52 protein-coding genes, 4 tRNA genes and 1 pseudogene (2 of these 57 only partly in view) are annotated in these 57375 nt (G+C 57.6%); 21 read left to right on the top strand and 36 right to left on the bottom strand.

All coding sequences use genetic code 11. The features are described 5' to 3' along the window. The 8 genes from FGO67_RS08665 to FGO67_RS08630 form a co-directional block, all read right to left on the bottom strand. A protein-coding gene (locus FGO67_RS08665; RefSeq protein WP_203300333.1) for a flagellar assembly protein FliH crosses the window boundary here: on the bottom strand, positions 1–451 show its start. Its footprint begins 455 nt before the window's first position; 451 of the gene's 906 nt are visible here — the first part of the coding sequence; its start codon is at positions 449–451; its stop codon lies off the left edge, out of view. Then, the gene (gene fliG / locus FGO67_RS08660; protein WP_203300332.1) at positions 451–1494 is read right to left on the bottom strand and encodes a flagellar motor switch protein FliG; all 1044 of its coding nucleotides are present in this window, start codon (positions 1492–1494) and stop codon (positions 451–453) included. Before fliG ends, FGO67_RS08665 begins: the two co-directional genes overlap by 1 nt. After that, a complete protein-coding gene (fliF, locus tag FGO67_RS08655) occupies positions 1487–3193 on the bottom strand; it encodes a flagellar basal-body MS-ring/collar protein FliF (protein WP_203300331.1) in 1707 nt (568 codons plus the stop codon). The genes fliG and fliF overlap by 8 nt, the downstream gene beginning before the upstream one ends. A 15-nt stretch (positions 3194–3208) precedes the next feature. After that, entirely contained in the window at positions 3209–3577 is a 369-nt protein-coding gene (gene fliE, locus FGO67_RS08650; RefSeq protein ID WP_203300330.1) for a flagellar hook-basal body complex protein FliE, read from the bottom strand. 248 nt (positions 3578–3825) lie between these two features. After that, positions 3826–5292: a sigma-54-dependent transcriptional regulator gene (locus tag FGO67_RS08645; RefSeq protein ID WP_203300329.1), complete on the bottom strand. Its 1467-nt coding sequence runs from the start codon at positions 5290–5292 to the stop codon at positions 3826–3828. Positions 5293–5304: 12 nt separating this feature from the next. Then, positions 5305–6543 carry a sensor histidine kinase gene (locus FGO67_RS08640; RefSeq protein ID WP_203300328.1) on the bottom strand — a complete coding sequence of 413 codons (1239 nt, stop codon included), beginning with the start codon at positions 6541–6543 and terminating at the stop codon, positions 5305–5307. Positions 6544–6795: 252 nt separating this feature from the next. Continuing rightward, positions 6796–8247, bottom strand: a complete 1452-nt coding sequence (locus FGO67_RS08635) for a sigma-54 dependent transcriptional regulator (protein ID WP_203300327.1) — start codon at positions 8245–8247, stop codon at positions 6796–6798. A 70-nt stretch (positions 8248–8317) separates the two neighbouring features. Beyond that, positions 8318–8647 (bottom strand): SOS cell division inhibitor, encoded by a 330-nt coding sequence (locus FGO67_RS08630; RefSeq protein WP_203300326.1) that lies wholly within the window; start codon positions 8645–8647, stop codon positions 8318–8320. Positions 8648–8999: 352 nt separating this feature from the next. Here FGO67_RS08630 and FGO67_RS08625 point away from each other — a divergent pair, with 352 nt between their 5' ends. Further along, positions 9000–9500, top strand: a complete 501-nt coding sequence (locus tag FGO67_RS08625; RefSeq protein WP_203300325.1) for a DUF6586 family protein — start codon at positions 9000–9002, stop codon at positions 9498–9500. A gap of 45 nt (positions 9501–9545) precedes the next feature. Next, on the top strand, positions 9546–9806 hold the full coding sequence (locus FGO67_RS08620) for a hypothetical protein (RefSeq protein WP_203300324.1): 261 nt from the start codon (positions 9546–9548) through the stop codon (positions 9804–9806). 101 nt (positions 9807–9907) lie between these two features. On the opposite strand, the gene FGO67_RS08615 is transcribed toward FGO67_RS08620, so the two are convergent. Together FGO67_RS08615 and lexA are read right to left on the bottom strand one after the other, a co-directional pair. Beyond that, a complete protein-coding gene (locus FGO67_RS08615; protein ID WP_203300323.1) occupies positions 9908–10399 on the bottom strand; it encodes a cell division inhibitor SulA in 492 nt (163 codons plus the stop codon). Positions 10400–10438: 39 nt separating this feature from the next. Then, complete coding sequence (lexA, locus tag FGO67_RS08610) at positions 10439–11050, bottom strand: transcriptional repressor LexA (RefSeq protein ID WP_203300322.1); 612 nt, start codon at positions 11048–11050, stop codon at positions 10439–10441. Between the two features lie 207 nt (positions 11051–11257). Between lexA and FGO67_RS08605 the strand changes: the two genes are divergently transcribed. The 3 genes from FGO67_RS08605 to FGO67_RS08595 are packed head-to-tail and all read left to right on the top strand — an operon-like array spanning position 11258 to position 13697. Then, complete coding sequence (locus tag FGO67_RS08605; RefSeq protein ID WP_203300321.1) at positions 11258–12259, top strand: amidoligase family protein; 1002 nt, start codon at positions 11258–11260, stop codon at positions 12257–12259. Continuing rightward, positions 12252–13010, top strand: coding sequence for a gamma-glutamyl-gamma-aminobutyrate hydrolase family protein (locus tag FGO67_RS08600; RefSeq protein ID WP_203300320.1), 759 nt, complete (start codon positions 12252–12254; stop codon positions 13008–13010). Before FGO67_RS08605 ends, FGO67_RS08600 begins: the two co-directional genes overlap by 8 nt. Before the next feature lie 3 nt (positions 13011–13013). Further along, complete coding sequence (locus tag FGO67_RS08595) at positions 13014–13697, top strand: SIMPL domain-containing protein (protein ID WP_203300319.1); 684 nt, start codon at positions 13014–13016, stop codon at positions 13695–13697. Positions 13698–13699: 2 nt separating this feature from the next. Here FGO67_RS08595 and FGO67_RS08590 read toward each other — a convergent pair whose 3' ends face one another. Continuing rightward, positions 13700–17473: a translocation/assembly module TamB domain-containing protein gene (locus FGO67_RS08590; RefSeq protein ID WP_338039546.1), complete on the bottom strand. Its 3774-nt coding sequence runs from the start codon at positions 17471–17473 to the stop codon at positions 13700–13702. Continuing rightward, positions 17470–19224 (bottom strand): autotransporter assembly complex protein TamA, encoded by a 1755-nt coding sequence (locus FGO67_RS08585; protein WP_203300318.1) that lies wholly within the window; start codon positions 19222–19224, stop codon positions 17470–17472. The genes FGO67_RS08590 and FGO67_RS08585 overlap by 4 nt, the downstream gene beginning before the upstream one ends. 159 nt (positions 19225–19383) lie before the next feature. On the opposite strand from FGO67_RS08585, the gene FGO67_RS08580 reads away from it, so the two are divergent. From FGO67_RS08580 to FGO67_RS17360, 5 genes and pseudogenes are all read left to right on the top strand, one after another. After that, complete coding sequence (locus FGO67_RS08580) at positions 19384–20391, top strand: hypothetical protein (RefSeq protein ID WP_203300317.1); 1008 nt, start codon at positions 19384–19386, stop codon at positions 20389–20391. A 45-nt stretch (positions 20392–20436) separates the two neighbouring features. Next, complete coding sequence (locus FGO67_RS08575) at positions 20437–21915, top strand: amidase (RefSeq protein ID WP_203300316.1); 1479 nt, start codon at positions 20437–20439, stop codon at positions 21913–21915. A 110-nt stretch (positions 21916–22025) separates the two neighbouring features. Further along, entirely contained in the window at positions 22026–22481 is a 456-nt protein-coding gene (locus tag FGO67_RS08570; RefSeq protein WP_203300315.1) for a type 2 periplasmic-binding domain-containing protein, read from the top strand. Beyond that, entirely contained in the window at positions 22478–23725 is a 1248-nt protein-coding gene (locus tag FGO67_RS08565) for a hypothetical protein (protein ID WP_203300314.1), read from the top strand. The genes FGO67_RS08570 and FGO67_RS08565 overlap by 4 nt, the downstream gene beginning before the upstream one ends. Before the next feature lie 18 nt (positions 23726–23743). Further along, positions 23744–24370: pseudogene (locus FGO67_RS17360) on the top strand (cache domain-containing protein); the annotation flags it as partial. A 171-nt stretch (positions 24371–24541) separates the two neighbouring features. On the opposite strand, the gene FGO67_RS08555 reads toward FGO67_RS17360, so the two are convergent. Next, a complete protein-coding gene (locus tag FGO67_RS08555; RefSeq protein ID WP_203300313.1) occupies positions 24542–24796 on the bottom strand; it encodes a hypothetical protein in 255 nt (84 codons plus the stop codon). Here FGO67_RS08555 and FGO67_RS17355 point away from each other — a divergent pair. Then, entirely contained in the window at positions 24701–26602 is a 1902-nt protein-coding gene (locus FGO67_RS17355; RefSeq protein WP_420844513.1) for a putative bifunctional diguanylate cyclase/phosphodiesterase, read from the top strand. The genes FGO67_RS08555 and FGO67_RS17355 overlap by 96 nt on opposite strands. Here FGO67_RS17355 and FGO67_RS08540 read toward each other — a convergent pair. Beyond that, positions 26559–26635, bottom strand: a tRNA-Met gene (locus FGO67_RS08540). The two genes, FGO67_RS17355 and FGO67_RS08540, sit on opposite strands and share 44 nt — an antisense overlap. Before the next feature lie 99 nt (positions 26636–26734). Beyond that, complete coding sequence (locus tag FGO67_RS08535) at positions 26735–28075, bottom strand: acetyl-CoA C-acetyltransferase (RefSeq protein ID WP_203300311.1); 1341 nt, start codon at positions 28073–28075, stop codon at positions 26735–26737. A gap of 190 nt (positions 28076–28265) precedes the next feature. Here FGO67_RS08535 and FGO67_RS08530 point away from each other — a divergent pair, with 190 nt between their 5' ends. After that, complete coding sequence (locus FGO67_RS08530; protein ID WP_203300310.1) at positions 28266–29672, top strand: 3-oxoacyl-ACP reductase; 1407 nt, start codon at positions 28266–28268, stop codon at positions 29670–29672. A gap of 42 nt (positions 29673–29714) precedes the next feature. Here FGO67_RS08530 and FGO67_RS08525 read toward each other — a convergent pair. The 6 genes from FGO67_RS08525 to FGO67_RS08500 form a co-directional block, all read right to left on the bottom strand. Continuing rightward, positions 29715–29790 (bottom strand) — tRNA-Val (locus FGO67_RS08525). Between the two features lie 14 nt (positions 29791–29804). After that, positions 29805–29881, bottom strand: a tRNA-Asp gene (locus tag FGO67_RS08520). Between the two features lie 68 nt (positions 29882–29949). Continuing rightward, positions 29950–30025, bottom strand: a tRNA-Val gene (locus tag FGO67_RS08515). A gap of 195 nt (positions 30026–30220) precedes the next feature. Beyond that, positions 30221–30469 carry a hypothetical protein gene (locus FGO67_RS08510; protein WP_203300309.1) on the bottom strand — a complete coding sequence of 83 codons (249 nt, stop codon included), beginning with the start codon at positions 30467–30469 and terminating at the stop codon, positions 30221–30223. Between the two features lie 88 nt (positions 30470–30557). Continuing rightward, positions 30558–31439: a DUF2846 domain-containing protein gene (locus FGO67_RS08505; RefSeq protein WP_203300308.1), complete on the bottom strand. Its 882-nt coding sequence runs from the start codon at positions 31437–31439 to the stop codon at positions 30558–30560. Between the two features lie 149 nt (positions 31440–31588). Continuing rightward, positions 31589–32533, bottom strand: a complete 945-nt coding sequence (locus FGO67_RS08500) for a hypothetical protein (RefSeq protein ID WP_203300307.1) — start codon at positions 32531–32533, stop codon at positions 31589–31591. 172 nt (positions 32534–32705) lie between these two features. On the opposite strand from FGO67_RS08500, the gene purE reads away from it, so the two are divergent. From purE to FGO67_RS08470, 6 genes are all read left to right on the top strand, one after another. Then, complete coding sequence (gene purE, locus FGO67_RS08495; protein WP_203300306.1) at positions 32706–33197, top strand: 5-(carboxyamino)imidazole ribonucleotide mutase; 492 nt, start codon at positions 32706–32708, stop codon at positions 33195–33197. A 96-nt stretch (positions 33198–33293) separates the two neighbouring features. Further along, a complete protein-coding gene (locus FGO67_RS08490; RefSeq protein ID WP_203300305.1) occupies positions 33294–34412 on the top strand; it encodes a 5-(carboxyamino)imidazole ribonucleotide synthase in 1119 nt (372 codons plus the stop codon). 70 nt (positions 34413–34482) lie between these two features. Beyond that, entirely contained in the window at positions 34483–35061 is a 579-nt protein-coding gene (locus FGO67_RS08485; RefSeq protein ID WP_203300304.1) for a superoxide dismutase, read from the top strand. A gap of 269 nt (positions 35062–35330) precedes the next feature. Beyond that, positions 35331–37391 carry a putative bifunctional diguanylate cyclase/phosphodiesterase gene (locus FGO67_RS08480; protein ID WP_203300303.1) on the top strand — a complete coding sequence of 687 codons (2061 nt, stop codon included), beginning with the start codon at positions 35331–35333 and terminating at the stop codon, positions 37389–37391. Between the two features lie 26 nt (positions 37392–37417). After that, positions 37418–38005, top strand: coding sequence for a LemA family protein (locus FGO67_RS08475; RefSeq protein ID WP_203300302.1), 588 nt, complete (start codon positions 37418–37420; stop codon positions 38003–38005). An 11-nt stretch (positions 38006–38016) separates the two neighbouring features. After that, positions 38017–40014: a M48 family metallopeptidase gene (locus FGO67_RS08470; RefSeq protein WP_203300301.1), complete on the top strand. Its 1998-nt coding sequence runs from the start codon at positions 38017–38019 to the stop codon at positions 40012–40014. Here FGO67_RS08470 and gspD read toward each other — a convergent pair. The 6 genes from gspD to FGO67_RS08440 all read right to left on the bottom strand — a co-directional run bounded on the left by gspD (position 40011) and on the right by FGO67_RS08440 (position 46584). Next, positions 40011–41981, bottom strand: a complete 1971-nt coding sequence (gspD, locus tag FGO67_RS08465; RefSeq protein WP_203300300.1) for a type II secretion system secretin GspD — start codon at positions 41979–41981, stop codon at positions 40011–40013. The two genes, FGO67_RS08470 and gspD, sit on opposite strands and share 4 nt — an antisense overlap. A 32-nt stretch (positions 41982–42013) precedes the next feature. Further along, positions 42014–42865: a type II secretion system protein N gene (locus tag FGO67_RS08460; RefSeq protein ID WP_203300299.1), complete on the bottom strand. Its 852-nt coding sequence runs from the start codon at positions 42863–42865 to the stop codon at positions 42014–42016. A gap of 1 nt (position 42866) precedes the next feature. Then, positions 42867–43658: a type II secretion system protein N gene (gspN, locus tag FGO67_RS08455; RefSeq protein ID WP_203300298.1), complete on the bottom strand. Its 792-nt coding sequence runs from the start codon at positions 43656–43658 to the stop codon at positions 42867–42869. 165 nt (positions 43659–43823) lie between these two features. Then, entirely contained in the window at positions 43824–45476 is a 1653-nt protein-coding gene (gene groL, locus FGO67_RS08450; protein ID WP_203300297.1) for a chaperonin GroEL, read from the bottom strand. A gap of 78 nt (positions 45477–45554) precedes the next feature. Continuing rightward, on the bottom strand, positions 45555–45842 hold the full coding sequence (groES, locus tag FGO67_RS08445; protein WP_041341247.1) for a co-chaperone GroES: 288 nt from the start codon (positions 45840–45842) through the stop codon (positions 45555–45557). Between the two features lie 196 nt (positions 45843–46038). Continuing rightward, positions 46039–46584 (bottom strand): FxsA family protein, encoded by a 546-nt coding sequence (locus FGO67_RS08440; protein ID WP_203300296.1) that lies wholly within the window; start codon positions 46582–46584, stop codon positions 46039–46041. Positions 46585–46681: 97 nt separating this feature from the next. Here FGO67_RS08440 and FGO67_RS08435 point away from each other — a divergent pair, with 97 nt between their 5' ends. Beyond that, positions 46682–47443 (top strand): SDR family oxidoreductase, encoded by a 762-nt coding sequence (locus tag FGO67_RS08435; protein ID WP_203300295.1) that lies wholly within the window; start codon positions 46682–46684, stop codon positions 47441–47443. 178 nt (positions 47444–47621) lie between these two features. Here FGO67_RS08435 and FGO67_RS08430 read toward each other — a convergent pair whose 3' ends face one another. From FGO67_RS08430 to FGO67_RS08420, 3 genes are read right to left on the bottom strand one after another with little or no spacing between them, the layout of a single operon-like run. Beyond that, positions 47622–47930 (bottom strand): MGMT family protein, encoded by a 309-nt coding sequence (locus FGO67_RS08430; protein ID WP_203300294.1) that lies wholly within the window; start codon positions 47928–47930, stop codon positions 47622–47624. 3 nt (positions 47931–47933) lie between these two features. Next, entirely contained in the window at positions 47934–49307 is a 1374-nt protein-coding gene (locus FGO67_RS08425; protein WP_420844512.1) for an AmpG family muropeptide MFS transporter, read from the bottom strand. Positions 49308–49361: 54 nt separating this feature from the next. After that, positions 49362–49844, bottom strand: coding sequence for a YajQ family cyclic di-GMP-binding protein (locus FGO67_RS08420; protein WP_203300293.1), 483 nt, complete (start codon positions 49842–49844; stop codon positions 49362–49364). 151 nt (positions 49845–49995) lie between these two features. Between FGO67_RS08420 and FGO67_RS08415 the strand changes: the two genes are divergently transcribed. Further along, positions 49996–50967, top strand: coding sequence for a response regulator (locus FGO67_RS08415; RefSeq protein WP_203300292.1), 972 nt, complete (start codon positions 49996–49998; stop codon positions 50965–50967). A 372-nt stretch (positions 50968–51339) separates the two neighbouring features. Then, entirely contained in the window at positions 51340–52359 is a 1020-nt protein-coding gene (locus tag FGO67_RS08410) for an AraC family transcriptional regulator (RefSeq protein ID WP_203300291.1), read from the top strand. Between the two features lie 13 nt (positions 52360–52372). Here FGO67_RS08410 and FGO67_RS08405 read toward each other — a convergent pair whose 3' ends face one another. From FGO67_RS08405 to FGO67_RS08380, 6 genes are all read right to left on the bottom strand, one after another. Continuing rightward, positions 52373–53584: an argininosuccinate synthase gene (locus FGO67_RS08405; RefSeq protein WP_203300290.1), complete on the bottom strand. Its 1212-nt coding sequence runs from the start codon at positions 53582–53584 to the stop codon at positions 52373–52375. Positions 53585–53754: 170 nt separating this feature from the next. After that, complete coding sequence (gene fliS / locus FGO67_RS08400; protein ID WP_203300289.1) at positions 53755–54153, bottom strand: flagellar export chaperone FliS; 399 nt, start codon at positions 54151–54153, stop codon at positions 53755–53757. A gap of 27 nt (positions 54154–54180) precedes the next feature. Continuing rightward, entirely contained in the window at positions 54181–55593 is a 1413-nt protein-coding gene (fliD, locus tag FGO67_RS08395; protein WP_203300288.1) for a flagellar filament capping protein FliD, read from the bottom strand. Between the two features lie 188 nt (positions 55594–55781). After that, positions 55782–56219, bottom strand: a complete 438-nt coding sequence (locus FGO67_RS08390; RefSeq protein ID WP_203300287.1) for a flagellar protein FlaG — start codon at positions 56217–56219, stop codon at positions 55782–55784. 75 nt (positions 56220–56294) lie between these two features. Then, a complete protein-coding gene (locus tag FGO67_RS08385; RefSeq protein WP_203300286.1) occupies positions 56295–57116 on the bottom strand; it encodes a flagellin domain-containing protein in 822 nt (273 codons plus the stop codon). A gap of 144 nt (positions 57117–57260) precedes the next feature. Further along, positions 57261–57375, bottom strand: the 3' portion of a protein-coding gene (locus tag FGO67_RS08380) for a motility associated factor glycosyltransferase family protein (RefSeq protein WP_203300285.1). 2000 nt of this gene lie beyond the right edge of the window; only the last 115 of its 2115 coding nucleotides appear in the window; its start codon lies beyond the right edge, outside the window; the stop codon is at positions 57261–57263.

Raw genomic sequence — 57375 nt, 5'->3', positions numbered from 1 at the left:
ACACCACCGCCCGTGCCAGGGCTGTGGTGAGATTCACCAGCGCTGTTTCCACCTCGTCTTCGTGACGGCGGATTGGCAGCAGCAATTCGCCCATCAGGTGCTCAAGGCGGTCGAGCTTGGTGTCGATGTCCTTGCGAGTCTCTTCGTAGCCCTGCTTTTCGCCCTGCTCCCGCCCTTCGGCAACGCCAGTCTGTAGGCCTTCCTCGTGGCCCTCAGCCCTACCTTCGGCCAGTCCGGCCTGGTAGCCCGCTTCCCGGCCCTCGTTGTAGCCATCCTCGCGCGCCGCCTTGCGGATCTCCCCCAGGTCGGCGGCGGTCAAAGGTTTGACGTCCCGTTCCTCTTCCCGGGCAATTTCATTACCACGGGCATCCAGCAGGGGCAGCTCCCAGCGCTCATACGCTGTCAGCTGCTCCTTGGGAATGCGGTTGAGATCCTTGGAGGAATCTTTCATCACATCATTTCTTCGCCGGCACCGCCGAGTGAGATTTCACCCGCTTCGGCCATACGGCGGGCCACGGTGATAATGTCTTTCTGTGCGCCCTCAACCTCGCTGACCTTAACCGGGCCCTTGGCCTCCAGGTCATCCTGCAGCAGCTCGGCAGCACGCTTGGACATGTTCTTGAAGATCTTTTCCTGGACCGCATCGTCGGCGCCTTTAAGAGCCACCACCAGCACTTCCGAAGAGACTTCCCGCAGCAGCGCCTGGATGCCGCGATCGTCGATATCCTTGAGGTTGTCGAAGACAAACATCAAGTCTTCGATGGTCGAGGCCAGATCCGGGTCCATATCCTTGATGGAATCCATCAGGTTGCCTTCGATACTGCGATCCATGAAGTTCATGATGTCGGCCGCACGCTTGATACCACCAATCCGGCTGGTCTGCGCGGCCGAGCCACCGGAGAACTGTTTCTCCAGAATGTCATTCAACTCCTGCAAGGCTTGGGGCTGGATACTCTCCAGAGAGGCTACGCGCATCATCACATCGAGCCGGACCTTTTCGTCCAGGGTGGCAAGTATTTCAGCCGCCTGATCCGGGTCCAGATAGGAGATAACGATGGCCTGAATCTGGGGGTGTTCGTAACGGATAATGTCACCCACGGCACGGGGTTCCATCCACTTGAGGGTGTCCAGACCGGTGGTGTTGCCTCCGATCAGGATGCGGTCGATCAGGCTGGCCGCTTTGTCGTCGCCCAGGGCCTGGGTCAGCATGGCGCGGATATAGTCGTCGTTGCCCACGCCGAGACCGGTCTGACCGCCGACGGCGTCGACGAACTGGTTCAGCACAAAGGTGACGTCGTCTTTACTGACGTCCTTCATCTGGGCCATGGCCACACCAACACGCTGAACCTCTTTCGGGCCCATGTGCTTCAACACCTGCGCGGCATCAGCCTCACCCAGCGACATCAGCAGGATGGCGGCCTGTTCAACCCGAGATATTTTCCGCTGCGGCTTCTGGGGTGCGCCGGCACCTGGCTGGTTATCTTGATCAGTCATCAACGTTCACCCACTGGCGCATGACCTGGGCAACCCGGGCTGGGTCTTCTGCTATCAGGCCTTTCAGAGAATTCAGCTGCCTATCATAGCTGTCAGTGGCGCCGGGCAAAAGCAGATCGTCCTGGCCCGACATAGCCTGGCGCAATTCCTGGCCGCCTTCGATGCTGTCCAGGTCGCCGTAGCCACGATCGCCATCGGAGCCACTGCGCTCACGCTGACCGCTGCCAGACAGGCTCTTCAGGGTCGGACGCAGCAAACCCAACACCAGGACCAGGATCACCAGACCGGCCAGCACCTGCTTCATCAAGTCCCAGAACCAGGGCTGCTCCCAGAATCCCGGGGCCTCAAATTCAATGGATTCTTCCTGCGCAAAGGCTGTGTTCATCACCGTAACACTGTCACCACGAGCCGCAGAATAGCCAACCGCATCCCGCACCAGCATGCTCAAGCGTTGCAGCTCCTGCTCAGGCCAGGGCTGGAAACTGACTTCACCGGTTTGCGGATCCACCACTTTCATGTCGTCCACGGCCAGAGCTACGGTCACCCGCTTGATACGACCCAGCTCCTGGCGGACATAGCTGACGGTACGGTCCATTTCATAATTGCGCGTTGCTTCGCGTCGGACATCCATGGGCTTTGCGGGCGCAGCCTCTTCGCCGTCGCCGGCAGCAGCCTGCTCAGGCACAGTGGCATCGGCCGGCGGCTGATTGGACAGAGCACCCGGAATACCCAGCGGCCCTGCACCGGAAACCCTCTGCTCGGTCATTTCCCGTTCGCTGCGGACGGCCTGCTGTTCCGGGTTGAACAACTCTTCCGCCTGCTCCACCGAGGAGAAATCCAGGTCAGCTGAAACTTCGGCCCGATACCGGCCTTCACCCACTATGGGTGAAATCAATGATGTCACTCGCCGGCTCAGTCGTTCTTCAACCTTTGAGGTGTACTCGTACTGATCCTGCATGCGGTCGGTTTCGCCGCCACTTTCCTGGCCCGTGAGCAGGCTGCCATTCTGGTCCACGACCGTAACGTTGCCTTTCTTCATCATCGGGATGCTGCCGGCGACCAGGTTCACCACCGCGTTGATCTGCTCCTGCTCAGGACGACGACCGGCAAATACCTCCAGAAATACCGAAGCGGATGGCTCGCGGGCATCCCGGACAAACACCGAACGCTCAGGAATGGCCAGGTGCACCCGGGCACTGCGAACGCCGCGCATGGCACTGATGGTGCGGGCCAGTTCGCCCTCCAGGCCGCGCCGATAGCTGATTGTTTCCATGAACTGCGAGGTACCCAGACCACGGTCCTGATCCAGCAGCTCGTAGCCCATGGTTTGTTGATCCGTGACACCCTCGGCGGCCAGCTTCAGGCGTGCACTGTAGACCTGATCGGATGGAACCAGTAGCGCACCGCTTCTGGGATCCATCTTGTAGTCGATACCGTTGCTTTCGAGGATGGTGGTGACGTCCTGGGGGTTATACGAGGACAGGTCACCCACGACCGGCTGGTAATTCGGCTCCTGAGCCCACAACACAACGGCAACGCCCAGCGCCACACTGGCCGCCAGGCCGACCATCAGACCGATCTGACGCAGAAGATTCAGGCGATTGAAGCCCAGGAACATATCGCTGCCGCTCTCAGGGCCATCGGATGCCTGGGATGCCGGAACATTGGAAGATGTGGTTTGTGCAGGAACGCTGGCCATTGCTCTGCTCCGTTATCAGATCGGCATGTTCATGATGTCTTCGTAAGCGCGGACCACTCGGTTACGAACTTGGGTCAGGGCTTCAAAGGAGACAGAGGATTTCTGGGCCGCAATCATCACCTTGGTAATGTCCACATTGGGATCGCCCATGTCATAGGCAGTCCGGAGTTCACTGGTGGTCTGCTGCAGGTCATTCACATTATTCACCGCCTTGCCCAGCATGTCGCTGAAGCTGGATGTTTCCTGTGTTTCCTGAACCTGGCGCGGGCCGTCAATTCGACCTCGCACCGACTGATCCTGCTGAATTTGCTGATTCTGCATCATCTGGGAACGCAGTGAGCGAATGTCTGACAGGACGCTATTGATGTCGGCACGCTGGACCATAACTCTCTCCCAATTCCGCCGCTAGCCATGGCGGAGTGACTCATGGAATTCTATTAATTCATCAAAAGCAATCGGCGGGCCAACTAAACTTTAACGATATATATCATAAAGTTAATGAGGAATTCAGGGAACGGAGTTAAGCGTGCGACGGAGTTTTGACAGCGTTGAAGCGCTTACCGGAAGCGACCTTAAGAGCCATAAAAAAGGGCACTCATGTGAGTGCCCAATGAAGGAGTCTTTAACAGAGGTCAGGCCGTAGCCAGTTCGGTATCCAGATCAATACCGGCATCGCGCATTTGAGCAAGCTTGTAACGAAGGGTCCGTGGACTGATGCCGAGCTGCTCCGCTGCGCGATTTCGACGCCCACGCTCCTGCTTGAGTGTCTGGATGATGATACGGAACTCCTGTTGACGCAGATCACTGCCCAAGGAGCTGGCCGCCGAGGGTTCATCAGCACCGAATGCTGGTGGTTCATCGTCCGCCGGCTGACGACGCAGGTAGCCCTCCGGTGCGCCGGGCTGCTCCACATCGCCCTCAGGTGCTGGCCTTGCCGCAACCGGTGCAGGCGACACGGGCCGACCAGTGATGCCGAGTTCCAAGCACAGGTCACCGGTATGAATGACATTGCCCTGCTGCAGAACCAGCGCCCGCTGAATCGCGTTATCCAGCTCCCGCACATTGCCGGGCCAGGGATGACTCATCAACGCGTTTTTGGCATCGGCAGCGAAAGTAATGCCAGTCAGCTTCATCTTGCTGCAGTGCTTTTTCAGCAGCGATGTGGCCAGCGGCATGATGTCCAGCGGACGTTCGCGCAGGGGCTGCCAGTGCATCGGGAACACCGTTAGCCGGTAGTAAAGATCTTCCCGGAATTTGCCTTCGCGAACGTAATCGCCGAGATCGCGGTTGGTGGTCGCAACCACCCGGACATCCAGGGCAATCGTCTTACGACCGCCGACGCGCTCTACCTCTCGTTCCTGCAGCACCCGCAGCAACTTGGACTGCAGCCCCAGATCCATTTCCGAGATTTCATCCAGCAAAATCGTACCGCCATTGGCCTGCTCGAATTTACCCGGCGAGGCTGCCACCGCGCCGGTGAACGCGCCTTTCTCGTGGCCGAACAGGATCGCTTCCAGCATGTTCTCGGGAATGGCCGCACAATTGATGGCAACAAACGGCTGTTCAGCCCGGGGAGATTGCTGATGAATAAAGCGGGCCAGCACTTCTTTACCAGTGCCACTTTCACCTGAAATCATCACCGTCGAATCACTGCCGGCCACCTTGGTCGCCAGCTGGAACATGCGTTTGCTGATCGGGTCCTCGGCCACAGGCGCATCCGAGGACTTTTGACGAACGCCGCCGACAATTTTGCTCACCGCCTGCACCAGCACCTGGGGCTCAAACGGCTTGACCAGATAATCGATGGCACCAGCCTGCATGGCGGAGACCGCGTGACTGATCTGGCCGTAGGCGGTAATCAGCATCATCGGCAGGCCCGGGTACAACCGCTGCACTTCGGCCAGGAGTTCGTGGCCAGACAAACCCGGCATGTTGACGTCGCTGACCACCATGTCCACTGGCGCTTCTGCCAGACGGGCCAGCGCCTCTTGGGCATTGGCTGCCTCGCGCACCCGGAACTTGGACAGCTCCAATGTGGTTACCAATGCCTCGCGCAGGTCGTGGTCATCCTCAACGATCAGAATCTGGGCTTTGGCCATGGTTGCCTCCGATTAATAGTTATTCTTCAGTTGCGGCAGGCGCAGGGTGGCAACCGCACCACCCTGCCCCAGCGCTTCAATATGGAACTGGCCCTGGTGGGCCTTTACCACAGCCTGGACAACCGCCAGGCCGAGACCGGTACCGTGGGACTTTGTCGTGTAGAATGCTTCAAGTAAGCGCTTAGCCTCCGCGGACGGGAATCCCGGGCCATTGTCGACCACCCGGATGACCAGCTCACTACCCTCGGACACCACCTGCACGGCAACCGCAGTGGCGCCGGCTTCCAGGCTGTTATTGACCAGGTTGGTACAAGCTCCGACCAGCGCATCGCGGTTGCACATCAACCGGCAATCGCCAGAAACCTCGTCCACGATCGATACCGTGGTACCTGCATTAAGTTTCAGCCCCTCTACCGCAGAGTCCAGCGCCGACACCAATGTCTCAGCCGACAACTCCTCCGCCAGCCGGGTCTCACCCCGGGCAAAAATCAGCATGTCGCGCACCTGCTGCTCCAGGTGCGTGAGACGGGACATCAAGCGCGACGCGCAGCGCTGGCGCATCTCCTCGTCAAGATCTTCCTGGCTCAGGTGGCCGCCATACAAAATAGCCGCTGACAGCGGAGTACGGATCTGGTGCGCCAGCGAAGCGACCATCTTGCCCATGGCGGACAGACGCTGGGCATGAGAAAGCTGCGACTGAAGTTGGCGGGTTTCCGTCAGATCCGTCAGCAGGATCAGCTGACCGGGTTGGTTTTCCATAGTCCGGATTTCAATGCTCACCCGGCGACCGTCTTTCAGGGAGACTTCGTGGCCGTCGTCCCGACGCGGCGCAAAACACCGGCGGATAACATCCACCCAACGCTCGCCGTCCAGGGGCTCTCCCAACAGCGAAATGGCCGCCGGGTTGGTCTGGGTCACGACACCCTGACTGTCCAGTACCACCACACCCGCTGGCAGTGCCTTCAGCAGTGTCGACAAGCGATCAGCAAGCTGCTCTTTTTCTTCCAGCTCCTGCTGGCGCTGCATGGTTTCCTGGGACAGCTCACCGGATAGCTGATTCACCCGGGATTCGAGGGTGCGGTAGGAATCGGTAATCTGCCGGGACATGCGGTTAAACAGCTCCAACGCCGAATCCACCGCCTCGTCGTCCTGCTCCGGGAACAGGGCTGTGACCTTGTCGTTGACGTCTGCCGCCGCATTCGCCCCGGCCTTCTGTGCCTCGGACTGGATAACAAAATGTGCCTGACTCATACCTTCGCCCCCTGACCGGCCCAACCCTTAGGCCGCACCATTCGGATTATTCGTTTGCAGAGGTATTAAGCCAGCACCGTGCCAACTCGACTTTTTCGTTAAATATCAGTAAGAAAGAAATTCCAAAAGACAGGCCGCGACGGTTTTACGTCGGCCAGAAATGCGAACGGCGCCATTGGTTACAAACCTTTGACGCCGCTATTCAGGAGGGAAGCCGAGGTTTCTGTCGCCAGAAAACGCCCCAACCCATACTCAGGATTCTTCCGACTCTTCTTCTCTGAGCCCGTACTTTCGAACCTTCTCCACCAGAGTGGTTCGCCGGATCCGGAGTTTCTCGGCCGCCCGGGCCACTACGCCGCCAGCTTCATCCAATGCCTGCTGGATCAGCTGCTTTTCCAGATTCGACAGGTAATCCTTCAGATCGATGCCATTAACCGGCAGTAGCGCTGGTGCATCCAGCCCCACCAAGCCCGGGATTGCCGATGGCATACCGGTGTCTTCAACCGGCCGGTTCTCGTCGTAGTCGTCCACGTACCGAAACTTCTTCGGCAGCTCCTGGACGCCAATCACCCCGTACGGATGCATGATGGCCAGCCGCTCGACCAGGTTCGCCAGTTCCCGCACATTGCCCGGCCAATTGTGGCGACACAGGCTCATGATCGCCGCTGAATTCATCCGCAACGAGCCACGCTTTTCCTTTTCCATGCGCGCAATCAGCTCGTTGATCAGCAACGGAATATCTTCCACCCGCTCACGCAATGCCGGCATTTCGATGGGGAAGACGTTCAGGCGGTAGTAAAGATCTTCCCGAAAATCGCCGGACTCAATCATGTCTTCCAGATGCTTGTGGGTAGCGGCAATGATCCGCACATCCGCAGACAAGGTCCGGTTGCTGCCAACCCGCTCGAAGGTCCGCTCCTGGAGCACACGCAGAATCTTGACCTGCATGTTCAGCGGCATGTCACCGATTTCATCCAGAAACAGCGTGCCGCCCTCAGCCATTTCGAAGCGGCCCACCCGTGCGGTGATCGCACCCGTGAATGCGCCTTTTTCATGGCCAAACAGCTCGCTCTCCAGCAGCTCCGCCGGAATAGCGCCACAGTTCACCGGCACGAAGGGTTTGTCGCGGCGTGCGGAGTGATAATGCAGATTACGGGCGACCACCTCCTTGCCGGTACCGGATTCACCGGTGATCAGTACGCTGACGTCCTTATCGGCGACCTGCTCCATCAGCTGGCGCACCTGGTGGACCTTGCGGGAGGTGCCGACCAGACTCCGGAACAACTGCAGGCCCCGTTGCTGGCCACGCTCCCGGGAACGGCTGAATTGGTCACGATAGATTTGGGCCCGATACAGCGAATCAACAAACTTGGTGTAATTCAGCGGCCATTCCATGCGCGCGATAACCCGGGCGGAGTCCTCGGTGGACAATCCCTTGAGCGCCGGATCGCCAACCAGCAGAAGTGGAACACCCTGGGTGCCGGCAGAGATGGAGGCAATGGTATCGACAACGTTGTCGTCCTCGCCATTGACGACGGCAACGGCAATGTCATTAAGGCTGTCGGCATCGGCAGACTTCAGAAGCTCGAACGCATCAGCGCCGTCAACGACCTGCTCTTCGCCAATGAACTCAAGAATTGTGACCATGTCCCTGCGTCTAGCATCATCGTCACTCAGCACGAGCACCTTGTTATTTTTGGACATTCACCAGGATCTCTTGATGGATTTGAGCGGTATTTAAGACTCTACAGGTCTCAGAGTCAATTTTATGACGCTATTTTGGACGGTTGGAAGAAACGTTTTGGTACATCTTCGCAGCATTGCGATTTTGGTTTACACCTTTCAATGCATCCTGCGCTTCCTGCCGGGCCCGAACGGCGCCCTGATCCATCGCCTCGACCAGCTGCTGCATTTCCTCCAGACGGGTGCGCACCTCGTCCGCGCTCAGCTCCTGAGCCTCCAGCGCCAGCATCAAAGGTTCTGCCGCAGGCTGCACCTGACGATTGAGCTCCGCTAGCCGGTCCCAGTCCTGCTCACTCAAAGCACGCCCGAGGTCTGCCATCAGTTGGTCAAAATGCTCCAGGTGTTCCTGGGAATTTGCCATACTGCTTTCTCCTGTAGATGCAAATGAGGACGATCTTAGCCGCTCACAAACAGCAAATTAGACGTCAGTCATAAGCTGAAGCTATGAAATAGCTGCCGAAGATACCAAGGTTAGCGCCATACGCCGGAAAACCGTCGTTCAAACATTTAATCCAAAGCCGTGTCGAGTTCAGATCTTAGCTATACCCCATGGTAATTCAGAACACTGTGCCACTGAAACAGCTTAGTCAGTTATCAACTAGACCCAGTCACGGCCTTCGATATCGGGGGGGAAGAAGTTTTCAGCCAAAAATGTTAAGCTGGCCGACTGACTAAACGGGTTGTAATAACCGCATCGGGATCGCAGGTAACGCATGGCCTCACAATGGCATTCACTGGTGTCGCAGAAATTGGTACTGGCGCGGGTTCTGTTGAGCCAGGCGACTTCCGGCGACCCGCAATCGGACTCCGAGGCGGCGCAGGCCCTTGGCCGTGAAGCGGTGAGACAGGGTTCCATCGAACTGCTATTGCGTGCTCGCGGACTCTTACTCGTGATGATCGCCCGCCTCTACCAGCAGCGCACGGAAGAACCGGCGAATCTGGACGAGCTGGCAGCGTTGGTCGGAGACGAGACCAACGAGGTCTCGCAGTTAAAGCAACTGGCAGTTCAGGCCAACAGTTGGTGGAACCATCTTGATCAACTGGCAGCATCCCAGAGTCGGCCACCGGTCACGCGCAAATCGGTGTCTGCGGAAAACATCATTGCGGTGTCTGCCGATACCGGGCCCGACCGTTCCGCCGATGCCCTGCGCCAGACTCTGAACGACATGAAAATTTTTGCCGATGCCCTGGAAGAACAGCACAGCGAGTGGTAACCAACCGCTGGTGCGCCAGGTCTCACTAATTGAAAGGTTTAACGAATGTCACCGTCATTTTTTGAAATTGTACAACTGAGCAACGGCGACTACGCATTGCGCCGCATTGACGACGATAGCGCACCGCTTGTGAAGATCTCTTTTTCCGAAGAAGCACGGGAAATGATGGAAGACCGGGATATGAACGTGGCCAAGGCGATGATCGCCGCTGGTATTGAAGCGGTTGGCAATGTTGCCCACGACATTGACTGGGAAGATGATGAGCTTGAGGCAGCCGAGCCCCAACCTTCCTACACCCTACACTGAGGCTTCTGTTCAGGCGTCGCTATTCAGCTTTTGCTACGCCGCTTTGGTCGGCCTCCTGCCCGAGGCCGACTGCCGCTCCGACAGCACGGCTCGGCGCGGCTTCAGCGCTGACGAAGCACCACACCATGACTATTTCCGGTCGCTGACGCCCTTTGCAGGGCCTCAAACGCTGGCTTTGCAAGCTTTCGGCTCCACATAACCACCGCGTGACAGGTTCCGGCGCTGAGTGCCCGCTCAGCCAATTCTTGCGCCGAATGATCAGCCGTGGATCTCAGCACGAGCAACTCACCAGCGACAATGCCATGCATGGTCTGCCACTTGCTCACCAAGGCCTGTGGCGGATCGATCCAGGCCAGCCAACGGCGCTCCTGATTGAGCTGGGTCAGCATCGGCAGCAAGAGCTGGAAGTTTTCAACCTGCCCTTCCGGCAGAATGATCTCGGTAACGTTGCCTGTCACCGCAGGCTCGGCTTTCTCGGTTCGTCTGCGGGCGCGTATCACAGAACGACGCTCAGCGGCCGCAGAGGGCGGGACCGCACGAGACAGGGCACCGTGCTGATAAGCCATATTCTGATTGAAGCTCAATTGTTCCATGATTCACCCGCTTTCCAACTCTGTGGCAATCCGACAGGATCAGTGCAGATCCGACTTACGGATCACACCCACTCCCAACCCTTCGATAAACAGCTGCTGCTCGGTGAGATCTACCTCAATGGGCGCAAACTCATCGTTTTCCGCAATCAGGTAGACCTTCGACCCTTCCTTACGGAATCGCTTGACCGTCACCTCTTCATCACCCACCCGGGCAACCACTACCTGGCCGTTATGCACATCCTGGGTCCGGTGCACGGCCAGTAAATCGCCATCGAGAATACCGATGTCCTTCATGCTCATGCCCCTCACCCGCAGCAGGTAATCCGCTGACGGTGAAAAGAAGCTGGGCTGGAGCGTGACGTGATCTTCAATGTGCTCCTGAGCAAGGATCGGACTACCCGCAGCCACCTGACCGATAACCGGCAAACCCAGATCTTCCTCTGCTTCCGGCAACCGAATACCGCGACTGGCACCGGGAACCATTTCAATGGCTCCCTTGCGGGCCAGGGCCCGCAAATGCTCTTCGGCGGCGTTGGCAGAGCGAAAGCCAAGCTCCGCGGCAATTTCCGCACGCGTCGGCGGATAGCCCGTTTCGTCCAGATAGCGCCGGATAATGTCCAGCACCTGAGATTGCCTTGCTGTCAGCTTCATTGAGCTACTCCATTGCACGTCCATTACAGGGATCCCGGAACTGACGGCCTTTTGTCAGCCCTGTTTTTATATACAGTAAAACGACTATATACAGTGTTTTATCCAGTGTAAAGCCTAGTCAGGGATTTTCTATCGCGTGCGTAATCCTTAACGTAACGGCGAGTGTGGTATGGTAATTTCACCAAAACTACCTTGCTAGGGAGTGCTATGACTCAATCCAGTGACTGCAAGATGCCAGACATCATGAACACCGAGGGTGGCGACGAACGCCGCGTCGGGATCGAGATCGAATTGTCCGGGCTCGGCTACGATGCGCTGGTCAAACTGGTGGCACGCTGCCTGGACGCTGAACCCAAGCTTGATTCCCGCTATGTGACCAAGCTCGCAACAGACCTGGGTGACTTCACCATTGAACTGGATTCCGACCCGATCAAGGATCTGGATTTAGACGATGAGCGCCTACCTGATTCCATCCGCGAGCTGGGCGGCCAGGCTATGGAAGTGATCGACGCCGCCGCTGAGCGCATCGTGCCGCTTGAGATCATCAGCCCACCTGTGCCGTTTTCCCACGTGACCCGGGTGGAATCTCTGATGGAGACACTGCGCGAGGAAGGTGCACTGGGTAGCCGGGAAGCCATCTATTACGCCTTCGGCCTGCAGCTGAACCCGGAGCTTCCAGACCTGCAGCCGGGTACGCTGGTGCGCTATTTTCAGGCCTTCGCGGTGCTTTACGACTGGCTAAAATCCCGCCACCAGCTGGATATCAGCCGGAAGTTCACCACCTACATTGAACCCTGGAGCAGCAAGTACGTCGACCTACTGATGAAGGACGACTACAACCCGGATCAAGCGCAGCTGATGCGGGATTATCTTGATTCCAATCCGACCAGGAACCGCGCGCTCGACCTGTGTCCGCTGTTCGCCCACCTGGACGAGGAGCTGCTCAGTGACTATGTGGTTGATCCACGTATAAAGAGCCGGCCCACCCTGCACTACCGACTGCCCGACTGCGACATCGATAACCCGTCGTGGCACTTTTCCAGTGTCTGGAACGACTGGGTGATCTTGGAACAGATTGCCGGCAATGCCTCGCATCTGGCTGAGCTCCGGGCGTTGTACCGCGAAAGTAGCAAGATCAATCTGCACAACCTGACTCACAGCTGGCTAGAGACCACGACCGAGTGGTTGGAAAGCAGAGGTTATGTCTGAGCGCAAGGAAATGGACAGCGAAATTCCAGGGCTAACCATTGGTATCAGCGGCCCGGCCCGTAAAGGAACTGCCCAGCGCCTGATCAGTCTGGGTTTGCGGCTGCATGGGGCTCGCACTCACTACATTCGCCCGGGTTCTAACACCAACGTACCGCTGCTGGATGGTCTCGTTCTGTCCGGCGGTACCCACGTGCATCCTGAGCGCTATGGCCAGCAGCCACAGGTAACTGCCCATTACGACCTAAAGCGCGACGCCACAGACCGGCGGCTACTGGAAGAGGCCGAACGCATCGGCATTCCGGTGCTGGGCGTCTGTCGCGGCGCCCAGTTCATCAATGTGTTCCACGGTGGTTCCCTATGCCAGAACGTCACCCCTTTGCGGGTAAATACGCGGCATCGACCACTGCTGCTGCCCATGCAGACGGTGCGCCTGGTTACCCCTAGCCGGCTTGGGGGCCTGATGCAGTCCTCGGTGATCGGTGCCAATCGCATCCACAGTCAGGCCATCAAGCGGCTGGGCAAAAATCTCCGGGTGGTCGCCCTCGACAACGATCATTTTGTTCAGGCCATTGAAAACACCCACGAGCAATGGCTGATGGGTGTGCAGTGGCATCCGGAATATCTGCTTTACCACAGCGGCCATCGTCGTATTTTTCAGGAGTTCGTCCAGGCCGCGCTTAATTTCAAGCTGAGTCGCCTGGAACCGGAAACCGAAGAGTCCGTGCTCGAATTGCGTTCACAGGAGAGATAATCGATGAACCCAAAGACCCACCTACGCCTGCTCTGCATTCCACTGGCATTTTTACCGGCACTTGCCCTGGCCGGCGAGGTGTCACTGAGAGGAGAAGGCAGCGTACGCTATCAGCCCGACAGCGCCCGACTGCAATTTACCGCCAGTGCTGAACATGAACGACCGCAGCAGGCCACCGAACAGGTCGCCACGCTCATGAGTCAGTGGCGTGAGGCTATCGATGAATACCAGGCCCGGCTTCAGGACTATTCCGACGCGAATGTGAATCTGTACAGCCGAACCTTGCCGTCCCGAGACCGCGATGAAGAGCCCCGGACTCGAGCCGTGGCCTCACAGACGGTATCGTTCCAGATCAACGATCTTGCCCTGCTCAACCCCTTGCTTGAACAGGCCCAGTCCATCGGCTTGACCTACCACCTGGGACCGAACCAGTTTTTCCACTCCGACGAAAACGGGCTGGAACGTCAGGCCCTGGCCAGTGCCATTGCCGATGCCCGTTCGCGCTGCGACTTTGTGGCCGAACAGCTGCAACAGAGCTGCGGGGAGGTGGTTTCGATCACCGTGGATGGCGGTTTCCGGCCCATGCCCATGATGATGGCAGAGGCCAAAGGTAGCGCTGACACCGTGACCAACGTTGGTGTCCGGGAGGTCACCGCCACGGTCAACGCCACTTTCGAGCTGAACTGAATTCAGTAATCCCGGGTGTAAAAGATATCCAGAGAAGCGGCCAGGCCACTGGCCGCTTCCAGATAGAAATACCGGCCCAGATCATAACGCAGGGCCACGGTGGTGATCGGCTCGAACACCCCGACCCCGTAACGGACACTGAGCTCCTCGGTCAGGTAGCCACTGGCCACCACTGACGTCTGTTCTCCGCTGCCTTCTGCCTCAAGCGTCAACCGGTCGATTCCAAATTCCTCCCCCAGTTTTCCAGTCACCTTGTTGGCCTGGGTCAGACCCAGGGAGATCGCAGCACCGCTCATCTGGCCCTCATCGCCACGGCTTTGCGGGGCACGCCCCAGAATGATGTAAGACAAAGCATCGGTCTGAGGCATACTCGGGCTGGAAAAAACCTCGGTGCTGGGTGAGTCGACTGGCCCGGTCAACCGGATACCCGCGACCACGGTGTCAACGGTGCGAACCGCCTCGATGTTCAGGTAGGGCTGGGTCAGATTCCCGACGAACAGAATTCGGGCGGTGCGCAGCTCCAGTTCCTGGCCAAACTTCTCGTATTTGCCGTTGACCAGCTTCAGGGTGCCCCGGGTGTCCAGGTTGTTGCCAATCCGCAGCGTGCCCTCAAGATCGCCAGTTACGCCAAAGGCAACAAAGGTGACCTTGTCTTCGCCGACGACTACCGTGACATCCATATCCAGGTTCTTGATAGTCGGCTCTTCCCGCTCCACCCCGACGATCACCTCGTCCTCGGAGACGGTAACCGCCTGCTCCGGCAGCCCCCTGATTTCAATGCTACCGCGAGGCACGCCCACTTCACCGGCAACCCGAAGTTCGCCGCGCTGGAATCCAATGGTGAGATCGGGCGCCAGCTCAACCTGAGCATAGGGCTCGAGGCTGAACGGAACCCGCTCACCCGAAATCCTCACCTGCCCTTTCGGAGCATCCGCCCAGTCCACCATCCCTTCCAAGGTGATCTCACTGCGGTCATTACTGCGAATTTTGCCACTGATGTCCGCCGAGTATCCGTTCAACGCCAGACTGATTGTCACGTCCTCAAGCGGAATTGGCAAGGTCGGGTCAACGACACGCCCCTTGGTCAGGTCTAACTGGCCTTTCACCGCCGGCTTCATCAGAGGTCCGGACAAGGTGCCCTGACCATCTATCTGGCCGGACACCTCTTCCAGGCCGGCAAAGATACCCGCCAGGGAAATATCCAGCCCGGCGAGGCTGTATTGCCCCTGCAACCGGCGTTCAGCCGAGCGGGGATCCACCGCCACCTGCACCGACAACTCGCCCAGTTTCGGCCCCGAAAGCCGGACATCGAGATCGGCCTGTTCAGGTTTCAGCTCCAGTACGGTGGTGAAGCGGTCGTAGTTTAGAGCCTCCCACTCCTCATCTACCTGAACTTCAAATACTCCACTGCCAGCGTCGATGGTAATCTGCCCGGTTGGGCCACTGTCTGGCAAAGTGACATCAATCTCGCCATTCAGGCGGCCTTGCCAGCGCAGGCGCTCAGGCAGCAAAGGATCCAAGGCCGTGGTCGGAAAGTTGTTTATGCGGTAAGCCAGGCTGGGCGTCGGCAGGATGGTCTGACCGTCGGCACACACAGTGCTCTGCTGCCAGCGCCAGCAATGCTGGCCGACCGTGAGCTCACCTTCTGCGGTGTAGGCCAGTGTCGCCGGCGTTTGCAGCGTCCAACGCTGATCGTGCTCCGGAACCTCAATGAACCCCTCGGCGAGCGCCCCCTGCCAGGCAGTCCAGGCATCGCCGTCAAAACCACCGCTAAACAGCAGACGCACCGAAGCCTCGGCGTGTTCAACCAGCGCTTCCAGCCGATGCTCCGTCCGGGTGCCCGAGACATCAATCGCCAGTGACTCCAGCTTCTGCCCAGAGGCATCAAGGCGTTTCGCCCGGATAGACGTATTAACCCGGAGCCCGGATTTCAGGGCAGCATCAACATCAAGATTGGCGACGGTCACGCGGTCCTGCCAGGCCAGTTGTTGCGCCGATAGCGTCAGTGTGCCCGTGGGATCGTCCGGTGTACCCGCGACATTCATTTTTGCGTTTAGCTGACCGGCCAGGCCGGCCAGGAGGTCACCGGGCGCGGGCAATGCCAGATTGAGCTGGCCACGAAGCCGCTTGCCCCAGACACCGGAACCGGCCAGCTCATTCTCGCCAACCGACACCTGAACATCGGAAACTTCCCAGGCCCCGGATGAGGTATTCAGGGTACCGCGTGCACTGGCCGGTTTGTCCTGCCATTGCCCATCCAGATCCCAGCGTGCCTGTACCAAAGGGAGGTCGCCTTCCCGGACTCGGCCCTCGGTCTCAATGTCCCCGCTGAGGCTGGCACTGAGGATCGGAAGCCAATAGCCCGGGTTGAAATCATTAAGCTTCAGCGCCGCCTGCCAGGACAATGGGCCAGAGAACGCCACCTTACCCTTACCGGCGAGCGATCCCGCCTCCGTTTTTACACTGAGGTTGGTCAAAGTGACCTTGCCCAGATCGCCATCTACCTCCGATGACAGCGTTGCCTTGCCCTGAGGGCCCTCTACATCTGCCTCCAGACTGGCCTGATACTGGCCATCTGACCATTGCACCGAGCCATTCAGCCGATTCACAGAAACTGCGGGTTCATCAAGGTCAGGCAGTAACGAATACCAGGGAAAGCGGTTGAGCGACAGGTCAGCCGTGGCCTTCAGTCCGTTTAGCCAGCTTACCTGCCCACGAATGTTTGCCTTCCCTGCGCCTTCCGAAGTGCCAGTCGATAACAACAGATTCACGCCGGTGGCGGACTCAGTGTCGACTTTACCGCTCAGAGAGAGGGCGACCGGCCCCTCAGTACTTGGCAAAGTTGCCTCTCCCCGGGTCTGAAAGCCCGAAGCCAGACTGCCCTGGGCCTCCACGAACCAGTCCTGCAACACCAGGGTGTCAGGCACCGAATCCAGCACCCTGAACTTTTTTGAGTTGATGCGAAGCCGGGCCGGCAGGGTCGAATCCAGAGGTGACACCTTGCCTTGCAGCGTGGCGTCCAGATAGCCGCGACTTTGTCCGGACACCCGGAGATCGCGGACACTGCCGGACAAATTAACGTCCACCACCCACTGATCACCGGACGGCGGTGGCAGAGTCGCTTGCACATTGAGATCCACGGGCCAGTCGCGGCGGGTTGTCACCCGGCCCGAGGCAGTCACCGTGTACTCGCCAAGTTGGTAAACACCGCTCTCCAACTGCCAGTCGGCGCCGGAGCCGCCCGCCGATAACTTCAGTCGATCCCAGACCCGGCTGCCATTCAGGCTGAACGGACCCAGATTGACTTCGCCAACGCGGACCCCCACCGGCAATTCGAACCCCGGCAGGTTTAGCCCTTGTGAGGGTTCTTCAGACTCGGGCGAGGGCTGAACCCGGACGTCCAGACGCTTGGCCCGAAGGGTATCGAGGCAAATCTGAGTTTGCAGCAAGCAGGAGGGGGACCAATCAATCAGCACCGACTCTACTTCCACATTCACGCCAAAGCCCTGCCAGACCACCTCGGACGCCTGCCATTGGCCAAGCAATGAGCCGCGGCCGTCCGTCACCTCCAGGCCAGGGATCTGATCAATCACCCACGCGGTGCCGGTTTCTGATTTCAGTGCCAGCAAGATTGCCACCATAAGCACCACCGGCAACAGGATCAGAACGGCCAAAGCCACCAGCAGCCAGAACCAGCCGGATCGGCGAGCCTTATCCTGGGTGTCGGTGTCCTGACCCTGCTGGTCGGGGCCACCCAGTTCGCGCTGTTTGGTCACAATTCAGGCCCCATGGAAAAGTGGATACGCCAGCCGCCGCCAAATTCCGGGTTCAAGCCTTTCGCCACATCCAGGCGCAGCGGCCCTACCGGGCTTACCCAGCGCAGACCAATGCCAGCACCGGTCGCCAGTGGATCGAACAGATCGTTAACGGCATTGCCGTGATCCACGAACAGCGCCGCTCGCCATTGGTCGGCATACTGGTACTGATATTCGACACTGCCCACCAGCAGGAAACGACCACCAACCGGAACGCCGTTTTCGTTTTCAGGCGACAGGGTTTCATAACCATAGCCGCGCACACTCTGGTCGCCACCGGCGAAGAAACGAAGCGACGGCGGTACATCTTCGAAACTGTTGGTGGCGACGCCACCGGCCTGTAGGCGGCCCAGGAACCGGTGATTATCAAAGATGGTATACAGCCCTTTGGCTAACGCACTCGCGTGCAGCACGTCCACAGTGGACAACACCGACCGATGGGCGCCTGTGACATCGAACTGCAGGCGGTAACCCTTGGACGGGTCCAGTGCCGTGTCGGCGTACCGCCTGGAATAACCGGCCCCGGGCAAAAACAGGCTACTGGTACCGGTCTCCTCATCGCCAATATTGTAGCGCTCCCCCTCCCAGCGCAGGGACAGCACCTGAAGCCAGCCGTTGTCCAGCTCATGTTGCCACTGCTGGCCAAACGTCAGCAGTTCCGACTCCACATTTTCAATATCTTCCCGCTGATAACCGGCGGTCAGCCGGATCAGATCGGTCATGGGGGGTTCCAGAGGCAGTTCGTACCAGGCACTCACGTTCTGGCGCGGTACGGACAGCTCGGTGTCTGCGCCACGCTTGTGACCCATGGGGTTGATCCAATGCTCGCGCCAGTTGGCTCGGAACCGGGGCCCGACATCGGTCGAGAAGCCCACACCTACACCAACCGAGCGAGGCGGGCGCCGGGTCACGGTAACCTTCACGGGAATGACGCCATCGACGGCCTGGTTTGGCACGGCATCGATGTCGACCCCGGAAAAATACCCGCTGCCGGAGAGGTCCCGGTTCAGCTCGGCGATTTTATCGGTGTGATACGGGGTGCCAGGCTCGAAGGTGACAAAATCATGGAGCAAATCGGATTCAAAATAATGCCCTTCGGTGAAGCTGACCTCCCCCAGCCGGTATCGCTCACCGCTCTCGTACACCAGCCTCACCTCGGCGGTGCGCTCCTCAGGGTTCACCGTCAGGCTTTTTTCTACGAAGCTTCCGTCGAAATAACCCCGCTGACGGGCACGGGTCTGGATAGTGTCGCGCAGAGTGTTGTACTCGCCATGGTTAAGGATATCGCCCTCGGCCGGGGGCTTGGGCAGGTCGTCCGTAAATTGGCTGTCGGTCGAGGCAGCGCCCCGTATTTCCACAGTTCGAGACGTCACCCGGACTGGCTCACCGGGGATGATCGTCAACAACAGCCGGGCACCGTCGTCGGAATCACCCTCCTCCACACGCCAATTGATTCTGGGCTCATAATAGCCCAGAGCGCGCAATGCCTTGCTCGCCTGATCAACGGCCGTCGAAGCATAGCGCCGCAGGTTGGTGGCAGTGCGCCCTTCAACCCCGCCGATAAAGGCCCTGGCGTTGTCTTTGAGCGCGGGGTAGTCGCCCTCAACCTGAACCTCGACCTGCTGAGCCCAACCGAACAACGGCGACCACAAGATCAAAAGTGCGAGAAGCCGGCGCCGGCCCGTTGTCACAACATGATTTCTAGAAAGCATCCGGCGGTTTCAGAGTTGGAATCATAAGCAATGGTTCATTCAAGCGTGAGAGTTTAACAACAGGGGGTCAAGTTAATCCGCTCCCGGTCGTCGTCACGGCCCAAATACGCTAATCTGTCAGGAGCTTATAACGTCCTGACCGGCAACTGGAAGCCCTAAATGCTGCACATCAATCGAGATAACCTGAAGTCCAGCCACCAACTGATCTGGTTTATCGTCGACTTCGTCATGCTGGGACTGCTGATCATCAACCTGGCCTTCATTATCTGGGACTCTATCTACAACTTTGTGGCGGTTCAGGATCTGCTCAAGCAATACACCCCGGATTTTCAGCGCCTTTATCACCCGATCCACGACCGCTTCATCTTCTATGACATGATTTTCGTGTCGATTTTTCTGAGCGAATTTTTCCTTCGCTGGGGCTACGCAGTAAAAGCCAAGGTCTATGACCGTTGGTATTTTTATCCGTTCATCCACTGGTACGACCTGGTGGGCTGTATTCCGGTAGGCAGCCTGCGCTTCCTGCGGATTTTGCGGATCATCTCTATCATTTACCGCCTGCATCAATACAAGATCATTGATGTCACCAACACCAAGCTCTACCGCTTCGTAAACTTCTACTACGAAGCTTTTATGGAAGAGCTGTCGGACCGCATCGTTCTGAAGGTGCTGAGCGGTGTGCAGCAGGAGGTCAAACGCGGTTCTCCGCTGTTCGACAGGATCCAACGGGACATCCTCTACCCTCGCCGGGCCATGCTCGCAGATTGGATATCCACCCGCGTCGCGGAGGCAGCCCACGTGGGGTATGTACCGAACCGGGGCGCCTTGCGCAGCTACCTCGAGGATCGTGTGGATAACGCACTCAAGCAAAACCTTGAATTGTCCAGACTGAAGTTCCTGCCGGTGGTCGGTCCGACAATTCAGGAAACCCTTGAGGAAGCAGTGGGCGATATCGTCGCCAACGTCATTCATCAAATCCTTGAGGATCTCGCTTCAGCTTCCAATCATGCCTTTATCGAAGACATTGTTAACGTGTTCCTGCCGAGCCCGGACCAAGTGGAATCAGACGAGACCGAGAACGAGGCCCTGATAAACCTGACGATCGAAATCATTGATGCCATCAAAGCCCAGGTGCGCGTGAAATACTGGCGCGAAGACCTGCCCTGACCACCCAATTCTTTTCGGTGTCTTAAACACTAAGGCCAATACGCCATGGATTCGATGCATTACCAACCCGCCCACGAGCTGCTGTCTGAGCTGGAAGCCGGGCGCCTTACCAGTGAAAGCCTGACCAAGGCGTTGCTCGAACGCATTCACCAGCAAAACGGCAGCATCAACGCTGTCGTGACTCTGGACGAAGAACGGGCGCTGAGCCGGGCCCGGGAATCGGATCAGCAGAGGGCAGCAGGTCAGGCTACCGGGCCGCTGCATGGTCTGCCGATGACCCTTAAGGACACCTGGGAAGTGGCTGGCATGACCACCACCGCCGGGGCACCGGCGCTGCAAACCCACGTGCCGGAAAAGCACGCCGACATTGCCCAACGTCTGGAAGCGGCTGGCGCCATTATCATCGGCAAGACCAATGTGCCGATCTATGCCACCGATCTGCAGAGCTACAACAAGCTCTTTGGCGTCACCAACAACCCCTACAATACCGACCACTCCCCCGGTGGCTCGTCCGGCGGTGCCGCCGCTGCACTGGCCGGCGGCATGACACCGCTTGAAGTGGGCAGTGACCTGGCCGGCTCTATTCGGACACCGGCGCATTTCTGCGGCGTATTCGGCCACAAACCGACCAGGGATCTGGTTTCGCTGCGGGGCCATATCCCCGGGCCACCCGGGACCCAGTCGCGACCGGATCTGGCCGTAGGCGGGCCCATGGCCCGCTGCAGCCAGGATCTGGAGTTACTGCTGAACGTTATTGCCGGACCCCGGCCGGCCGATGCCCGCAGCTGGGCGCTGGCCATGGAGCCTGCTAAGTTGGAAACACTGGCACAGGCCCGGGTTGGGCTCTGGCTGGACGACCCCCTGTGCCCCATTGAGGATGAACTCAGTACCGGCTACCGGGACCTGGCGGGCAAACTTGAAGGCCTGGGAGCCCTGGTGGCTGAACCGAACCATCGCCTGCTCAATCTTGAACACATACTGCCCGCCTATTTCAATCTGCTGGGCAGCTTGCTCGCCACTTCATTGAAACCCTCGCAGCGCCGCCAGATGAAATGGATTGCCCGCCTGGAGCCCTGGCTGAAATTCTTCGGCCCCGTGACAGCCTTCGTCGGTGAATACGGCCGTGGCGTGAATCAGGCAGCCCACCAATGGGCCATCTGGAACGAACTGCGGGAAAAAATGCGGGCGGAAATCGAACTACTGTTCGAGGAATTCGACGTGCTGCTCACACCAATAACGCCTACCACCGCCATCCGGCACGATCACAGCCAGCCGGTGTTCAAGCGTCGGATCATGGTGGCGGGACAACCCCGGGCGTACATGGATCAGTTCTGCTGGATTGCCCTGGCAACTCTGCTCGGCCTGCCCGCCACATCGGTGCCAGTGGGCGTCTCGGCCGACGGCTTGCCTTACAACATACAGATCATCGGCGCCCCGGGCCGAGACCTGACAACCCTGAGGTTTGCCTCGCTACTAGAAAAAGCAGGATTGTCAGCCTTTATCCCGCCCCGGCAAAATCTCTAGCTCGACTACAGGAAAGCACACAAGACACGGAAAAAATTACAGAATTTCAATGCATTTTTTGGAATGATGAACTACAAATAAGCAAAAGTTCTAAAACGCGACGCTCTTACATGGATTCACCGTACCGACCACTGGCCCGCACTCGCGGCCTCCGATGGCTGTTGCTCGGCGCCTTGCTGACACTTACTCAGGCGGCGCTCTCTGCCCCCAAAATCGTGCTTAATCAAAGCGTCGAATTCACCAGCCTTGATTCCGCCTACCTTAATCAGATTTTCGCCATGCAAATCAGAAAATGGCCGGATGGCCAGGCCATTCAGGTTTTTATCCTGCCCAGCACCAGCAGTCTGCACCGCAAATTCGTGATTGATCATCTGCAAATACAGACTCACCAGCTTGATCGAATCTGGAACCGAATGCTGTTCACGGGCACAGGCAAGGCGCCAACCGTGGTCAATTCCGAGGACGCGATGTTGAAAATGATCCGGACAACTCAGGGGGCGATCGGCTACGTCTCTGACGAGTACCCAACAGACGGAGTGAAGGTGTTGGGAGGAGACCAGCGATGAATAAACTACTACAAGGACTCTTGTTTCTTGCCTTTGCCACAAGCTCCCAGGTGTTTGCCATTGAACTTGGCGAGTCCTCCCAAATCCATGGATTTGTGAATCAAGCCTACCTGTACAGCCCGGACAATCCTTACGCGGGAACCGACGCCAACAACGGCTCACTGAAGTTCCGGGAAATCGGCATCAACGGCTTCACCGAGTTTTCACCAGATTTCCGGCTGGCAGGCCAGGTGCTCAGCCGGCAACAGGATCAGGCGGACGATGGCGATGTCCGGATTGACTTCCTGCTGGCCGATTACCTGCTCTTCAGCGACCAGAGCGCATCCCTGGGTGTTCGAGCTGGCCGGGTGAAGAATAATATCGGCTTCTACAATGCCATCCGCGATATCCCTTCAGCCCGACCCGGTTACAACGTGCCCGACTCCATCTACTTCGGCGCATTCCGGGATACTCTCCTGTCCATCGACGGCGTGAACCTCTACGGCTCCGCGCTTTTTAGGGACAACCTGATCACCTGGGAGCTGTCGGCCGGCCAACGGAATATCGATAGCGAGGACTTCGAATACTTTGCCTTCGGACAGCCCCTGCCCCGAGGCGAGGCCGAGAAAGTTCCGCTCAGGATATTGAATGTGAACCTGGTGCCATCGTTCCAACGGGATTTGCGTCTGGGCATGAGCCTGGTGGATCTGGAAATTGAGCTGGAAGACACCTTGTCAGTAGCCGAGGCCCAGGCTGCACTGATGAGTAACCCGGGTGATTTTATCGCCAACCCACTGAACTACGTGACAGGCTCAGAAATTGAGGGTCTGTTGGCCATCCTTTCGGCCCAATACAGTTTTGAAAGCTGGATTGTCACGGCCGAGTATCTCAATCTTGACAGCGACCTCACCGCCCAGTTTGCCGGTATGGATGTTTCGCAAAGCCAAACCACAGAGGGCTACTACCTGCAGCTCGAGTGGCTGGCATCGGCACAAACCTCCTGGTTCACCCGCTACGAAGAGCTGTACCTGAATAATGATGATCGATCCGGTGAGGGCTCCGCCACCGCGAATAATCAGTATCGTGGATTTGGTAAGGGGTGGACCGTGGGTGGTAAATGGCAATTCAAGAACGACTGGTCAATCGTTGGCCAGGCTAGCTTCAACGAGGGTACCGCCTGGCTGCCAAGCTACAACGGCATTGAGGACGAAGAGATTGAAAAATACTGGAACTACTACGTGCTGTCGCTGAATTACCAATTTTGATTCGTCGGTTACCTGTCTATGTACCTGAGCCTGAAATGGAAAGCCGTTGTCTTTCTGAGCCTGGTTTTGATCTCCTTGACCGGAGTCTGGGTCGGTCAGCACATTTACAAGACCATAAGCACCTACGATAACCGACTTGAGGATTTGCAAACCCGCCAGCAAGCCATTCTCACCCAGCTGCTGGAAGACAATTTCCTCCGTCTGTCACAGCTGTCTCAGCTCATTGCTGAGATGCCGGAAATCCAGCTCGCCAAGCAGTCAGGAACCAGCGATGCTCTGCAGCAGTACCTGGAGAGCGAGTGGATAAAACTCAACATCAACACCGGCATTGATTACATCGGCCTCTACTCGATCGACGGTGAAGTCATAGGCTCTGCCTTTAGCCACTTACTCTTTCAAAATCAAAAACAGCTGAACACCGCCATCTCTCAGGCCATGGAAGCACATGGGACACAAGCACCCCGGTCATTCCTTTTCTGTGGCTTTGGCTGTTCCCAGTTTGTGATCGAACCGTTTGTCCTCAGCGATGGCTCAGAAGCGCTGATCCTGACGGGCCAGAACATTGCTGACATTATTCAACGCTATCAACAGGTTTCCAATAACGATCTGGCGGTGCTGCTCCCGTCACAACCTGAATCCAGTCCTGTTATGGATACGAGCCGGTCGCTGGAGGACTGGAATCGGCGTCTGTGGGCTGCCAGTCAGTTCCAGCAAACCCTTGCTCAGCTTCGAGCCATCCAGAAAAAGACGGCTTTCCAAGCCCTTGATGATAGCGATTCATCGGACTTCGAAAACCAAAAACTGCTTTTAAACCGGTTACAGCTGACTGACTACCGGGCCTACGGACAAGCCCCCGAATTCCTTGCCATCAGCAATGAAACCCAGCAGCACAACAACCTCGTGAATTCGGTAAAGATCAGCGTACTCATTGGTGCACTTGCCCTGCTTGTGTCTGAACTCATTCTGATCTTGATCATGCTCAACCCATTGCGCCGCCTTTTTTCTGTGGTTGAGGCTTTGAACCTGCTGCCAAAACACCAGTACAGGGAAGCCAGCGAGAAAATTGGCCACGGATCAGTGTACTTGCAGGACGAACTGTCGTTACTCGAAAAAAGCACTAGGTTCGTCACCCGCGAACTGGAGGCCCTTCATATCGAGGTGGAGGACAAGAACGAATCGCTGCAGGAACAGATAGCCGTCATCACCCGCTCACGGGCTTTTCTCGAGCGGCTGATCGACAGCTCCCACCTGTTCATCGCAACACAAAGACTGGACGGCACCATACTTACCAGCAATGCCCGGTTCGAAAAGGAGTTTAAGCGTCCGATCAGCAATTTCACCGAGCTGTTTGTGTCTCGTGATAGCCGAGAAACGTTCCAGCGACGTGTAGACCTGCTGGCAAAAGATAAATGCGAAGTTATCCAAGTAGATGCAGAGTTCGCCAACGATCAGGGACTCCCGATCTACCTCGATTGGACCTGCTCCATCGTCGAGGATGAGAAAGGCCGGCGCATTATCTTGGCCATCGGCATCGATCTGACCCAGCGTAAACGGGACGAAGAGGCGCTTGAGTGGCTGGCCAATAACGACCCATTGACCGGCATTGGCAATCGGCGAGGCTTTCAGCACGACCTACAAAAGGTACTGGACACTCAGAAATCCGGCGCAGTGGTGTTCATCGACGTCAATCGATTCAAGCAGATTAACGACCTGTACGGCCACACCGTGGGCGACAATGTGCTGATTCAGATTGCCGAGTCGCTGCGCGCCAGCGTTCGGTCAACCGACTCGATCAGCCGCTTGGCCGGTGATGAGTTTACGGTGGTGCTGCCTGGTATTGAGCCAGGCCAACTCGAGAAGTTGCTGCAAAAACTTTCAGTTCAACTGAGCGGCCAGCTTCCGCTGCCGGGCGAAGAACGGTTTGTTGAATACAATGTCAGCGTAGGGGCAGCGATGATCCCTACCCATGGCACCACCGAGCAGGAACTCATCGTCCACGCCGATATGGCCATGTACCAGGCGAAGAAAAGGGGCGGCGACCAATGGCAGGTATTCGACCCGGCGAGCAATGACCTCGCGGATTTACGGCGGGATCACGATCTGACCTCACTGTTGAAACAGGCACTGAAACGCAATGACTTGTTTCAACTTAACTTCCAGCCCATTTTTGCCATCAAAAATGAGACCGTCAGCCATTACGAGGTATTGCTCAGACTAAAAGACACGGCTGGCAATGCAGTTTACCCCAGCGACTTCATTCCAGCTGCGGAACGCATGGGGCTGATCCGCCTTGTGGACGAGTGGGTTATGGACCAGGCCATTCAGAAGCTGGCCGCCACCTGCAGGGCCGGACACCAATTGAGCTTCTCCATCAATGTCTCCGCACCTACCCTGCAATCCAGCAGTTTTCCCGACATTATCATCAGCTTGGTACGCAAACACGGCGTTGATCCAAGTTCGGTCATCGTTGAACTGACCGAAACCGCCTACATCGAAAACTTCCAGATGGTCCTGACCAACCTGGAGCGGATCAACGAGGCCGGTGTGCTGGTTGCCCTGGATGATTTCGGGGTTGGCTTCTCATCGTTCAGCTACCTGAAAAAGCTACCGTTGAGCTACGTCAAGCTGGACGGCTCTTACATTCTGGATCTGGAAAACAATCGGGACAATCAGGTGTTCGTGGAGAGCCTGAACAAAATGGTCAACGCGTTCGGAATGCGGACGATCGCAGAATTCGTCGAAGATGAGGCAACACTGAGGAAACTTGAGGAGTTAGGTGTGGCTTATGCCCAAGGCTACTATATCGGCAAACCTTCACCGAATCTTGAAAAGATGGTAGCGGGGGCAGGATTCGAACCTACGACCTTCGGGTTATGAGCCCGACGAGCTACCAGACTGCTCCACCCCGCATCAATACTGCTTGTCTTTCGGGTCATCCCCGATCAACGTGGCGCGCATATTAAGGGGTGAAGCAGTGTCTGTCAAAGGCAATTTCGCTTTTCTCGAAATTTAGCGCTCCAGAATTGCGGTAACGCCCTGACCACCGGCAGCACAGATGGAGATAAGGCCACGGCCACTACCCTTCTGCTCCAGCAGTTTTGCCAGGGTTGCCACGATGCGACCACCGGTGGCGGCAAAAGGATGCCCGGCTGCCAGACTGCTACCTTTCACGTTCAGCTTGCTGCGATCGATGCTGCCCAGTGGCTGGTCCAGCCCGAGGCGGGTCTTACAGAATTCCGGATCTTCCCAGGCCTTAAGCGTCGACAGTACCTGTGAGGCAAAGGCTTCGTGAATCTCGTAGAAATCGAAATCCTGCAGGCTCAGGCCTGCTTTCTCAAGCATGCGCGGCACGGCGTATGCTGGGGCCATCAGCAAGCCTTCTTTCTTGTCGACAAAGTCCACCGCGGCCACTTCCGAGAACGTCAGCCAGGCCTTCACCTCAAGATTGTTAGCTTTTGCCCACTCCTCGCTGGCAAGCAGCACGCAGGAGGCGCCGTCGGTTAGCGCAGTGCTGTTGGCCGCGGTCATGGTGCCGTTCTCGCGATCGAAACAGGGCTTGAGCGATGCCAGCTTTTCCAGTGAGGTATCGGCCCGCAGGATGTTGTCACGCTCCAGTCCCGCCAAGGGCGTCATCAGGTCGCTAAAGAATCCGTCCTCATAGGCTTTCGCCAGTTTCTGGTGGCTCTCCAGTGCCAACTGATCCTGGTCCTCCCGGGCAATGCTCCACTCATGGGCAGTGACCTGGGCATGGCCACCCATGGACATGCCCGTGCGCGGCTCGCCATTCTCAGGCACCTCCGGCACCAGGTGTCCAGGCCGGAAACGACCGAGAATTTTCAGACGCTGGCCCAGGGTCTTGGCGCGATTCAGGTCCAACAGGATTTCGCGCAAGCCCTCACCGACGCCAATAGGCGCGTCCGAGGTGGTGTCGGTGCCACCCGCTATACCGCACTCGATCTGGCCAAGGGCAATTTTGTTGGCCACCAAGATGGCTGCTTCAAGCCCGGTGCCACAGGCCTGCTGAATATCGTACGCCGGCGTTTCCGGCGCCAGGCCAGAACTTAATGAGGCTTCACGGGTCAGGTTGAAGTCCCGGGAATGCTTGATCACTGCCCCGGCCACAACCTCACCTAAACGCTGACCTTGAAGACCGTAACGATCCACAAGCCCGCGTAGCGCGGACGTCAGCAACTCCTGGTTGCCAACCTTGCTGTACGCCGTGTTCGACTTGGCGAACGGAATCCGGTTGCCACCGAGAACCGCAACACGGCGCACTCCACTGGGCTGTGCCGCTGGCTGTTTTGAGCGCGCTGGCGCCTTTGACTGGGTGGTTTTCGATGCCTGTGCCATGACGATGTCCTTTGAGAAAATGGTTAATCGGCAAGCAGTCTAACCTGCCAAGCCCGCCGCTCATTGGCAGGCCTGACAATAAGCCAGCGGCATTGAGTCAATACAAAAACTGACCGATTCTTTACCCTGTAAGTCGTCCCGCTCTCTTTATGCATTCGAGATGCACTATAGCAACCACAAGGAAGATTTTATGTCTGACCTTTACCTAAAATTTGTGAACACCCCGGTTGGCAAAACCGCGGCGCAGTCGCTGGGCTTGCCGGCCCCCATTCCCCTGAACCGCCTGAAGCGCCCCGATCAACCCTTTATCGAGGGTGACGTACTGATTGGCGCAGGCAACGGCGCCAAGGCCATTGCCACCCTCGGCGGCATCCTGAACGCCAGTGCCGCTACGGTGCATCATGCCAGCGGCATCGACTCCCTCAGTGACTCCGCTAAGGCGGGCAACAAGGCCAAGGCTCTGGAACTTGGCGAGGACACCAAGCCGACTTTTTCCGGCCTGGTCTTTGATGCCACCGGCTTGAAGAGTCCGGATGACCTCAGGGCCCTGTACGACTTTTTCCATCCGACCATCAAAAATCTCGGCCGCAATGCCCGGGTAGTGGTGGTTGGCCAGAATCCCTCTACCTGCCGCAAAGCACCTCAGGCAGCAGCACAACAGGCGTTGGAGGGATTTGTTCGCAGTGTTGGCAAGGAAATCGGCAAGAAAGGCTCCACTGCAAACCTGGTGTGGATGGCACCTGGTGCTGAGAAACAGCTGGATTCCTCCGTGCGTTTTTTCCTCTCCCCCCGCTCGGCTTATGTATCCGGTCAGGTAGTGCGCATTGGCAAGAGCACCGCCGCACCAACGACCAACCCGGTCGCCCCGCTGGCCGGTAAAGTGGCCCTGGTTACCGGTGCGTCCCGAGGCATTGGCGCGGCCATCGCCCAAACTCTGGCCCGGGACGGCGCCACGGTGATCGGCTTGGACATCCCACCGGCCATGGCCGAGCTGGAGAAAGTGACCAACGCCATCAATGGCAAGGCGCTGGCGTGCGACATTACCGACCAGGCAGCCCCCAAGCTAATTACCGACTTTGTGCAACAACACTTTGGCGGAATCGACCTGGTTATCCATAACGCCGGCATTACCCGGGACAAGACGCTCGGAAATATGCCTGAGCACTTCTGGGACATGACCATTGCGGTAAACCTGAGCGCCGAAGAACTGATTGATGAGGAATTGATGCACCGCGAACTGATGCGGGAGAACGGCCGGATTGTATGCATTTCATCCATCAGCGGCATTGCCGGCAACTTTGGCCAAACCAACTACTCCACTGCCAAGAGTGGCGTTATTGGCTATGTCGAGGCCATGGCAAAGCAACTGAAGAATGGTGTAACCATTAACGCCATCGCGCCGGGCTTCATCGAAACCCAGATGACGGCAGCCATGCCGATAACGATTCGTGAAGCCGGGCGCCGAATGAACAGCCTGTCTCAAGGTGGCTTGCCCATTGATGTGGCCGAGGCCATCGCGTGGTATTGCAGCCCTGCGTCTAACGGGGTGAATGGCAACGTAGTGCGGGTATGTGGCCAATCGTTGATTGGCAAATAGGCAATAAAAAAGGCAGGCCCTGAGGCCTGCCTTTTCGAATTCTGGTGGGTGGTACTGGGATCGAACCAGTGACCCTCGCCTTGTAAGGGCGATGCTCTCCCAGCTGAGCTAACCACCCGGGAAAAGAAAAAATGGCGGAGCGGACGGGACTCGAACCCGCGACCCCCGGCGTGACAGGCCGGTATTCTAACCAACTGAACTACCGCTCCGCATCGATTCGGACCTGAGCCCTGAATCTGCTACCGGATGGGGTGATCCGGTGCTGCGCGTCGAAAAATGGTGGGTGGTACTGGGATCGAACCAGTGACCCTCGCCTTGTAAGGGCGATGCTCTCCCAGCTGAGCTAACCACCCAACTTTCGACTCACTTCCATGCCCGGTTAAGGACATTCACTTGCAACGCTGAGCGTTGTTTGTTGATTCAGAGTTTCTGTCTCAACCAAGTGAGACGCGCATTTTAAGCATTTCGCTGGCGGTGTCAAACGTTTTGCCTAAAAAACTTTTAAAAACTTCCAAGTCATTCAAAAGCGTACATTTTTCGATCGATCTCTAGGCCTTGCTTGCCTTGGTCCGTCGCTTCCTGGCTGGCGCACGTCCCTGCCCGGCTTGCTGGGCCTTCTCCTGCAACGACAGCTCGCTGACCTTGGCGCGTCGACCCTCCGGTACCGAGCGGTTCGCCAGCGAGCAGTTAAGCTCATCCAGACGCCGCTGAACCTCTTTCCAGCTGCTGACCAACGGCGGCATTATGTCTTCGGTCAGCTTATCGAACCTACCCTTTAACGAATCCTTGAATGACATAGCGATGACGTTCCGGTTCTGACGTGACAGTGATTACAACCGCCCTCAGTGTAGTAACGGGATGCCAATCCGACAATTGCGCAACCCATTAAAAGATCCACCAGCCACCACCAGACTCTGCCTCGGCTTTACGCTCACGCTCCAGCTCCAACTGCGCGTAGTCTTCTTCAAGCTGCAGGATTTTACGGTCGGCCTCCAGCGGCACCGCGGGGTCGCCACCAAACGGCCAGAACCAGGATGCGGATTGATACTGCCCCTCCTTTTTCAACCGCTCGATTTCCAGTTCGCGCTCTTCCTCAAGCAGCACCATGCGGCGCTCGTAGTCCATGTCTTCGTTGATCTCGACGATGGATGTGGCGGCATGATTGGGCGCGAGAAGATCACTGTTGAGGAAGCGGGTACTGATAATCTGATCCGCCTGCATGGCGTAGTCACGGGTGACCAATTGAAGATCGCCTTGGGCCAGTGGGTGTTCCGGGTCAAGATCCGGGTGAGGTTGCTCGGGTTCAGTCAGCTCGTTGTAACGCAGGTAATAGATGCGCCCCGGCTCGGTGGTCAGCGTGGCATCGGCGATCAGACTCAAACTGAAGGAGTTCATCCCCTCCAGCCCCAGCAGCGGTCGCCGCATGGCAATGTGGCGCTCACCCGGGCTTACCTCCAACCAGGTGTAGCTGTCGTTGCGGATGTTGAAGTAGTGCTTGTCATCAATGTACACGCTGGGCGATTCGATTTCCTCAGCGGCCCACTGGGAATGGGTTCGGTAGAAGTACACCAGCGCATTCTTCCGGTCCCACTGGTCATTGGGAATGTGCACAAAATCGGGGCCAGACACGGGATGCAGGAAGCCGCCCACACTCTTGCCAATGGACTGGTAAATGGTGCAGCCGGAGCTCAGCAGCAATGCAGCCATCAGCATTGCCCGGCTCGCCAGGACAGGCAGCCGGACAGCAGGGGGCGTGGGGCTTTTCATGGTTGTTCACTCTTCACTTGTCCGCGAGTTGCCTGATGATAACAACTGCTCGCAGCCAGAAATGAGAGCTACCGCAAAGGGATGACTACAAACCGTTACAAACCGGCCTTCACCGGTTCGCGCCACCCCACCACTTTAATAGAGATTGGCTACTGCGCGGACATCCGGGACCGCAGTTCGTTAACCTCGTCTGACAGCCGAACCAGGCGTGATGTGAGCTGGGATCGAGATGCATCCACCGCATCGATGGTGCGCTTCAAACTGGCGACCTCATTCTTGAGGGACTGAACACTGCCGGCGCCGGCGAGTCGGCCAGACTCTTTTTCAAGCGCCGAAATCCGGCCCTCCATACCCTGCAAACCCAGTTTCTGCTCCTGCTCGAACCGGCGAATGCGATTTTCAACCACTTGATCCACGTCCGCCATCTGCTCGCTAAGAGAAGTGAGCTGCTCCGTTACCTGCCGATTGGCATCCTGCAGGGCCACAATGGAGGTCTTCACCTGTTCCTCCATAGCGGCGATGTCGGCGGCCAGCGAGGACCGGACCTTATCGACCGACACTTTTACCGCTGCCAGAGACTCGACATTCTCAGCCTGAGTGCTTTCCAAAGTTTCTAAGCGGGATTGGTGCTCATTCAGACGCTCTTTATTACGCTCATTAGCGACCACCCACAACTTACGAATCTCACTGTTGGCCGTTTCCAAGGCCTTGTCATTGGCAGCAATCTGCTCGGCCAACGAGGACCCACGCTCCTGCAGATTTTCGCCGGTTTCCGTCAGTTCGCCTTCAAACCGGGCCAGCGCCAACTTGCTTTGCCGGGCCCAGTAGTCGGCTTCTTCCACCTGGCTTTCCAGCGCCACGATCCTTTGATTCTGGGTATACCAACCGGCAAGGGCCAAACCAGCAAGGCCAATGATCAGAATCCAGAGCAAGGACACATTGCCGCGGCCTCTGCCATTTCCGTCGCCCCCGCCAGGCCCCTTTCGCGCTTTTCCGCTGTCGCTCTTCTTGCTGACTTGGGGGGCACGGCTGTCAGCACCACCAAACGGTGCCTCGGCTCGCAGTTCATCGTCATCTGGACGGATGGGTTCCATTACTACTCCTGGCTATGGACGGACTGAATCTCAACAGCGGATAATACATGCAGTTATAGAAGGGGTGAAATGGCGTTGCTGTCGCGGCCGAAACGCTGACGGGGCTGTGTTGCATGGCCCGCAGCCAAAACATACAATGGCCGGCTTTCCAATTATCACAGGACAGTTGCTTATGCAGCCGCTTGTTGGACTCATCATGGGTTCCAAATCTGATTGGCCCACCATGGAACACGCCGCCAAGATGCTTGAAAAGCTGGGCGTCGATTACGAAACCAAAGTGGTGTCAGCGCATCGTACCCCGGACCTGCTGTTTGATTACGCGAAAACCGCAGCCGAGCGTGGTCTGAAGGTGATCATTGCAGGCGCTGGCGGCGCCGCTCACCTGCCCGGCATGGTTGCCTCGCAGACGTCACTGCCAGTATTGGGTGTTCCGGTGCAGTCCAAGGCCCTGAACGGTCTCGATTCACTGCTGTCCATTGTTCAGATGCCGGGTGGTATCGCCGTGGGCACACTGGCAATCGGCAATGCTGGTGCCACCAATGCTGGTCTGCTGGCGGCTCAGATTGTCGGCACCAGCGACGCCAATGTCCGCAAGGCCGTCGATGAGTTCAGAAGCACCCAGACCCAGACCATTCTGGACAATCCGGACCCACGAGAGCAGTAACTTCCAAGCTAAGCCGTGCTGAGCGGGTTGAAACACGTGCAGTTCGACCCGCACACACCGACGATTCAGCAGCCAGAAACCGGCAGGAGAATACAGATGAGAATTGGTGTTTTAGGCGCAGGCCAACTGGGACGCATGCTAGCCCTGGCCGGCTATCCACTGGCCAAGACCTTTGTTTTCTACGACATGTCTGGCAGCCCCAGCGCCGGACTCGGCGAAGTGATCATCGACCGGGAAGGTCAGTACCAGGACGATTTCCTGTCCCGAGTTGATCGCGTGACCTACGAATTTGAGCACCTGCCGGTCGACGTAGCGGAAAAACTGGCGAAAGAAAAGCCGGTCCACCCCTGCCCAAGGGCACTGCAGGTTTGCCAGAATCGTGAGCTGGAGAAGACTCTGTTTGGCGAGCTCGGCATACCCACCCCGGAATGGAAAATTGCGGACAGCGCCGAGTCACTAAAAGCGGCTGCCGAAGAGTTGGGCTGTCCGGTTGTGGCCAAATCCAATACCGAAGGTTATGACGGCAAAGGCCAGGCGGTTCTGCGCAGCCCCGACGACGCCGAACAAGCCTGGGCAGACATTGGGCACCCGCGCCTGATCGTCGAGAAATTTGTCGACTTCAAGCGCGAAGTGTCGATCATTGCGGTACGGGCAGAAGACGGCGACCTGGCCTTCTACCCGATGGCTGAAAACAGCCACCACGAGGGCATTCTGCGCTACTCCATCGCGCCAGCACCGGACCTTCAAGCCTCCATTCAGGAGGATGCCGAGCGGTATATCCGTGCCCTATTGAACGAATTGAACTATGTCGGCGTATTGACCCTCGAGCTGTTTGAAACCGAAGATGGCCTGGTTGCCAACGAGATGGCACCACGAGTGCACAACTCCGGGCACTGGACCATCGAAGGCGCCATGACCAGCCAGTTTGAAAACCACATCCGGGCGGTGAGTGGTCATCACCTGGGCAGCGTTGAAGCGCGAGGCCTGAGCTGCATGATCAACATTATCGGCGAGCATGGCGAGACGGAACGCATTCTCGAGCTGCCCTACGCCCACCTGCACCTGTACAACAAAGGTGAACGTCCGGGGCGCAAGCTGGGCCACGTGAATGTTCTGGCAGACAGTTACGAAGAGCTGGTCTGGCGCGTACGCAACTGCGCCCAGTTCCTGCCCGGCAGCCCGGAGTTTAAAAGCTCTTTAACACCAAGGGGTTGATATACATTAGATCGACCCTATATTGACGAGTTGTACACTCACATAACAGAGAGACAGGGAGAACGACCTCATGGCATTTGAACTTCCCGCACTGCCTTACGAAAAGAACGCACTGGAACCGCACATCTCTCAGGAAACCCTTGAGTACCATTACGGCAAGCACCACAACACCTACGTTACCAAGCTCAACGGCCTGGTCGAAGGTACGGACAACGCCAACAAGTCGCTTGAGGACATCATCAAGAGCGCCAGCGGTCCGTTGTTCAACAACGCCGCGCAGGTCTGGAACCACACCTTCTACTGGAACTGCCTGAGCCCGAATGGCGGCGGTGAGCCCACCAGTGCAGCCAAGGATGCCATCGAGAAAGCCTTCGGTTCGTTCGATGCCTTCAAGAAAGAGTTCAACGACAAGGCCGCCAACAACTTCGGTTCTGGCTGGACCTGGCTGGTGAAGAAGGCCGACGGCAGCGTTGCCATTGCCAACACCAGCAACGCCGAAACGCCGCTGACCGGCGCTGACAAGCCGGTGCTGACGGTAGACGTCTGGGAGCACGCGTACTACATCGATTACCGCAACTCCCGTCCGAACTATCTGGAAGCGTTCTGGAACCTGGTGAACTGGGATTTCGTGAACGAAAACCTGGCCTGATCACCGCGCCAGACTGGCCGAAAGGCCACAGCTCAAGGCTGTAAAAGTACAAACGCCCGCTCCGTGCGGGCGTTTGTGTATCTTAGAGAATGAAATCCTTACAAATCGATACACCTCCCACCCTGCAATCTCCGACAAAATCACCGATACTCAAACAAGTTACGTGGACGTTAATTCATTCTCAGGAAGAGAGCATTGCAGCCGTCGCTAGAGCGGTGACATTTGTGCGAACATGACTTCTCAACGAACCAGATAACAGACAGACCTGAATGAAAAATTCCTTCAAGGTTGAGCATCGCCTGGGCTACCGCATCTTCGGACGGATTCTCGCCATAGCCCTTATCTGTGGCGTTATTATCAGCACCGTTCAGGTGATTCTGGACGCCGGGCGTGTTTCCAAGGACCTTGATAGCCAAGCTGGCCAGACCATCTCCATGGTCCGCGACGCTGCTACCCAGGCAGTTTTCAGCATTGATTCAGAGCTGGCTCAGCAAGTGGTAGATGGGCTCTTCGCCATGGATGCCGTGCACATAGCCGCCATTACCCATCCGGATGGCGAGGTTCTTGGCGCCCGCAATCGACCCTTGCAACAAACTCCTTTCCGCCCAATGACCGATCCGATTTTTGATGCAGACCGAACCTACCGGGTTCCCCTGGTTCGCGATGATACTGCTGATACCGTTTATGGTTACCTTGAGGTTCACTACGACACCGTTCCCGCCGCCAGAACCTGGCTTGATCGGGCGACCGTCACTTTTGCCTCCGGGATCGCGACAGCGCTGATACTCGGCCTGGTGCTTTATTTTGTTTTCCACTTGCTCCTCACCCGGCCGCTGCTGCGCATCGTGCACTCCGTGAAAGCGGTGGATCCGGAATATCCAGACGATCGACTGGTCACCCTTCCGGCCGGACACGAACGGGACGAGCTGGGGCTTTGGGTAAACGCCACCAACAATCTTCTGGTGGCCATAGCCGACACCCAGAAACGCCACCGCGACGCCGAGGACCGGGTCAGCCGGCTTTCTCGCTACGACCAGCTGACCGGCTTGCCAAGCCGTGACACCTTTATGGATCAACTCGCCCGGGACATCCAGGAAACTGAGACCCGCAAAGGCGTGTTATCGCTGATGGTGTGCGGCATTGACGACTTCAAGTCCGTGAATGAGCAATGCGGGTTCCGCAGCGGCGACCTGATTCTGCAAACCGTGGCTGACCGCCTCACCGGCCAGCTCGGCAGCTCTCGCTTCACCATCGCCCGACTGGGCAGCGACCAGTTTGTAATCGTCGAAAAAGGCTTGAAAGATGGCTTTCAGGCCGCCGATACGGCCGAGCGGGTTCTTGCCTGCGTCGGCCGCCCCATGATGGTCGAGGATCAGCATGTGGCAATGACGGCCACCATTGGTGTGGCTCTGTTCCCGTCGGACGCCAATAAGGCCGACCGTTTGCTGCAGAGTGCCGAGCAGACCATGACCCTGGCCAAACAGAGCGGCAACGACCACTTCCAATTCTACGTTGCCAGCATCGATCAGGAGATTCGTGATCGCAGGCAATTGGAGAGGGATCTGTCCCAGGCCCTGGCCAATAAAGAATTCCACCTGGTCTATCAGCCCCAGATCAGCCTTGAGAGCCGGCGAGTAATTGGTGCCGAAGCGCTGATCCGCTGGGAACATCCTACCCGGGGTCTGGTACCACCGGACGATTTCATCCCAGTCGCCGAAGCCAACGGCACCATTGTGGAGATCGGCCAGTGGGTACTGGAACAAGCCTGCTGGCAAGCTGCGCGCTGGGCCGACCAAGGATCCCCCCTGCGCATTGCAGTCAACCTGTCGGCCGTGCAAATTCGCCAAGCCAGTATTGTCACCGATATTCTCGACACCCTGCACCGGCACGACATCCCCGCTGGCCGACTTGAGCTGGAAGTCACCGAAACCAGCTTTATGACCAATCTGTCGGATGCGGTTGCCAAACTGCATCGCCTGAACAAGGCTGGCATCAATATCGCGGTCGACGACTTTGGCACTGGCTACTCGTCGCTCACTTACCTGAAACAGATGCCGGTTCAGCACCTGAAGATCGACAAACAGTTCATTCGCGACCTGCTGGTAAACGAGGATGACACTCGAATAGCCAACACAATTATCGACCTGGGCAAGAGCCTGAATCTTTCGGTGGTGGCGGAGGGCGTGGAAACCGCCGAACAGGAATATTATCTGACCCAGCGCGGCTGTAAGCTCGCGCAGGGGTATTTCTTCAGCAAACCGCTGCTGCCCAGTGATTTTGAACGGTTCGTGGAAACCTTTCACGAGCAGTTGGTCGAGAACAACGTCTAACCATTTGAATCCCCCGAGGAGTGAACATGGGAACAACCGTTATTGGTCTGATCGTTATCGCCGTCGTCGTCATCTACCTGGTGTTTATCTACAACCGACTGGTGTCCCTGAGAAACCAGTTCAAGAACGGCTTCGCCCAGATCGACGTGCAGCTGCAACGTCGACACGACCTCATCCCCAACCTCGTTGAGGCCGCCAAGGCCTACCTGAGCCATGAGCAGACCACCCTTACCCAGGTCATGGAAGCCCGTAACAACGCGGTCAGCGCCCAGAAAGACGCGGCCCGCGATCCCGGGGACGGCACCAAGATCCAGCGCCTGGGCAGTGCAGAGAATCTGCTGAACAAGGCCCTGGCCAACTTCTATGCGGTGGCCGAGGATTACCCGGAGCTGAAGGCCAACGAAACCATCCAGCAACTGATGGAAGAACTTTCCAGCACCGAAAACCGAGTTGCCTTCGCGCGCCAGGCCTATAACGATGGCGTTATGAGCTACAACATTTTCCGCGAGCAGTTCCCCAACAACATTCTCGCCGGCATGTGTGCGTTCAAAGAGACCGCCCAACTGGAGCTTGAAACACCAGAGGCCCGCCAGGCGCCAAAAGTCGCTTTCTGACGCCCTGACTCATGGCTCATCCCGGTTTTTTCCAGCGCCAGGCCAGTGCCCGGCGCAATACCAGCGTGCTAGTCCTGCTGTTCCTGACGGCTGTGGTACTGATCACGCTTGCGGTTTCCCTGGTCGGCTACTTTGTCACTCGCAGTGAATCCTCCGGCCTCGCCTTCCTCGATTGGCTACTGTCCCGCCATGGCCTACTCACCGCTGCGACGGTGGTCACCCTGATCGGCGTCACATCCCTGATTCGCTGGGTTGATCTGGCTGGGGGCGGCGAGCGGGTTGCCAAGATGGTGGGCGCCCGCCCGATTGATCCTGACACCCGGGACCAGGACGAGCGCCGGCTCCGCAATGTGGTCGAGGAGATGGCCATCGCCAGTGGCGTGCCGGTACCCGAGCTGTACGTGATGGATCAGGAAACCGGCATCAATGCCTTCGTGGCCGGCTATACGCCGGGCGAAGCCGTCATGGTGGTAACCCATGGCACCCTGACTCAACTTAACCGCGACGAACTTCAGGGCGTGGTCGGTCATGAATTCAGCCATATCTTTAACGGGGACATGCGCCTGAACGTTCGCCTGATCGCCCTGCTGGCCGGGATTCTGATGATTGGCCAGATTGGCGGTTTCCTGATGCGGATGTCGTTCTACAGCCGCCATCGGTCTGTGCGCTCATCGGGCGATAATCGGGGCCAGGCAGCCATTGGCGTGATTGGTATCGCGCTGCTGATCATTGGCTACGTTGGCGTTTTCTTTGGCCGCCTGATTCAGGCGGCGGTGTCCAGGCAGCGGGAATTGCTGGCTGATGCCTCATCGGTGCAATTTACTCGCAATCCGGAAGGCATAGCCGGGGCCCTGTTCAAGATTGGCCTGAAAGGCGGCTACCTGGACACCACCAGCCACGCCAGCGACATGAACCACATGTGTTTCGGGGAGAGCGCGAGGATGAAGTTCGCCTCCCTGCTGGCCTCACACCCGCCCATCGAGGAGCGCATCAACCAGATTCAGCCGGGCATGCTGGCCCGCCTGCGCAGTCGTCTCCGGGATACCCAACCGGAAGCCGATCTGCGCGCCGCCGCCAACGCCGAAAGGCCGGCACAGGCCTCTGGTTTTGCCAGCTTCGGGGCCGAGGTGGTGGCACCGCTCCGGCGAACCAGTACGTCGCCCCTGGCCTCGCACCGCGAGGCCGTCCCTGCTTCGATCGCCAGCACATTGTCACAACGGGTTGGCACCGTTACGCCCCAGGGCGAAGCCTTTGCCACGCGCTTGCTGGCCCGCCTGCCAGCCACCTTTCGTAGCCTGCTCTGCACCCGCGCCGGGGCCATCCAGCTCTGCTATGCCCTGATCATTGCCGAAGAATCGCGAGAGCAACAGCGTCGGCTGCTCGGATTGATTCCCGACCATCCCGTGCTGGGCGGTCAACCGGACTTGCTGGGCAAGCTGATTCCATCCCTGAAATCCCTCGGTGAGGAGGTACGCTTCCCGGCCCTGGAACTGGCCATGCCGGCATTACGGAAACTAGACCCAGAGGAACGGGAGGGACTGATCACCAATGTTCAGAAACTGGTCGCGGCTGACGATCGGATGTCACTGTTTGAACTGGCCCTGACCAGCTTTCTGTCCCGCCACCTGGGTGCCGGCGCCGGTCAGGTGATACCGGTTCGCTACCGTAAGTACCGCCCGGTGATGCCTGCCATCCAGAAACTGCTGAGTCTGTTCGCCCGCGCGGGAACCTCCAGTGCATCGGATGCGGAGCTGTTGTACCGGGAGGCGATGGCAGGTTTTCAAAGCACCAAGGGGCAGGATCCAGCGGTTCTGGAGAAGGTGACCATGCGCCAGTTACAGGAGGCGCTGACCACACTGAACGGGCTCACGCCTTTGCTCAAGCCCGCAATCATCGATGCCTGTGGCCATTGCATCAGCCACGATGGCAAAGTGGACGTTCGCGAATACGAACTGATGAGATTGGTGGCCGACCAGATCGACTGCCCGATGCCACCACTCACCGCTTAAGGGTTTATTGTCTCACCCATTTCTTGGCGCTTCCGGCCATCGAACAACACTTCAATATCCGGGCTGGCGTCCACCGGCGGCAGATCCAGCTTCTTACGAATATCCAGATTTACTTCCCACAACTCCTGGAACTTGTCATCGGTGACGGCCACAGCTTCCGTCTTACCCAGCATGATGGTCGGGCGCAGGAACACCAGCAGGTTGCGTTTGATACGACGCTCAGATTCGGACGAGAATAGACGGCCAATGAACGGAATGTCGCCCAAGAGGGGCACCTTGCTCTTGTTGATCTGGTAGTCATCACGGATCAGGCCGCCCAGAACGATGGTTTCGCCGTCATCCGCCAGCACTGTAGTCTTGATCTCGCGCTTGTTGGTAACGATGTCAGAGGCATTCTCAATGCTGTCAGCAACGTTTTCCGTGGTTTGCTCAACCACCAGCCGCACCAGGCCATCGGCACTGATCGTCGGTGTTACCTTCAGGGTCAAACCAATGTCACGGCGCTCGATGGTGGTGAACGGATTGGTGGTGCCATCACCGGTCACGGTGGACTCACCCGTCCGGAACGGGACGTTCTGACCCACGATAATCTCTGACTCTTGGTTATCCAGAGTAATGATGCTCGGCGTGGACAGCAGGTTGGCGGCGGCAGAGGTGGACAGAGCCTGCAGCAGAATGCCCCAGGTAATGCCATCTCGATCACGTTGGCCGGCGCCAACGGTGATACCACCGGCCGCCGGGCCAATGGCCGAATCGGTAACCAGGGCACTGATCACTTCACTCAGGCTGCGGCCAACGTTACTGAAGTTAGTGCCGGCAATGGGGCTCGACTCACCAGACTCGTCACCCACGGCAAACTGAACCCCGAGGTCCTGACCCAGGTCATCGCTGATCTCGACAATAGCCGCTTCAATCAGCACCTGAGCCCGGCGAACGTCCAGGTGAGCGACAATCTGCTCAGCTTCCTGCATCAGTGATGGCTCGCCCCGAACTACCAGGGCGTTGAGCCCTTCATCGGCAAACACCGCAAAGCTGCTGCCCGGCTTGGTCCCGCCAGATCCGCCACTGGCGCTGCCGCCGCTCTCTTTGGCCAGCTCGCCCATGACGCCCTTCAGGATTTCAGCCAGCTTTTTGGCGTCGGCGTGTTTCAGGCGCAGCACCTTGGTGGTGCCCCCCGTGGCGGAGGGTTGATCGAGCTGACGGATCAGTCCGCGCATCTTGTCACGGAAATTCTGGTCGCCCCGCAAGATCAGCCGATTACTGCGTTCATCGGCGGTCACACTGTACTTGCGCGCGGCGTTTTCACCACCGGCACGGCCCAGTTCATCCGGTGCCAGCTCCTGCAGCAAAGTCACCATATCGCCAACCCAGGCTTCGTCCAGCTGGATCACTTCAACTTCGTACTTGGACGGGCTGTCGAGCTCGCGAACGATTTGCTCGATGCGCTGGATGTTCGAGGAATGGTCGCTGACGATGAGTGCATTGGCGGCGGCTACGCCTGCAAGGTGGCCGTACTTGGCCACCAGGGGGCGCAGAATCGGCACCAGTTCGAGGGCATTGGCGTTGTCGATCTGGATCACTCGGGTAATAAGCTGCTCGGAGGGGATCTCTTCAAACCGGGACATGGATTCCGCCGATTGCTTGGCGTCCACCTGCTGCACCACCTTGATCACTTCCTCACCGGGAATGGCGGTGAAGCCGTGGACATTGAGCACCGCCAGAAACAGATCGTAGATTTCGTCCTTGTTCATCGGGGCGCTGGACAGCACCGTCACCTTGCCTTTGACCCGGGGGTCCACCACAAAACTGTATCCGGTGATGTCTGCAACCTGGGTTACGAAGGCCCGGATATCGGCATCCTTCAGGTTCAGTCGCCAGGTTTCTTCCTGCCCGTGAGCCACGGACATGAGAGGCAGAAGAATAAGCAGGGCAAACGCCCGCAACAGATTGGTCTTGTGGTTATACATGTGGCGATTTCGTCCTGTATCAATGAACCCGGTCAGCGCCACTGCTCGGGTATGGCATAACTGATGGTGAGGATGGATCCGTCACGCTCGATTTCTATATCCACCTGAGCCTGGCCACGCCAACTCTCAAGCAGGGATTTGTCCTGTTCTATGTCGCCCAGACGCTGGCCGTTGATGGCGGTAATGACATCGCCGGCCTGAAGGTTAACGGCATTGAGCATGGCATTGGAACCGTTGTAAACGTAACCCGACGCCCCACTGTCATCCACCGGCTTCAGCCCGTAAGCGTTAAGAGCTGCTGCGCCCTGGCTGTCCAACTGCGCCCGGGCACTCTCCAAAAAGGCATCCGGCGACGATTCTGCCGGCTGTTCCATCTGCTGCGCAACCAGCGTATCTGATTCCGGCTCATCAAAAGTCAGTGATTCGTAGCGGCCACCGCGGCGAATCAGGATGCGACTGGGTTCCACTTCCGCCAGCTCGGCGTTGCCGGGCAGCATGTCGCCAACCCGATAGTACGCCGTTTCTCCGTTGCTTCCTGCAACTATAGCACCGGAGTCTTCCGGGCGCTGTCCTACAAGCACGCCCTCAAGCCGCAATCGCAGGCCGGTCTCGGGCGCTGATCGCTTGACCACCTCGGCCACTCCCGCCTGCTTCGGCGGCCGGCCGAAAAATTCGAAACTGGCCATCGGGAAGGACAACCCCGAGCCGTCCACGCCTTGACCACTGCCGGCCAGCGGCGCAACCGGAACCGGCCTGTCGTCCCAGGCCGCCAGCCAGGTCACCTTGGCCAGCGCAACGCCGAGATAAATGACCAACCCCACCAGCAACAGGTTTGCCAGTGCCCGAGACAATCGTGCTTGCGCTTGTACACTCATCGCAGGCATATCAGCGCGCTCCTGGCAGCAGTGGCTGCCGGACCCGGAACACCACATCGCCGGGGTTTGCGGAATCCGACCAGGGCTGTCCCGCCAGGTCCACCATTCGCTTATAGACCCTGAGGTCCATCATGCCGCTCCACAGAATTTGCACATCCGCCGCCGGGCCGTCGCCGCCCTGCTCCGCCACCGTCAGGGCAACGCCGCCCTGCGTGGTATCAAGCTCTGCCTGCATGGGCGGGAATCGGGCCTGGCCGGTCTGATTCCCCATCGGCCAGGAAACCTGGCCACCGGCCCAGCGGCCCAGGCCTTCGGCCAGGGTAACGCGGTTATCTTCCCACACCAGATTCAGTCGATCGATAGACACATTACCTTCAATCATGGCGCCGCCAGCGCGACGAATGAGGTCTTTAAACTCGCTGACCACCACCTGGCCATTGGCATTGATTTCAGCCCGCTGGGGCCATGCAACGGTGATATCGCCTTCAATTTCAGATTGGGATGACGCAATAGAGAGGTCGACCGGAAGTGACAGTTCAGTCAAGGAGGGCCAACCGAGCTGCCAGTCCACGCGCACTGGGTAACCCGCCACCCTCAACCCGGCAGCGCCATCCCAAACCCGCCCGGACACCTGACGAACCTCCACCTGTTGCGGCAGGGAAATCCGGTCGGAGACCTGCTGCCATGCCCATCCCGCCGGCACCCAGACCAGCAAGGCAGACGCATACACCACCAGTGCCAGCAAGACCAACAGGATCAGCTTGCCAGGGCGGAGAAAAGGTTTGGATTCAGCGTTGCTCATTCAGATACACACAGACAGTCGACCGGTAGCCGAGTCTAACAAACGCCTGAGGCAAGTTCATGAGAAAAAACAAAAACCCCGCGCCAGTGCGAACTGACGCGGGGTTTTCAGGGTAGATCGGGCCACGCCCGGATCTCTCAAGGCGTGGCTGGGATCAGGCCGGCATTACATCATGCCGCCCATGCCTCCCATGCCGCCCATGCCACCCATGTCCGGCATACCACCGCCGGCGCCTTCTTCCTGCGGCTCATCTGCAACCATCGCCTCAGTGGTGATGATCAGAGACGCAACAGAAGCGGCTGCCTGCAGTGCCGAACGGGTGACCTTGGCGGGATCCAGGATACCCATTTCCAGCATGTCGCCGTACTGCTCGGTGGAGGCGTTGTAACCGAAGGAACCTTCGCCTTCACGTACCTTGGCAACAACTACGGAAGACTCGCCACCGGCGTTGTACACGATCTGACGCAGCGGAGCTTCCATAGCGCGACGCAGAATGTTCACGCCAGCCTTCTGCTCTTCGTTGATCGCATCCACTGCATCCAGTGCTGCGATAGCACGGATCAGGGTAACGCCACCGCCGGCAACAATGCCTTCTTCAACCGCAGCGCGGGTGGAGTGCAGTGCGTCTTCAACGCGGGCCTTCTTCTCTTTCATTTCTACTTCAGAGCCTGCGCCCACCTTGATGACGGCAACACCGCCAGCCAGCTTGGCAACGCGCTCTTGCAGCTTCTCTTTGTCGTAATCAGAGGAGCTGTCTTCGATCTGCTTGCGGATCTGCTCAACGCGAGCTTCGATATCCGCCTGGGCACCCACACCGCCGATGATGGTAGTGTTTTCCTTGGTGATGTTGACACGCTTGGCGGTGCCCAGATCATCCAGGGTGGTGTTTTCCAGGGTCAGACCCACTTCTTCAGAGATCACAGTACCGCCGGTCAGAATGGCGATGTCCTGCAGCATCTCTTTGCGACGATCACCAAAGCCAGGCGCCTTAACGGCGGCGACTTTAACGATGCCACGCATGTTGTTCACAACCAGGGTGGCCAGCGCTTCGCCTTCGATATCTTCGGCGATGATCATCAGCGGCTTACCAGCCTTGGCGACAGATTCCAGCACCGGCAGCAGTTCGCGGATGTTGGAGATCTTCTTGTCGACCAGCAGGATGTACGGGTCATCCAGCTCGGCGGACATGTTGTCCTGGTTGTTGATGAAGTACGGAGACAGGAAGCCACGATCGAACTGCATACCTTCGACCACGTCCAGCTCGTCTTCCAGGCCACGGCCCTCTTCAACGGTAATGACGCCTTCTTTACCGACGCGCTCCATGGCATCGGCAATCAACTTACCGATGGTCTCGTCGCCGTTGGCAGAAATGGTGCCCACCTGAGCGATGTTGCGGCTGTCGTCGCATGGCTTGGCCATGTCACGAATTGCCTTGACCGCTTCAGTGGTGGCCTTGTCGATACCACGCTTCAGATCCATCGGGTTCATGCCGGCAGTCACTGCCTTCACGCCCTCGTTAACGATGGCCTGAGCCAGAACGGTAGCGGTGGTGGTGCCGTCACCGGCGGTGTCGTTGGCCTGGGAAGCAACTTCCTTGACCATCTGTGCGCCCATGTTCTCGAACTTGTCGTGCAGTTCGATTTCTTTCGCTACAGACACACCGTCTTTGGTGATGGTCGGTGCACCGAAGGACTTTTCCAGAACCACGTTACGGCCTTTCGGGCCGAGGGTCACTTTAACCGCGTCTGCCAGAACGTTGACGCCTGCGACCATACGCTTACGAGCGCTATCACCGAATTTAACGTCTTTTGCTGCCATGTCTTCTATTCCTGTTCGTTAAACCGAAGTTACTGAATAAATCGGATTAATGAGGGTTCGTGCGAGTCGCCTCAGCGATCACTCAAGCACGCCGTAAATGTCGTTCTCGCTCATGATGAGCAGCTCTTCGCCGTCGACCTTTACGGTGTTACCGGCATACTGGCCGAAGACCACGGTGTCACCCACCTTTACCGCCAGCGCGCGCGTTTCACCGTTGTCCAGAATGCGACCGTTGCCTACGGCAACCACTTCGCCTTGGGAAGGCTTCTCTTTGGCGTTACCCGGCAGCACGATGCCACCTGCAGTTTTCTCTTCTTCTTCCTTACGGCGCACGACAACACGATCGTGTAGCGGACGAATTTTCATTGCTCGGTTTCTCCAATAGTCAGATTAATGTGGCAATGACATTTGCTGTTAAAAAGGTCGGACTTGCAAAGCGTCATCCGGCCAAATTGCCCGGCTGCTAACCTGCTGTTTTCCAGCCGTTATCAGCCTGCAGCGAACTTGTGAAACCTATGTGGGGTTAGCGTAGGGGTTTTCAACACCTGCCCCTCAAAAATTTTCACTTTTTTTCGATGCGATCATGATCGGTTTCGGTCTGATCCTGATACTCGCCCTCGATGATGTTGCCTTCACTGTCACGGTCGAAGGGGCGCTGCCGGCCGAACGGATTTTCGCCAGCTCCACCGAAAGGATCCTGCCCGAATGGCCCGGCGCCACCACCGGCGCGAAAATGAAAGCCCCGGCTCTGGCCGGAGACCACCATGCGCTTGAGTGCCTGGGAAGCCAGCCAATGGCGGGAGCCCGGAAGAAGGCACAGGAAGCCGATGGTGTCAGTAATAAAGCCTGGGGTAAGCAACAGCGCACCGCCGACCGCCAGGATCAGCCCCTCGGCGACTTCTTTCGCCGGCAACTCGCCGCTGTTCAGGCGCTGATTGGCCTTCAACAAGGTGGCCAGACCCTGCTGACGGAGCAACCAAGCTCCAATAACGGCGGTCAGCAACACCAAGCCGATGGTATTCAACACGCCGATGATGCCACCCACCTTGATGAGCACTGCCATTTCGGCCACCGGCATAACAATGAAAAGAAACAGGAACACGGACATCAGAACCTCAGGGTCTGAAGTGGGTTTGAGAAGGTCTGGTATACTCCGCGCACTCAGTACACGCAACACCATCTGACTTTGTTGATTAGGGCGAAACATGAAACTTCAAGATTCCGTGATTGCAATTACCGGCGGTGGCCAGGGCCTTGGCCGCGCCATGGCAGAGTACCTGGCGGCCAAGGGCGCCCGCCTGGCACTGATTGACCTGATGCCGGAGAAGCTTGCCGAGGCGGCTGAAGCCTGCAAGCAGGCCGGCGGTGACGCCAAGACCTACGTCTGCAATGTGGCGAAAGAGGAAGACGTCACCCATACCTTTGAGGCTATCGTTGGCGACTTTGGCCAGCTTAACGGACTCATCAACAACGCGGGCATTCTTCGGGACGGCCTGATGGTAAAAGGTAAGGATGGCCAGATCGAAAAGCGCATGGAGCTGGCTCAGTGGCAGGCGGTGATTGACGTGAATCTGACCGGGGTTTTCCTGTGTGGCCGGGAGGCGTCCAGCCAGATGATCAAGAACGGGGATCAGGGCGTGATTATTAACGTGGCCTCAATTTCCCGCGCGGGCAACATGGGCCAGAGCAATTATTCGGCGGCCAAGGCGGGTGTGTCGGCTCTGGTTCCGGTGTGGGCGAAGGAGCTGGCGCGCTATGGCATTCGTTGCATGGGTATTGCGCCGGGCTTTATTGAGACGGAGATGACGGCGTCGATGAAGCCGGAGGCACTCGCGAAGATGACGGCCGGGATTCCGCTGAAGCGGATGGGCAAGCCGGAGGAGATTGCTTCGGCGGCGGCGTTTATTTTTGAGAATGATTATATGTCGGGGCGGATGATTGAGGTGGATGGGGCTTTGCGGCTTTAGACCTCTTCTTTGGGTCCCCTAGCCTGTTGGTTTGGGGGCTGGTCAGGGGGTGGGGTGTCTTTTCTTTTGGAAAACGAACTCGCTTCGCTCAGACATCTTTTTTCCGGCAGAAAAGACACCCCACCCCCTGACTGACCGAACCACTAGAAATATCTGATATAAAACGAAAAGGGAAAAGTTAGGGCTGCCATTGGTAGTGGCGCATTGGGATTCTTCCGTCTTTTACTTCTACTCCCTCCTGTTCCAGTAACTTCTTCTGTATTAGGAACGTTTCGGTGCCTTCTGGGAAGGCGATTTGGCCGTTGCTTCTGATAACTCGATACCAGGGTACGGTGTGGCCGGCTGGGAGTTTGCCCAGGGCTCGGCCGATGTAGCGGGCTTGGCGGCCTAGTCCGGCCATGCTGGCTACTTGGCCGTAGCTGGCGACGCTCCCCTCGGGAATTGAGAGTACGACCTGCCAGATTTTTTGATCTTTTGTGGCTTCCACAGCCTAAGTCTCCCGGAGTGCCGGCTCTGAACCGGGCTCGAGCTCTTCCGTTTTTCTTGGCGCCAGTGCGTCCAGTCGTTCGCCCTGGCGCATCATATAAATGGCCAACAGGATGGCGGGTACGCCCATGATGCCGGCTACCAGGAAGAACTGGGCGTAGCCGAAGTCGGCCACGACGATGCCGGAGAAGCCGCCGATGAATTTACCCGGCAAGGTCATCAGGGAGCTGAACAATGCGTACTGGGTGGCGGTGAAGGAGGCGCTGGTCATGCTGGAGAGCCAGGCAATCAGTGCGACGTTGGCGATGCCGCCGCTTAAATTGTCCGCGCTGACCACGGCCGCCAGTGTGATTACGTTGGGCGGGTATTGAGCCAGCAGCACGAACAGCAGGTTGGTGGCGGCGGTCATGATGGCGCCCACCAAGAGTATCCGGCGCACACCGTAATGAACCACCATGACTCCGCCCGCCAGGGAGCCGGCGATGGTCATGAAGAAGCCGAAGATCTTGGTGACGTCGGCGACCTGGGTTTTGCTGAAGCCCATGAAATCCAGATAGAACGGGTTGGCCATTACGCCCATGGCGATGTCTGAAATCCGATACACCGCCACCATCACCAGGATCAGTACGGCCAGTTCCTGGTATCGGCGGAAAAAGTCCAGGAAGGGGCCAGCCACGGCGGCCGAGAACCAACCAATGATGCGTGCCACTCGAGGGTTCAGGTGGGCGCGTTTGGCGGCTTCCTGTTCGATTTTGCGGGCGATGTCTTGCGCGGCGGCGAAATGGTTTACCGCGGGCTCGCGCACGATCAGCACTGTAATCAAACCCACACCCACCAGCGCCGCCATCACTTCATAGGACACCTGCCAGGACCAGAACTCGGCCAGATACAGCGCGCCGGCACCAGCCACCAGTAACGCCAGGCGATAGCCGAAGATGTAGGTGGCTGCCAACGCCGCCTGCAGCCGCTCTTCAGCGATTTCGATGCGGTAGGCATCAATGGCCACGTCTTGGGTTGCCGAGGAAAAAGCCACCAGCAACCCGCACAGGGCCATCATTTCCGGTGCTGCGGTAGCATCGACCTGGGCCATCAGGTACAGCCCCGTCGCGATGCCCGACTGGGCCAGGACAATCCAGCTGCGGCGTTTACCCAGCAGGCGGTCGAGCACTGGCAGCTTGAGCCGGTCTACCACCGGCGCCCAGAAAACCTTGATGGAATAGGTGATCCCCAGCCAGCTGAAGAACCCTATGGTGGCGGTCTCCACACCCACATCGGCAAGCCGGGCGTTTAGAGTGGAAAACACCAGCAGGAACGGCAGCCCCGCCGAGAACCCGAGAAACAGCAGGGCAATGACCTGCCATCGCGTGTAGGTGTACAGCGCTTCCCGGATCAGGGCGCGGCGGTCGCTGGAGAAGATGGTAAAACCTCCGAGTCAGTCGCGAAAGTTATTGAATTGCAGCGGGATATCCAGCTCAGCCTCACGCAGCATCGCCATTGCGGCCTGCAGGTCGTCCCGCTTCTTGCCGGTCACCCGGACCTTGTCGCCCTGGATGCTGGCCTGCACTTTCAGCTTGGCGTCCTTGATCATTTTCACGATCTTCTTCGCCATGTCGGTCTCGATGCCCTGTTTCAGCAACAGGTGCTGCTTCACCAGCTTGCCGGCTTTGCTTTCGCCGTCTTCGCTGATGGCGCGGCCATCAATGTTGCGCTTGGCGAAGGCCATCCGCAGCATGTCCATCAGTTGCTCCAGCTGGAACTCCTGCTCGGCACTGATGGTAAGGCCCTTGTCGTCCTGCTCGATGTCGGCTTCAACGTTCTTGAAGTCCCAGCGATTGCCCAGCTCGCGCTTGGCCTGGTCCACCGCGTTGGTAACTTCGTGCAGATCAATCTCAGAAACTATGTCAAAAGAAGGCATGGTCGTTATTCTCCAGCGGCCACTGAGGGTATACTGTGGCCTAAATTTATTCCCGAATGTTCAAGGTGCCAAAGCATAACAAGACCCACGCCGGACCGCACCCGGCAAAGGTTGTCGCATCTGACCATGGACTGATGAGAAGTCGATACCCATGCCAAACCTGGACCTACCCATCCTCGTCGTCGACGACGCCAAATTCAGCAGCATGGTGGTTGGCCGAACGCTGAGAAAGGCCGGATATCGCGACGTACGCATCGTCAATAATGCCTCGGCCGCACTGGAATTGATCGAACAGCGCCCCGTCAGCGTGCTGATTGCCGACTGGTTGATGCCCGAGATGGACGGCTTGCAGCTCACGGATCAGGTCCGGCAGCAGGACGAGCAGAATAACCACTATACCTATGTGATTCTGCTGACCGCCCGGGAAAGCATCGATGCACTGTCAGAAGCCTTCGACCGGGGCGTGGACGATTTCATCTACAAATCCGACATGACCAAGCAACTGATCCCGCGGATCTTCGCCGCGGATCGCATGGCGGATCGTCAGAATACCCTGCTCAGGGCCAACGCCCTGCTGGTAGAGAACAACCGCGAACTGGAAGCCACCAACATCATTGATCTGGAGACCGGCCTCGGCAACAACCAGTACGGCCGGAAACGCCTGGCCAAAGTGCTGCGCCATGCCGAATCCCGGGGCGGCGCCTGCGCCTATGTGCTGTGCGGCATTCGCAACTGGCAGGACCTGAAGCGGAAATACCCGCCCACAGTAATGAGCGAACTGGCGGTCGGCATTGCCCGGCGCCTGACCACCCTGGTGCGCCCTATCGATGCCCTGTGCCGGGTTGGCGATAACCAGTACGCCCTGATCGCCCACTTCCCGAACAGCGATCACTGCACCACCACGGCGTTTCGGCGTGTGTTTGATGGCATTAATCACAAGGCCCTGAAAACCACGGCCGGTTATATCTCAGTGGAAGCCGGTATGGTGCTGTGCAAGGCGGCCGCCGAACATGGCACGCCCTCGGTGCAAGACGTGGAGCGCAGCGCCGTGCAAGGCCTGATGGACGCCTATGAAACCCGGCGCTTTACCGAAACCGCACCAGAGCTGGAAACCGAGGCCTGATACGCAGCTGATCGGATTTCGAACACTCCGTAACAGTGCGACACACAGAACCCACAGACACCAAGAAGCGAAAGCCCTATTCTGAGATTGTGGATTTAAGCAGTATCCCCCATGGCGGAGGGGCCGTGTAGTACCTCCGCCGCCATATGGGGAAACGATCCACCGGATTAACGAATTTTTCAGGCACTTTCGTTCTTTCCTTATCTTTAGGCCGGCTGTTTAGCTGGCCTTTTTGTTTTTAGTCTCCCCCACTGCTGCACCTCCCGGTTCATACTGCTAAAGCTTTCTTGCCGCCGAAGTTCTAACGGCACAGATCCGTTATACTCCCCCCCATAATCAGCAACAATTACTCCAAAAAACCGTGTTGTAGCCATGAAATCCCTGGGAACCACCTCCGTTGCCGCCCTTCGCCAGTATGTTCGCGCCGCCGAGTCTGCGGGCGTTGATACCTCGTCACTCTTCGAAAAGGCCGGGCTGAACCCCGCTATTCTGGACAGCGATGACGGCCGAATCGACGGCGAGCAATTCCAGGTGTTCATCGAGCAACTACTAGAGCACACCGGAAACCCGATTCTCGGGCTGGAAACCGGCGATTTCGTACAACCCGGCTCCTACAGCGTGCTGGGCTACATCACCATGAGCTGCGCAACCCTGGGCGAGGCGGTGGCCCGAATTGCGCCGTTCGAGAAACTGGTCGGCGACATGGGCACGACGCGCCTGACCATGGCCGGCGACAACATCAAGCTGCTGTGGCACTGCAACTACGACAACCCTGCAGTACGGCCACACCTCGTGGATAACGTGTTTTCCTCCTGGGTGAACTACGCCCGCTGGCTGGCCGACGATGAGGCGGCCGCACCAACCCTGGTGAAACTGAAACGACCATCCCCGGGCAAAGAGCTGGAGCAGGCGTACCAGTCCCGCTGGCGCTGCCCCGTGCACTTCTCCGCCGAAGAAGACAGCCTGACATTCCGCAAGGAACTGCTGAACACCCGGCTCCGCCAGCCCGACCCCCTGCTCCGCAAAACCCTGGAGGCCCACGCCCTCACCCAGCTGGCATCATTGGATACTGGCAGCGATTTAACCTCAAAGGTAAAGCACAGCATTCAGCAGCAGCTGATGCAGGGAGTCACAAGGCAGGATGTGGTCGCGGACGAGCTCGGCATGAACAGCCGAACCCTGCAACGCAGGCTGAGCCAGGAAGGCGTGTCGTATCAGAAATTACTGGATGAGGTTCGGCAGACCATGGCCGAGGACTATCTGCTCAACAGCGAGCTGGCCATTCCGGACATCGCACTGCGGCTGGGGTTCAGCGAAACCACGTCGTTTCACCGGAAATTCAAGGCCATAAAAGGCAAGACGCCCGGAGAGTTCCGGGCGTCTAAAGGCTAACTCAAGGCGAGAGTCAGAGCGTACGGCCTTTGCCGGCCGCAATGCGCAAACGCAGCGCGTTCAGCTTGATAAAGCCTTCCGCGTCTTTCTGGTCGTAAGCACCCTGATCTTCCTCGAAGGTCGCGATTTTCTCGTCGAACAGGGAGTCATCGGACTTCCGGCCAGCAACGTCGACATTGCCCTTGTAGAGCTTGAGGCGAACGGTGCCGTTCACGTAGGTCTGGGTCTGGTCGATCAGCGCCTGCAGCGCCTCACGCTCAGGAGACCACCAGTAACCGTTGTAAATCACCTCGGCGTAACGCGGCATGATGCTGTCTTTCAGGTGGGCCACTTCGCGGTCCAGCGTGATCGACTCGATGGCGCGGTGGGCGCGCAGCATGATGGTGCCACCCGGGGTTTCGTAACAGCCACGGGACTTCATGCCCACGTACCGGTTCTCAACGATGTCCAGACGACCAATGCCGTTCTCACCCGCGATCTTGTTCAGGGTTTCCAGCACCACGTGGGGCTTCATTTCCTGGCCGTCAATGGCAACGATGTCGCCCTTCTTATACGTCAGCTCAACGTAGGTCGGCTTGTCCGGAGCGGCTTCCGGAGACACGCTCCAGCGCCACATGTCTTCCTCGGCCTCGGCCCAGGGATCTTCCAGGTTCATGCCTTCGTAGGAGATGTGCAGCAGGTTGGCATCCATGGAGTAAGGGGACTTGCCCTTCTTCTTCTCCACCGGAATGTTGCGCTCATCGCAGTAGGCCAGCAGCTTCTCGCGGGAGTTCAGATCCCACTCGCGCCAAGGCGCAATCACCTTCACGCCGGGCTTCAGTGCGTAGGCACCCAGCTCGAAACGAACCTGATCGTTGCCCTTGCCGGTCGCACCGTGGGAGATGGCATCGGCGCCGGTCTCGTTGGCGATTTCGATCAGACGGCGAGAGATCAAAGGACGAGCGATGGAGGTACCGAGCAGGTACTCACCTTCGTAGATGGTGTTCGCGCGGAACATCGGGAACACGTAATCGCGCACAAACTCTTCGCGCAGGTCCTCGATGTAGATCTCCTTAACGCCCAGCGCCTCGGCTTTCGCCCGCGCCGGCTCCACTTCCTCGCCCTGGCCGATGTCGGCGGTGAACGTCACCACCTCACAGTTATAGGTATCCTGCAACCACCGAACGATCACGGAAGTATCCAGGCCACCAGAATAGGCCAGCACCACCTTCTTAATATCAGACATGCCCTTGCTCCAGACTGAACAGTATGGATGTATCGAAAATAAGGAACGTATTGTACGGGACAGCGGGGGGAATGGCTATTGGGCTGGGGTATAACGAAGATGCATTACCCGCCGAATCGGCGCAGGGCCCGGCGGGTAAACAGGCTACGAACGGAGATCAGCTCAGGTGATCAACCTACGTGCCGCTGGGAGACTGCTTCTTCGCGGATGCCGTCCCAGCCTTCTTTGATAGAGCGAAGCAACCCCGCCACTTCATCGAGTCGTTCTATATCATTTCTCGCGTTGGCTTCCCACAAAGCACGTTCCATATACTCATATAGTGCATCGAGGCGCTCCGAAAGCTCCCCCCCCCTCTCTCTATCAAGATAGCCGCGAAGCGCTCCAACGATGTCTAACGCCTTCATTATCAGCTTGCCCTTGCCATCGTAATCCTTGGCCTGAAGCTTGGCTTTTGCCATGTTGATGCGCTCAAGAGCCCCTTGATAAAGCAGTTGGATAAGCTTGTGTGGGTCAGCATCGGTAATGCTGGTCTGCGTATTAATCCGCTGGTATTGCTGAAGACCGTTCATTGGTAACTCCTTTGAGTTCAGCGCCGCTTACTGCTGATTGCCATTGGATTGCTGTGGTGCCATGGCGGCCAATTGCTGACTGATGTAATTGCCCGTGCTATTGAGCTGAGAAATAAGTGAGTCGGCTGCTGAAAACTGCGACACTAGACGCTCCCTGTATGTCTCCATCCGAAGTTCGAGACGATTTCGTTGATCCTGTATTTCCTCAAGCGCAGTATTAAGTCCGCCTGTGCGCCCGGAAATTGCGCCGTCGCTGGCTAAGTAGCTCTCAATGGTCGTATCGATTTTTCCAGCGATTCCGTCAACGCCGCCCTGCTCCGAAAATAGCGCCGTGACCGCCTGGGGATCTTCCCCGAGCTTTACTTTAAACACCTCGGCATCAAATTCGAGTTTCCCCGTACTTGGTACTGTTTTAATACCCAGATCCGCGAGAGTTCGAACGGAGCTGTTTTCTCTGCCAGTCGGAACCGTAGTTAAGCCGGTACGCAGGTCCCTTTCCATGTTTCTTACGGTTGAGTCACCGGAAAGGACACCTCCAACCCCAGACTCAGCGTTGTATCCGGACGCCTTGTCGATGACATCTTGCAGTGCGTTGAATTTGTCAACAAACTCTTGAACCCTCCCCGCAACTTCATCGGGATCCCGCTCAACTTTTACAGTGGTGCTGCCGGTGGATTGCACATCAAACCTTACTCCCTCGACCACATCCTCCACCGTGTTGGATGACCGACTGACAGATATGCCATTTACTTCCAACAATGCATCCTTGGCTGCGACCGTTTCTGTCAAATTCAATGTGGTGCCATCAAAAGCAAACTGGGACAGCCCGGATGCATCGGTGCTATTTCCATCATCGTCAGCCACCGAGACTTGAATCGCGTTATCCAGACCGCTTTCATCAGAAGAAAGGACCAGTCGGTACCCACTCCCCGTATCGACAATGCCTGCCGATAATCCAGCGTTCGCATCATTGATCGAATCTGCAAGCCCTTGCAGCGTGTTATTGCTTCCATCCACAGTCACATCTGTATTGACGCCATTGACCGTAAACGTGAGGGTGCCAGTACCGACGGTAGTCGTGTCGGTATCCGCGAAGGAACCGGAAGCCAACGACTGGGCCTGTGCCAATTGGGTCACGTTCACACTGTAGGAACCACGGTTCGCAGTCGAAGGATCAACATTCACTTTGGCCACCGACTCATTAGACGAGCTGGCCGCCAGCGCCTTGAGCCCGTCCGATGATGCCAGGGTGTCCAGTGGCTTCTGCAAGGCTTCAAGCGCACTTTTAAGCGCCCCAAACGCTGATATTTTGGTTTTGGCTTCGCTTTCTCTCCGATCCAAACGAAGCTCTGCCGGCTTGCGCTCTGCGTTAACCAGTTGATCAACGAGATCGGAACTAAAGATTCCGGAGCCAGCACCTAGCGATGAAATTCCTGCCATACCGAGCCTCCTACAAGGCCTGCGTTTACTGTCTAATATATCGGCAAGAGGCGGCAAAACTTTGCCTCCAAACTCCGCCTTTCGGTTACATTTTGTAAGCGAGTGCAACGTCAGATAAACCGAGAACGCCGCTACCCGGAGGCAGCGGCGCTAACGAAGCACTTCAGAGACCAATGACCGTTTCCGGCTCACACTTTCAAATCAAACAACGTCAACGGTTCCTCCTGCTGCAAATTTTCTGCCAGCTTCAACGCAACGTCGTCAGGAATCTGTCGAATCACCTTTTGCGTTTCCTGATCAACAACAGAAACAATGGTCTTTCCCAGTTCTTTATCGATTTCAAAGCGTAAATCTCTCTGCACGCTCTGAACATAGTTGTTGAGCTGGGTTACTGCACTTCCCACATCTGTTTTCTCCTCAGTCAGAGCGTTCTTCTCTGACTGTGACTGCACCGGTCGTGCTTCGCCGGCTGCCACTACAGCCTGAGCTTGGCTCGCGGCCGGAACAGTTTCTTGAGCGGAGGCATTCCTGCCATCTGCTCGAGGTGATACCGACGCCCGAGCCGGAGCTTGCTCACTGGTGCGAACCAGCTTCAAATCCGGGCTATTCAGGTTTACGCCATTCATGATCCACCTCGCCGTCCTGTAATGGAGCTATCCGGCACTTCGAGTTGAAGGACCGGTTAGCTTCCGATTATCCGCTTACTGGAGGAGGGACAGTACCTGGTTCGGGCGCGCGTTAGCCTGAGCAAGGACCGAGATGCCCGCCTGCTGCAGAACGTTAGCCTTAGCTAGCTTTGCAGTTTCGGCAGCGAAGTCTGCATCAACGATACGGCTGTTGGAGGCGCTCAGGTTCTCGATGTTGGTGCCCAGGTTGTTGATGGTGCTCTCGAAGCGGTTCTGCACCGCACCAAGGTCTGCGCGGAAGGAGTTTACTTCAGAGAGCGCGCCGTCGATAGTAGCCAACGCCGCGCTCGCGCCACCAGCAGAAGATACAGAAACAGCACTGATACCCAGACCAGCCGCGCTCATGGTTGCATCGAAATCTACCGCAATTGTCTGACCAGCGTTTGCACCAACCTGGAAGTTCACAGTTGAGAGGGAGCCTCCCAGAACAGCCTGACCATTGAACTGGGTATCGCTAGCAATTCGGGTGATTTCTGAGACACGCTGATCAACTTCAGCCTGCAGCAGAGCACGGTCATCGTCAGAGTTGGAACCGTTTGCCGCCTGAACAGCCAGCTCACGAATACGCTGGAGGTTCTGCACCGTCTCATCCAGACCGCCTTCAGCGGTCTGAACCATGGAAATGCCATCGTTTGCGTTACGCTGAGCCACGTTCAGACCACGAATCTGAGTGTCGAAGCGGGTGGAAATAGCCAGACCTGCTGCGTCGTCTTTTGCAGAGTTAATCCGAAGACCGGATGACAGACGCTCAAGAGCCTGATCGTTCAAAGACTGAGATTTGTTCAGCTGGTTCTGAGCGCTTAAGGATGCGACGTTAGTGTTGATTCCGAGAGCCATAATGCTTCCCCTTCAAATTGTGTTTCGACACTTTAGAAAGGCCAGCCCCCAGTTTTTTTCGTGGGAACGCTGCCCTGTTATTCCAATTAACGGCAGTCGATTGGGTCTCTTTAGGGAATCTGCATATTTTTGTGTAACAGATTGTTAACACCCGACATCACCCCTCTCTGGCTCAGGGTTCATCAACCTTGTCGTCACCCATGGATCATCAATCGGACGCACCTCCTTTAGGATGACTGACGAAAAATGATCAGGCAGC

The organism is Marinobacter sediminum, assembly GCF_016820575.1.
GTDB classification, from domain to species: Bacteria; Pseudomonadota; Gammaproteobacteria; order Pseudomonadales; family Oleiphilaceae; genus Marinobacter; species Marinobacter sediminum.
The sequence above is the reverse complement of the archived record's forward strand: the minus strand, read 5'-3'. Positions and strand labels throughout refer to the sequence as shown.

Excerpts from the sequence above, each read along its gene's own strand:
- fliG (WP_203300332.1), bottom strand. The coding sequence starts at position 1,494 with ATGACTGATCAAGATAACCAGCCAGGTGCCGGCGCACCCCAGAAGCCG.
- fliF (WP_203300331.1), bottom strand. The coding sequence starts at position 3,193 with ATGGCCAGCGTTCCTGCACAAACCACATCTTCCAATGTTCCGGCATCC.
- fliE (WP_203300330.1), bottom strand. The coding sequence starts at position 3,577 with ATGGTCCAGCGTGCCGACATCAATAGCGTCCTGTCAGACATTCGCTCA.
- FGO67_RS08645 (WP_203300329.1), bottom strand. The coding sequence starts at position 5,292 with ATGGCCAAAGCCCAGATTCTGATCGTTGAGGATGACCACGACCTGCGC.
- FGO67_RS08640 (WP_203300328.1), bottom strand. The coding sequence starts at position 6,543 with ATGAGTCAGGCACATTTTGTTATCCAGTCCGAGGCACAGAAGGCCGGG.
- FGO67_RS08635 (WP_203300327.1), bottom strand. The coding sequence starts at position 8,247 with ATGTCCAAAAATAACAAGGTGCTCGTGCTGAGTGACGATGATGCTAGA.
- FGO67_RS08630 (WP_203300326.1), bottom strand. The coding sequence starts at position 8,647 with ATGGCAAATTCCCAGGAACACCTGGAGCATTTTGACCAACTGATGGCA.
- FGO67_RS08625 (WP_203300325.1), top strand. The coding sequence starts at position 9,000 with ATGGCCTCACAATGGCATTCACTGGTGTCGCAGAAATTGGTACTGGCG.
- FGO67_RS08620 (WP_203300324.1), top strand. The coding sequence starts at position 9,546 with ATGTCACCGTCATTTTTTGAAATTGTACAACTGAGCAACGGCGACTAC.
- FGO67_RS08615 (WP_203300323.1), bottom strand. The coding sequence starts at position 10,399 with ATGGAACAATTGAGCTTCAATCAGAATATGGCTTATCAGCACGGTGCC.
- lexA (WP_203300322.1), bottom strand. The coding sequence starts at position 11,050 with ATGAAGCTGACAGCAAGGCAATCTCAGGTGCTGGACATTATCCGGCGC.
- FGO67_RS08605 (WP_203300321.1), top strand. The coding sequence starts at position 11,258 with ATGACTCAATCCAGTGACTGCAAGATGCCAGACATCATGAACACCGAG.
- FGO67_RS08600 (WP_203300320.1), top strand. The coding sequence starts at position 12,252 with ATGTCTGAGCGCAAGGAAATGGACAGCGAAATTCCAGGGCTAACCATT.
- FGO67_RS08595 (WP_203300319.1), top strand. The coding sequence starts at position 13,014 with ATGAACCCAAAGACCCACCTACGCCTGCTCTGCATTCCACTGGCATTT.
- FGO67_RS08585 (WP_203300318.1), bottom strand. The coding sequence starts at position 19,224 with ATGCTTTCTAGAAATCATGTTGTGACAACGGGCCGGCGCCGGCTTCTC.
- FGO67_RS08580 (WP_203300317.1), top strand. The coding sequence starts at position 19,384 with ATGCTGCACATCAATCGAGATAACCTGAAGTCCAGCCACCAACTGATC.
- FGO67_RS08575 (WP_203300316.1), top strand. The coding sequence starts at position 20,437 with ATGGATTCGATGCATTACCAACCCGCCCACGAGCTGCTGTCTGAGCTG.
- FGO67_RS08570 (WP_203300315.1), top strand. The coding sequence starts at position 22,026 with ATGGATTCACCGTACCGACCACTGGCCCGCACTCGCGGCCTCCGATGG.
- FGO67_RS08565 (WP_203300314.1), top strand. The coding sequence starts at position 22,478 with ATGAATAAACTACTACAAGGACTCTTGTTTCTTGCCTTTGCCACAAGC.
- FGO67_RS17355 (WP_420844513.1), top strand. The coding sequence starts at position 24,701 with ATGCTCAACCCATTGCGCCGCCTTTTTTCTGTGGTTGAGGCTTTGAAC.
- FGO67_RS08535 (WP_203300311.1), bottom strand. The coding sequence starts at position 28,075 with ATGGCACAGGCATCGAAAACCACCCAGTCAAAGGCGCCAGCGCGCTCA.
- FGO67_RS08530 (WP_203300310.1), top strand. The coding sequence starts at position 28,266 with ATGTCTGACCTTTACCTAAAATTTGTGAACACCCCGGTTGGCAAAACC.
- FGO67_RS08510 (WP_203300309.1), bottom strand. The coding sequence starts at position 30,469 with ATGTCATTCAAGGATTCGTTAAAGGGTAGGTTCGATAAGCTGACCGAA.
- FGO67_RS08505 (WP_203300308.1), bottom strand. The coding sequence starts at position 31,439 with ATGAAAAGCCCCACGCCCCCTGCTGTCCGGCTGCCTGTCCTGGCGAGC.
- FGO67_RS08500 (WP_203300307.1), bottom strand. The coding sequence starts at position 32,533 with ATGGAACCCATCCGTCCAGATGACGATGAACTGCGAGCCGAGGCACCG.
- purE (WP_203300306.1), top strand. The coding sequence starts at position 32,706 with ATGCAGCCGCTTGTTGGACTCATCATGGGTTCCAAATCTGATTGGCCC.
- FGO67_RS08490 (WP_203300305.1), top strand. The coding sequence starts at position 33,294 with ATGAGAATTGGTGTTTTAGGCGCAGGCCAACTGGGACGCATGCTAGCC.
- FGO67_RS08485 (WP_203300304.1), top strand. The coding sequence starts at position 34,483 with ATGGCATTTGAACTTCCCGCACTGCCTTACGAAAAGAACGCACTGGAA.
- FGO67_RS08480 (WP_203300303.1), top strand. The coding sequence starts at position 35,331 with ATGAAAAATTCCTTCAAGGTTGAGCATCGCCTGGGCTACCGCATCTTC.
- FGO67_RS08475 (WP_203300302.1), top strand. The coding sequence starts at position 37,418 with ATGGGAACAACCGTTATTGGTCTGATCGTTATCGCCGTCGTCGTCATC.
- FGO67_RS08470 (WP_203300301.1), top strand. The coding sequence starts at position 38,017 with ATGGCTCATCCCGGTTTTTTCCAGCGCCAGGCCAGTGCCCGGCGCAAT.
- gspD (WP_203300300.1), bottom strand. The coding sequence starts at position 41,981 with ATGTATAACCACAAGACCAATCTGTTGCGGGCGTTTGCCCTGCTTATT.
- FGO67_RS08460 (WP_203300299.1), bottom strand. The coding sequence starts at position 42,865 with ATGCCTGCGATGAGTGTACAAGCGCAAGCACGATTGTCTCGGGCACTG.
- gspN (WP_203300298.1), bottom strand. The coding sequence starts at position 43,658 with ATGAGCAACGCTGAATCCAAACCTTTTCTCCGCCCTGGCAAGCTGATC.
- groL (WP_203300297.1), bottom strand. The coding sequence starts at position 45,476 with ATGGCAGCAAAAGACGTTAAATTCGGTGATAGCGCTCGTAAGCGTATG.
- groES (WP_041341247.1), bottom strand. The coding sequence starts at position 45,842 with ATGAAAATTCGTCCGCTACACGATCGTGTTGTCGTGCGCCGTAAGGAA.
- FGO67_RS08440 (WP_203300296.1), bottom strand. The coding sequence starts at position 46,584 with ATGTCCGTGTTCCTGTTTCTTTTCATTGTTATGCCGGTGGCCGAAATG.
- FGO67_RS08435 (WP_203300295.1), top strand. The coding sequence starts at position 46,682 with ATGAAACTTCAAGATTCCGTGATTGCAATTACCGGCGGTGGCCAGGGC.
- FGO67_RS08420 (WP_203300293.1), bottom strand. The coding sequence starts at position 49,844 with ATGCCTTCTTTTGACATAGTTTCTGAGATTGATCTGCACGAAGTTACC.
- FGO67_RS08415 (WP_203300292.1), top strand. The coding sequence starts at position 49,996 with ATGCCAAACCTGGACCTACCCATCCTCGTCGTCGACGACGCCAAATTC.
- FGO67_RS08410 (WP_203300291.1), top strand. The coding sequence starts at position 51,340 with ATGAAATCCCTGGGAACCACCTCCGTTGCCGCCCTTCGCCAGTATGTT.
- FGO67_RS08405 (WP_203300290.1), bottom strand. The coding sequence starts at position 53,584 with ATGTCTGATATTAAGAAGGTGGTGCTGGCCTATTCTGGTGGCCTGGAT.
- fliS (WP_203300289.1), bottom strand. The coding sequence starts at position 54,153 with ATGAACGGTCTTCAGCAATACCAGCGGATTAATACGCAGACCAGCATT.
- fliD (WP_203300288.1), bottom strand. The coding sequence starts at position 55,593 with ATGGCAGGAATTTCATCGCTAGGTGCTGGCTCCGGAATCTTTAGTTCC.
- FGO67_RS08390 (WP_203300287.1), bottom strand. The coding sequence starts at position 56,219 with ATGAATGGCGTAAACCTGAATAGCCCGGATTTGAAGCTGGTTCGCACC.
- FGO67_RS08385 (WP_203300286.1), bottom strand. The coding sequence starts at position 57,116 with ATGGCTCTCGGAATCAACACTAACGTCGCATCCTTAAGCGCTCAGAAC.